Origin of the sequence: Pseudomonas sp. NBRC 111130 (assembly GCF_001320485.1) — a bacterium.
Taxonomy (GTDB): domain Bacteria; phylum Pseudomonadota; class Gammaproteobacteria; order Pseudomonadales; family Pseudomonadaceae; genus Aquipseudomonas; species Aquipseudomonas vlassakiae.
Window position 1 is genome coordinate 53,176 of record NZ_BCBG01000004.1, and the last position, 57,671, is coordinate 110,846.

Here is a 57,671-nt window from a genome sequence, read left to right on the forward strand (position 1 = left end):
AGCAGTAAAGTTTCAAATTGCGGGAATAGCTCAGTTGGTAGAGCACGACCTTGCCAAGGTCGGGGTCGCGAGTTCGAGTCTCGTTTCCCGCTCCAAACATCCTGTAAGGCGCAAATGCCTGCAGATTACAAAAAAAGACGCCTAGGCGTCTTTTTTTGTTTGCGCGTCAATCACGTCAAGGCAAGCGGTCCACCAGCGTGGCGCTGATCAGGGGGAAGGTCTGCCAGGTTTCCTTGTCATCGAAGCTGACCTGGGTTCTGACCACGAATTGATAGCTCCTTGCAAGGCGCTGCAACTGTGCCTTGCTGACTGCCCCCACCTCGAGCACCGGCATGTTGCCTGATATCGGCTTCTCGGTGGCCAAGGGCAGGGTAATGGTTTGCGTTGGGTCATCATTTCCCACCCCCTCGATCCACGCCGAGAGGTATTGGCCTGCGGCCATGAATTGCCAGGCAGCCAGGGTAAACGCGGCGCTGTCGCCCATGGTGTCCAGTTGCAGGATGCTGCCCTTGATGTCGTCGCAATGAATGATGGGCAGCCCGCTGAGGCCAGTTATTCGCAGGCGGTGGGTTTGAGAATCGAGAAGCTCGCCCTTGTAGTCCAGCAGTGTGTAGGTAAGCGGCAAGGTTTTCCGTAAGCCATGGGCAACGTACTCGGGAGGTATACGGTAGGCGTGCACCCCCGGTTCGATGGGTACGGCCGTCGTGTAGGACCCGGGTGCACCAGGTTCTCCCCAAAATACCGTGATTGTCTCGCCATCCTCGACCACCACTTCGTCGGGGATTGTGAGGGTCGCGTGGGCCACAGCGTTGCGCGGCACCAGGGTACTGGTGTGCGTTGCACCGTCGGCCTGCAGGATGCGCGGTGGCAGCAGTTTTCGTTCAGCCGGTGTGGCGACATTGCTGATGCCGACAGGCAGGGCATACTGGACTGCCGTGCCGGCGCGGTCCTGCACCTCGTAGCGGGCGTAGCACCAGCCGTTGGGAAACTGGCGTATGACGTCAGCGGGGAAAGGGAGGATCATCGGCTGGCCCAGGTCCGAATCCTGTAGCACCCGGCTGTCGACCAGTTCCCGGCCATTGGACTTGTCGCTCCAGTACCAGCTGAGGGTGTCGCCGGCTTCCTGTCCAAGATAGGGAGGCACTCCGGCCAGCACCTGATTATCGTTTTCATGCAGGTAGCGATCCGTGACGCCTTCCTCGAGCACTGCTCTGGGGAAGATCAGCGCGTTGTCTTCGGGTAGCTCCGGCGGCATGACGTCTATCACCAGCGGCAGCACTTCGGACGGCCCGGTGATCTTGTTGTACAGGGTTACCTCGTAGTGCAGCCGATGATGGCCGTGATTCAGATGTTCCACCGGTACCCAGAGTGTCAGCTCATGGTCCTGCACCTCTTCGGTGAATTCTCGTTCGATGATGCATACCCCGTTCCAGTAGATCCGGAGGTACTCCGGATCCTCGATCGTGGGGTCGCCCAGCCATTTCGCCACTTCGACCTGCAGAGGCCTGGTCGTGGCCTCGAACGGCAGCAGGTTGGTGGGTGACCCCGGGAACTCATCGAGTAGTTCCGGGACAACAGGTGCAAGGTAGGTAGCAGCCGGTTCGGCAGCGCAGGCGTGGCCGCCGAACAGCCGGAGTGATGATCTTTCGTCAGTGTTCGTGGTAGCCATCGCGTGTTCTCCATAGGACGATCGATGCCTGGCCCACGCAGCCGAGGGAAGGCCATGCAGGCCTTCCCTGTCGCAGGTCACCAGGTGTAGCGGACCCCCAGGTTCACACCCCAGGGTTGCTCGAGCTTGCTGCCATTGCTGTAGTCGAATTCGGCGTGGCCACTCCATTTGTCAGCCCAGGCTGCGGCGACCCCTATGCCGGCCTCGCCGCGCGTGCCCGAGAGGTTGTTGCTGAACGTGATGCCGTTGACCTTGACCTGGTTGCCGTCGGCAAATTCGTGCACTGCGGCCACCCGCAAGTAGGGTTGGATCATGCCGCCGTCGGCTGTGCCGAAGGTACGTCCGACCGTGGTGCCCGCCTTGGCTTGCAGTGAATGAGTGCGGCCACCTTCGGCGCGCATGCCGTTGTCCAGCGTGTAATCCTTGCCCTCCACGACCAGCCCGGCAACCTGGGCATACGGCTCGACGAAGTACCCGTTCGACCAGGCGATGTGCCGGCCGAACTCCAGCGAGGTGCCGACGCCGAGGTTCTGGTAGTCGCCCTTGGCCTTGCCACCATCGCTCAGGCGCACTTCTGCGTTGTTGTCGAAGCGGTTCAGCCGCACCACGCCATCGAAGTAATAGCCGGTAATCGGGTCGGCCCAGGTGGTGTAGGCGCCGATGTGGTAGCTGTCCACCGTGGCCGAACTGCCGCGCACCAGGTTCAGGTCGGACTTGCTGTAGCCTGCGGTGACCCCGACCAACCAGTTGCCGTCGCCGATCGGCAGGGCCGTGTCGGTGCCGAACGAAATCCCTTGTTGCTGCTGCTGGTAGGCGGCGCCCGCCGAGTTGCTCACGTTGTAGCGGTTGCCATAAGTACGCACCCAGCTGCCGGCCTGGGCGCCGTTGCGGCGCACTTCGCCGAGGCGGCCACGCAGGGTGGTCTGTTCGCCGTACCAGATGGTCGGGGTGGCATTGGCCAGGGCCATCACCGACTGGGTGCCTGGGCTGATCACGCGTTTGCTGAAGTCCAGGTACCAGTCGTTGCCAGGGCCCTTGCGAACCAGGTCGTAGGCGTATGCACCCACGTCCACCGGGCCGCCGTCGAGGCTGAAGTGGGCATCGCCGCTGCCGCTGTGCACCATGTGCACATCCTGGTCGCCGGCCAGTTCATGGCCGCTGCTGGTCACGCGCAGTGTGTGCTCGCCGCTGGCGTTGCCGACGATGTCGAGGAAATCGGCCTGGCCGTTGGCAAAGTCGACGGCCATGGCAAAGGTGCCATTGCCCTCGAGGCTGCCCAGGCTCAAGCTGACATATTCGCCCGGGCCACCAAACTGCACGGTGCCGCCGTTCATGGCCAGGTGGCCGACCTGGCCGTCCCCGACCATGGTCCATGCGGCGCCGCTGTTGATCGCCAGTTCTGCGACGTTCTCCAGGCGGCCGGTCAGCGTCGCCGCATTTTCCAATGTAACGGCGGCATTACCCCCTTCGGCGACCACGATGTCGCCGAGCAGATGGCTGTCATTCACACGCACGGCCGCGTTGGCATCGGCGGCCACCTCCACCAGCACCCCGTTGCTGCCGGTGAGGGTGGATCGGTTGAGGATGTCGATCTGCGCCGATGCAGGGTTGCCAGCACCCCGGCCGACGGCGATGGCGGCGCCGTCCAGGCCCTGCACATGGCTGTTCTCCAGCATGACAGTCGAGCTGCCATCCGCCACGCCGGAGCCGTCACGAATCTGTATGCCGTTGCGCCCGCCGCTGATCAGGCTGTCGCGGGCGACCAGCGTGGCGTCGAACAGCTTGGCCCCGTAGCCATTGGCGTTGGTCCCGTGCACCTCGCTGCCGATCAGGTCAAGGCGGCTCTGGTTGAGCAAAGCCCCTGTGCTACCTGCGCGAATGACGCTGTCTACGGCGGTTGCATGGGAGCCCTTGGAGCCGCCCAGCCCGGTGCTGCGGGCTTCGATCAGGGTGCGTTGCAACAGTGCGGTGCCTGCGTCGAGCAGCAACCCGTTCGAGCTGCTGCTGCCCGGGACGATACGACTGTCGTTGAGCACGACGTTGCCGCCCGCGGTAACATCGATGTAGAGGATGTCAGCGTTATTGGCCGTGAGCGTGGCCGGGCCAATCACCCGGTAGCTGTCCAAGGGGTGGCCGGCATTGAGTTCACGGTCCTTGTCGACAATCTGCTGGGCCGCTACGGCAGGGCTCCACAGCAACGGGCAAACCAGCGCCGCGTGCACCATTAGTGCTATCAACTTGGGTTTGAAAACAGTGTTGGTGGTCATGGAATCACCCCTGGTTAATGTAGGAATTAAGAGGGCGCTGCATCCTTTTTCAGGCTCTCGAATGTGTTGGGGCGAATTCTAAAGTTCATGAATCTGACTTTAATGTCGGAAAATTCCTACTTAATACAGCGCTTTTTCCGTAGGTGGCGCCTCGTTACAAGCCTGTCTGGACTTATAACGAGGCTTGCACATCAGGGCGTGAGCAGCTGGCAGGAGCTGGTGCCATCTAAAAGGCTGAGCTTCTCCACGGCCCAGTCCGAGGTGATGCTTTCATCGGATTTTGCATAGCGCACACGGGCTCGGCTTCGGCCTGAGGGCAGGTTTGAAGTGTATGTTGGCAGCAGATTAGTGTCGTAATCATCGATCTCCCAGATAAAGCCCAGAAGCGTGGTTTCGTCCAGAACTACGGAATCCTTCTTCTCGGCGCCCGGAACAGGGGATTCACCGTTGGACTCTGATGAGCCTATGTAGGGTTCCCAAAACAAGGTAATGATGTCTCCTACCTTCAGATAGGCGGACATGTCCGGTATGTCTACCCGAAGTTTCATGTCGTCGGTCAACTCGTCCGGGTTTTCGCGTAGCGAATTGCAGTTTATCCAGCCACCTGTCATATGCAGGAACGATGGCAACGGCAACTTCTGGACGATCGCCGTGACGTCGACAGTTTGTGCTGGCGAAGACTGCTCATTTTTGGCGGAATCGAATTCGCGAACGGTGTAATGCACAGGCACCATTTTGTTTCCGCCTGCTTCGATCTTCTCCCATGGAATTGGAACGGTAATGCCGACGTTGTCTCTTGGACGATCAACTACGCGCCCTTCGACGGCGAGTACACCATCCCAGTAGAAGTCGAGGACGTTCCCGTCGAAGGCGTCGTCAAACAGATCCAGCGAGAGATCTGCCGCCAACGTGAAGTCCGTCGGGTCGAGCACGTTATCCGTTTGGGAGTTCTTGCCTTTGACAGTGGGCGCGGTGAGTTTGGGGTTGATTGGGTTAGGCCAAGGGTCGGTAACAGGGTTGGTGGGGAACACGCTGAAATCGACCTGCACTTGAACTTGCCGGATTTCGGACGGCACCTCACCGCGCATGATGCGGTAGCTGACGGGGGTCGCGAGCTGGCCTGTGGCATCGCCATATTCGTGCTGCAAGGTGGTGCTGGGCACCCGGATGTCGATCGGGAATGACTTGCCGCCAACGGGCTCCTGCGGCAGCGGGGTCTGGCCCCAAGTGATGGCGATGTAGTCATCCTGGCGATAATTGTCGTAGGCACGAATTTGCACCTTGACGCCGTCGATGGCGTCCTGCAGGTACACCTCCCCAGGCAATTTGGAGAGCACCTCAGGGTCTTTCAGGTTGTCAGGCAAGGCGCCGAGGGCGACATTAACGGAAGTGTTCAGCGAGACGCGGCTCTTGTTGCCGGCCTTGTCGAACAGGTAGTACACCAGGTAGTACTTGCCATCGCTGGCCTTTCTCACGACATCGGCGGGGATCAATGCCTCCTGAGCACCCGTTATCACAGGCCCTTGATGCGCCGGGTCGCTGTAATCGTCATGCTCTTCGGGCGGGTGGTCAAAGTAGAAGACCTGGTAGGTATCGCCATCGGCATGGCCGGCATAATCCGGGATTGTTGCCTTGATGCCTTGAGGATTACTGTCGAGGTAATCGTCATCGATGTATGGGGCGGTGATCTCCAGGCCATCAAGTTTATCCATGTCACTGCGCAGGTTGTGAGGCGCTGTGCGGTCGCAGATCAGCGGCACGATTTCGGAATAGGCGACCTCCCCGATGATGGGGTATAGCCTGTATCGCAGCCAGAGACGGCCTTCGCTAAGGTCAGCGACAGGCACCTCCATCTCCAGGGGGAAAGTCGTGCTCTCTGTTACCAGCATCTCATCGCCCACGTCTCGGAAGAAACGATCCTCCGGGCCATTGTTGGAAAGCTGCAGATAGGCCGTTTGCTCATCATCGTCTTCGGGAAGGAAATCCCACTCACTTATTTGGACTTTCAAGTTGGTGTCCACGGCTGACCGCCACAGAGTGCCGTCGCCGCCGCTGGGATCGACGAGGCCGAACACCGTGGGGGCTCTCTCCAAGGCCACTGATTCCAAGCGGGACCTGAGGAAACGATGGTAGGCACGGCTGGCCTGGCTGGCAGCGAGGCGTTTCTGGGATACTGATTTTGCATGACTCATTGGTGTGTCCTCGTTTTGAATCAGTGTGTTGATAGGTGTTCAGGCCCTACCTGATCATCTCGGTTGGCTTCGCCGACCTGTCGTGCCAGTTGAATGCCTGGCCTCAATAGATGATCGCGTTCCTGAGGTTCTTGGGGGGGGACGGTTCCATATCGAGGTGAAGGGTCCCTGAGCCGATGGTTTGGGCTGAAGTGCAGCCGGGTCTCGCAAGGAACCCACTCTGTCATAACTCACTAGACGTACCGCCTCGTCGACGTTGACATCGGTTTTCGTTTTAGCTACGAGCGAGTAGAACCCCCGCCATTTGTTATTGGCCAAGCTGTGCCACATTTTGCTCGCCGCATTTACCAAGCTCGGCCCAACCACCAGGGCCATGCTGGCCAGGCTAAACCAGACCGCCATTTCCCCCGACGTCTCGTTCCCGGTGATCGCGTGGTCGATCTGGAAGCCCGTGGCCGTGATGGCGGCCCCCGCACCGACCGTATAGGCAACCGCAGTGAGGGCCTTCCCGGCTGCCAGCAGCCCTACCGCCTTCCATGCGACCACGGCGGCGACTGCGGCCTTGCCGGCGGTCACGACGGCGGCGATCGTCGCAACGATCGCGATTCCGACGAACAGCCATTTCAGCCAGGGGTGTTTTTCCTTGGGTTGTTCGAAGTCGGGCTGATAGACAAGGTCTTCATCGCTACGGCGCGGCCGCGAACTGACATGGCCGGTTGGGTCCTGGAAGGTGATCGGGTTGCCATGGCAGTAGCCGTAGTAGTTGAGCCCGCCGTCGCCAAACGGGCTCAGCGCATCCGGGCTGTGGAAGCGCATCAGCTCAGGGCTGTAGGCGCGGTAGCCTCTGCCCAGCAGGTAGCAGCCGCTGCTGGCATCGAACACTTCACCGTTGTAGCCCGCAGCGGCCTGCAAAGGTGCTTCGGCGTGGGGCCAGCCATAGGCGCTGTAGACTACATCGCGCTGCACGCCGGCCTGGCGCTCGGCAATCACGCTGTGGCTCGCGGTGGTCTGCAGCAGCAGCGCCTGGCCAGGGTTGTTCGCCTCCTGCTGGGCAAACGGCTGGTCGCCCAGATGCAGGTGATAGGTGCGGGTTGCACCGCTTACCGCCAGGCTCAGTCTGTTGCCCTGGTAGAACAGCAGGGTGTCCGGTTCACCTGCGGCGGAGTACCCCTGCAGCTGGTTATGACCATCGTAGTGATAGGCATTGCCGTCCACCGATCGCAAGCGGTTCTGGCTGTCATAGCTCAGCGCCCGGCCATTCTGATCCTCGATGAGGTTGCCGTTGCGGTCATACCGAAAATGCGGCTGGGTGGTACGTGCAGGGGTGTAAGTGACGCTGTGCAACTGGCAGGGATCGTCGCTACGGTAACGGTACTGGGCCCGCTCCCTGCCCGAGGCAAGGAACGTGGTGGTGCTTTCCTTGACGTTGTCGTAGGCATCGTAGATGAACGTCTGCAATCTGTAGGCGCGGCCCTGGCTGTCCTTCGGCGGGGTCAACCCGCTGCATTGGTGACGTAACAGTTGGCCACGCGGGTTGTAGTTGAACGTTTCCTTGAGCAGCTCGACCTGGCCTTGCTGCAGGTTGCGCTCATCCAGCAGGCCGTCCAGTCCCCAGGTCAGCACCTGGGTGCGCGCCGCCTGCCCGGGTGGACCCCAGGTACGCCGCCACTCACGGTCCTGGTCGTCATACTCGATGTGGCATTCCACTTTGTTGGCGGTACCGGTGTTACAGCTGACAAGCAGATCGGTGCGGCCAAGCGTGTCGTAGCTGATCTGGACCGACAGTGGGCCCTGGGCCAGGGTGCGGATGCGGCCATGCTCGTCGTAGTCACGCACGGTGGCCATGCCATCCTGGTCGGTGCTGGTCAACGGCAGCCCGAGCAACGAATAGCTGTGCTCGGTGCTCCAGAGGGTACCGTCCGGGCGCTCCAGTTGCTCGTGCTGCAAGCGGTCGTCGGTGTCGTACCGATAGCGAAGCGTGCCCTGGTCGTTCTCGCACTGGGTGACATGGGCGCTGACCGGGTGGTAGGCGAAGGTGGCCTGGTCATCAGGCGCCGTACTGCTGAGCGGGTAGCGGCTGTGGGCCAAGTCGTACTCATAGTCGATCGCCTGCCCGTCGGCCACCACTCTGCGCCGGGCACGGGTTTCGCCGGTGCGGTACTCGTACCGTTCCAGGCGCGGGCCACTGCCCGCTACCTTGAGCCGGTCGGTGCCATCGAATGCCTGGGCGCCGAGGTAGCTCTTGCGCTCGGTTTCGTTGCCGGGAAGCACCTGCACGCTGATCGGCAGGTCGCCATCGCTATGACCTGCGTAGCGGCGCTGTACCCGGGAATTGTCCGGCAACCGCATTTCCAGCACCCGGCCCCAGGCATCGTAGGTGAAGTGCTGTTCGTGGCCGCGTTCGTCTTTCTCCAGTATGCAGCGGCCCAGGCCGTCATAGCGCCACGTGCGTTCGGCCACTACCCTTTCCTGGTCATCCAGGCGCATCTGTTTCAGGGGTTTGTCGAAGGCATCGAGCCAGGTTTGTGTCCGCCCGACCACGGCACTGCCGGCCTGGCGATGACGATGGACGATGCGGCCGCTGTGTGAACGGTCGCCCAACGGGTCTGTGCGTTCATGCCATTGCACGCCATCCGGGGCAATGAGGCAGTAGCGCTCCCCCCAGTCGTCATACAGGTAAGTCTGGGTCAGGGTCAGGGGCCGCTCATTGTCCAGTTGGTCGTAACGGGTTTCTTCGGTGACCCTGCCGGCCCGGTCATAGCGTACGGCGAGGGTTTCGACGAATGCGGACGGGTTGTTCGGCAAGGCGTGGTCCCGCAGTTCGCTGACCACTCGGCCAAAGCTGTCGAGCAGGCTGCGTATGTGCACGCCGCGAGTGTTGGTCAGCTGTTGGCTGGCCTGCTCCCCATACGCGGCGCACAGCACGTACTCGTAGTGCTGGCTGGCTTCCTTGTCGGTCCCGGGGGCTTCGGTTTCGCACACCAGGCGGCGCAACGCATCATGTTCGTAGCGGGTCTGCACGCCATTGCGGTCCTGGCGGAAGACCAGCTCGCCGGTGAACAGCGAACGCTGTTCCAGGCTCGATTGCTCGGCGCCATCGAAGCCAATGACCGTCGTCTGCACTTGCAACAGCGACTGGCCGCCAGCGGCGTCGGCGGGCGAGCTGTAATAGAAATCGGTGACGGTCTGCAGGTGGTTGCTGAGCTGGATCTTGCGGGAGGGGCGCCCGTGCATGGAGGCGTCGTGCGCAGCCAGCGTGTAATGGTGCTCGATGCTGCGCAACAGCCGCTCGCCATCGTTCATGTCGACCACGGTTTCGCTGCGCCGTACCTTCCAGCCTGGCAGGCCACTGTCTTTCAGCGCAGGCAGGTGGAGGTATTCATAACGTTCGCAGATCACCGCAGCTGCGCTGTCGCTATCGGCTGCAGGTACGGTTGTCTGTTGCGCCAGGTGTCGGACAAAGCCTTCTTCGTCAGCGGGGTGCCAGACGTTGCTCAGGGTGACGCCGTTGGCCCCGGTGCGCGTGAGCAGGTTGCCGTAGGTGTCGTAAGTGCTGCGTTCGAGTTCGCTGCGTGAAGGGGGTAGGTGGCCAGGCAGCGTCCAGCGACGCTCTTGGCTGGTTTGCAACTGAAACCACGGCTGCTGCTCGATGAAATGTTTTTCGTAGTCGACGTCGTACGCGCTGAGCAGCGTGTTTTCATGCCCGTTCTCGATCGAGCTTTCACGCACTGGCAAATGAAAACGATCAAAACGTCTTTCGATACGGCGAACTTCGACGTCGTCGACCTTGAGGATTTCATTCGAACCGTACTCGTAGGGGCCGAGGTGTCTGTACAGATTGTCCAGCCCGGAATCGTCCCACCCGCCCTGCGTGCCACCACCGAGGAAATTATGGATGCCCGGGTATTCGTACGTCATAGCCAAGGCCGGCTGGCCGAACCGCGCGTCGATGCGGTGGCCGGTGACTCGCGGCAATGGCATGAGGCCGCTGCCCTGAGGGAATTGATGGCCGCCGTCATGATAGTTGAGGTACTCGCGGGCACCGGTCGGGGTGTCAACCTGAGTGACGCACAGTTTGCCCAACACCGTGGCATATTCGAATCGCCAACTGGCCAGTTCGTCCGTCGGCAACTCGATACGCGCCACCCGTCGGTCGCTGTTGGCCAGGATCATCGAGTAGCGCGCCAGGGGGGCACCGTCCGGCCCTTGGTGGGGATGCTCTTCGAGTTCCACGCGCTGGTCATGACGGGTCAGTCGCAGCAGCATCCTGCCTGTGCCGTCGGTGATGGTGTGCAGCACCGGGTGACGGCTGTCGAAGCGTTGGTACTGGAACGTGAGACTGTGCCCGAGCGGGGAGAGCAGCCTTGTGGTCAGGTACACCTGATGTTGCGAAGTGCCCTGTTCCTTGAGAATTTCGACCACACCTGAGTGATGCACGACGCGCAGGCCGTCGTCGTCTTCGGGATACACATGGAAGCTGGCCAGTTGCTGCTCCCGAAGCTTCATGGGCCGGCTGCTGCGGTCGGTGATCTTCAGCGATTCTCCCGTGCTCAGTGACAGCATCTGGTTGTGCGGCGTGTATTGCGAAATCTGCAGGTTCCAACCCCAGCCATATCCCGAATCGCCATCGTTGAGCGGGTTGAAAAACAGCTTTGGCTGGAACTCGGGGCCTTGCCGATCGTTGCCGCCCAGCTCGGGCAACTCGATCGCCACCGTGTACTGCCCGGTGCGTGGATCCACCCCGCCGGTGGTGTAGCTCGTGAAGTTCAGCGCATTGGAGTGCAGGTTGGTGTTGAGGGTCATGGCTCACCTTCGCACGAGTGTGTCGTTGCTCGATTGCGCCGACGATAGGAGCCACGCGAAGCACTGTCACCTAGCATTTCTGCCAGTTTCGCCGTCTCTGGCCGGTCGCTATAACTTGCCCACCGAACCACCCGCAACGCCCGTCAGGGCATGGGAGGCATGCAAGATGACCGATTCGCCACAACCGCACGTTCCGCTGCTTGAGGACGAAAACCTTGCCATTGGGACAATCGAAGGCACCGCTCTGAAAACCTGGGTGAACCCCGGCATGCAGTCAGGAGATCCTGTCTACATCAACTGGCGAGGGTGTGGGCCTAACGGCGAGGTGCAGGATGTGGTCGGTGTCGAAAGCCCCATTGAAGTCGACCCAGCGCTGGGGGGGCTCGTTGAAATTCCTGTCAGGGCAATTGAGGCGGTGGCCGGTGGTTATGTGTTCTATTCCTATGCCCCGGGTGACCGGATGGAGCCGGATGCCGAATCGGCACGGCTGTTTTTCTCCGTCGACAACCCGCGTCGAAGAGGAGGGGGGCTGGGTGTTGCGCAAATTGCCGAGTCACATGACCTTGAACTGCTGAATGTCGACCAGCTTGACGACGACCTTACGGTCATGATCCCTCCCTACCAGGCGATGGCAGCCCGTGATGAGCTGGTGATGACCTGGCAGGCATACATGTTCGACACCCCTGAGATGCCCTACACGTCACGCCACGAGGTCACCCTCGAAGAGGTGGGCAAGCCGTTGCGGATCAGATTGCCCCGTGAGCAGGTATGGGACCTGTATGACGGGGACTATGCCGATCTTCACTATGAAGTGACGGTTCAAGGCACTCCTTCGACCCGCTCCCCCGTCCAGCGTTTTGCCATTGTCTTGAACAGCTCTGGCCTGCCGCTGCTGGACGCACCGCGCATCCCGGGGCATGACGGCAGCGGTTACCTGAACCCTGTGGACTACCCGCAGGGTATCCCCCTGGTCGTGACCGTGGACGATGAAGTCCAGCCTGAGGACGAGATCATCCTCCATGCCTCGGGGCCAGACCTTTCGCTACGTAGCCTGCGCACGGACATCAGCAATGTCGACGGCCTGCGTGCTGAGGTCCTGCTGGAACCGCAATGGCTCAGTGACGGCCGTTACGGTCACTCGTTCGTGTTCCATTACCACATCGCCCGGCGTGGCATGGCCAGGCGCTCGGCGCCACTCGAATTGATGTTGCGCAAGCCGCTGTACCTCCCCTGGCCCCTGATCGACGATGCGCGCCAAGAGTCGGGAGAGGAACCTTACCGCGGCACGGTCCATCCGCGCGATGTGCGCTTCGGTGCGAAGGTCCGCATACCGGCTGATGCGGAAACGGCGGGTGCCCAGGTAACGGTGCACTGGGAAGGCGTGAGCAGCACTGGCTCAGCCATCGTCAAGGACCACGTCCCCGGTGATCCGTCCAGCTACCACATCCCGCTTGAAGCGGTGCCGGCGAACATGGGCCATGCCGAGCGCGTGAAGGTGTACTACAGCGCGACGCCGACAAATGAGGCCACCCAGTATTCCCCGCCGTTCGAGCTGTATGTGGAGGACTACCCGCAGAGCAGTTGGCCGCAGCTGCACTGTGAAGGCATCAGCAACGGCCAGATCGTCCTGAAAGATGTGCCGCCCGAAGGCAGCCCGTGCGCGCTCGATGCCTGGTCGTTCATGGCTGCGGGGCAACGGGTGCGTATCCGGGCAAGAGGCTTGAACCAGCCCGGTAAACCTGATTCGACCTGGTTGCGCGATGACGTTCCGGTCAGCGAGGACGAGTACTACGCAGAGAAAGTCAAGGCAGTGCTGCCGCGAACCTTCCTGGAGGGGCTACAGGTGAATCACGAGGTGCTGTTGAGCGTAGAGGTCAGCTTTGACGACGGCCTGAGCTACAAGACCTTCCGCACCGTTTCGGCGCGGCTCGTGCCATGAACCTGCCAATCGAGAACCAGACGATGAACAACAATTCGCTGACTGACTTGCTGGACTGGATGCGCGTCAAAAGCCGCTTGTTCGAGTGGGACATGATTGTTTCGCTGGAACGCACCCGCTACAACAGATTGCTGGCCCAGGAATACATTCGCAGGTTCAACACCAATGCCTACCTCGAACCGTTCAATGAAGAAATCCCGATCCTGGACAACAAGATTTTTCTTCACGATTTCCGTTTCGACCGCCCACGGCTTTCCTTTGAAAACGCCGACCTGAACGATTCCAAGGCCCGCCTGGCCATGTCGGTGGTTGGCGGTCAGCAGGTGAACCTGAAGAAGCAGGCCGGCCGGTGGCTGGTCCAGCGGCTGGATTACATCGGCCCATTGGCAGGGCCGGAACTGAAACTTGCCTTGCGCCTGGGCGAAGTCCCTGGCGAAGTCGCGGACAAAGGAGAGATCAAGTTCGACCTGAGTGACAGTGACGACTTCGAGCTCACCTTCGTCGAGGAGGGGCCGGGCCGGGCCATTGCGGGTGATTATTTCCGTAAGCTTTTTCTAGTGCTCGAGGAAAACCGCCGGGTGTGGATAGCCGGGCAGATCGCGCCTGGCCTTGAGCCCTTGCTCACCCCGCAGAGCTTTCGTCTGCGTACTCAGGCACATCCGGCTAAAGGTGCAGGCGAACAAGGCGATGGGGCGGTGCTGGGGTTCATCCGGATGCAGGGCAGTTACGAAGGCTCGGTGCCCACCAGCGGCTCGGATTTCAACTACCTGATACCCGACGGCGGGGATTACTCGGCCACCGTGTTGCTCAATAGCCAACGGATCGTTGCTGCGGAATTATTGCGCCAGTTTCGGGGGCTGTTGAGAGGGGCGGAGTTCGAACTTCACTACAGCGAAGGGAAGGTCCTCGAAGGCATCACGGCAGTGGCTGGGCATTGGGTCACGGAGTTCGGAACAGAGCATGTGACTGGACGCACAGGCTTGGTAGCGGGTGGACGAGAAGTAGTCCTTGAACTTACCTACCAGGTCCACATCCAGCCTTCCCCATTGAAGGACAATTTCAGGTGTGTCTTCAAAGGCAATCGTGTCGAGCTTGAGTGGCGAATCAAGTCGGTTGCCATGGTGGAGCTGAAAAAGCTCGAAGACACTCACGGGGTATTCAAACCTGGGGACGAAGATGATTACACCGATCTCGATAGACCCTTGGAATGGTTGGTGACTGCCGTTTATGAAATCGCCGTCGGAAATGATGCCGAGTTGCAGCTGCAATCGCTTGAGATTGTCGATCTGAGCCCCGAAGTGGAGCCACCAGAGAAAGAGCCTCTGCTCAACGCAGGGTCCGATGACCCCGGTCCGTGGGTAATGTTGTTTTTGGCATTATGGTACGTCTTCTTTGTTCATGTTTCGGTTCTCGGGATGGGGGATAAGCAACAGAAGGCAATCCGACAGCGTCTGGCCAAGGACATCCCCACCGACCTGCTGACTGAAGAGCTGGTGCACGAAACGGTGCGCCTTAGCTTCAACAATGCCATAACGGACGGCGAACTGTACGCGCCGCGGGACATCGGCATGTTTGGCAAGGTGGACCCCCGCCTTACTGCATTCGAGCTCGAGCCCCTCGAGTTGATCGTGACTGCGGGCTCAGCTGCCCGGCAGTTCACCAGTGGGCTGGACGATACAAAGCTGAATTGGAGTGTGGAAAGCGCCGAGCAACCGAACGCATTCCCTGGGGAAATCCTTTTCGGGCGTTATACGCCCCCTTCAGTGATAGACGGCGACTGGCTGCGGGTGCGCGTCTGCGCCACCGACGAGGTCACCCGCATTACCAGCTCGGCGCTGGTCACCGTGGTTGCGCAGCCTGTGAGCCTGAGCCCTCTGATCGAAGTGATCGGGCTGGGCGAAACCGCTGCCCTGCATGCAGGTGTTCTGGAAGCGCGCAGCTTGCAGTGGCGCATCATCGGCAATGCCCCACACGGCCGTCTGGCGTCCACCAGCGGCACCAGCAACACCTACCATGCCGGCCCAGCCATCCCAGGCAAGGCCTTCATCATCGAACAGGTCGAAGTGGCTGACACCACCATCACCCAGAGCATGTGGGTGATCACACGCATGGCCCACAGCGCAAACATCGTGGTCGATCAGGTCGACCTGCACCGCGGCGAATTGCGCATGCACCTTGAAATTCAGGGTAATCAGCCGCCGGATAACGTCACCTGGACGAAAGCCGTTGGGCCGGGGACGGTCGATAAACTGACCGGAGTGTACCGCGTCGACCCGGCTGGGGTGGGGCGTGTGGCAGTGATCGAAGGCATCTACGACTTGGGGTTCATGCAGTTTTCCGATTTCATCATCGTGCCGCTGCCGCTTCACAACTTCCAGGGCGAGATGCAGGTGGTGTGCGCGGATGTGCGTGCAATCGAAACGGGCCAGGGCTGACAGCTCGCGCATGCAACTGCACCCCTGACGACCAACGAGGAGAACGCCATGTCCGAAAATTCATTGCCATTGCTGCTGGCCTGGATGAAAGATCGTCCCGAACATGGGGATTGGGATTTCATCGCTGCAATGGCGCCAGCGCATCTCGACCGGCTGCTGCTGGCTGCCCACGTTCAGCAGGTCGCGGCAAACGGGGGCGTCGTCGGTATCGACGCGACCATTCCCGTACCCAACGGCCCCACCCATAACCTTTACGGTTATCGACTTGGCGCTCCTGAGCTGGCGCTGAGCCGCCCCTCTTATGAAATCGCCCAGCTTGAGCAGCGTACGCCGGTCAGCGGCGGTGTCGATATCCTGTCGGGCACCCCGCTCGAGGGCATCCTTGCGCTTAGCGCTCATGATCTGCTCGACCCGTTATGGCTGAGTCAGACGCTACCGGTAGCTGGCAGTGATGGGCAGCTCAGCATTGACCTGGCCGATGCCCATCACGTGCAGCTCAGCCTTGGGCGGTCTGCGCCGGAGCGTGAAGCCGGCGCCGAATTCTTCAAGGCGTTTCAGCAAGATCTGCCGCCGGAGCATCGCATCCAGAACCTCGTCGAGTTCGTCGATGACACTGGCAATGCCTACCTGCGCCCGCGCAGCCTTGGCTTGCGCACTCACCAAAGCAAGGCGGATGGCAGCTTGGCGGTGGTGTTTTTCGGTGCGTTGCAGCACGGGCCGCTGGAGGGAGGCTACCCGACCGCCGACTCGGCCTTTCCTTTTCTGCTGACGCCCGAGCAGGGGCTGGAAAACCCACTGACGCTGTTGTTGACGCGCCGTCTGCTGCACCGTGCCGCGTTCGCCGTAGCGGTGGAACAGATGCTCGATGGCGGGCAGTTCCGCTACGACGAGGCTGCGCAGTTGCGCACCGGCATGCGGGCGACCGCCGGCCACCTGGTCAGCCAGGGTGCGCGCCTTGATACCCGGGATTTCAGTTTCCAGTCCGACCAATTCAGTATGCCGGCCGCTTCGGGCAGCGGCGGTCTGCGTGTCGAGCTGCTGGCCGACCGGGCCGAACTGAGCTGGCTGGGAAGCTGCACCTTGGCGTTCCGCTACAAGGCTCATGGAGAGCAGTATTGGCAACCCCAGTTGGAGGTCACGTTCGACTTCCACCTGCAGCAACGCTTCGACCTGTTCAAGCCCGAACCGGATGAGGCAGACGACGCAGTGCTGCTCGGGCAGGTAGTGTGGCCGCTGGCCGAGTCACCGGAAGTGACATCCGTATCGGGGCTCCCACGCAACCTGCCGGAAGCGACCCTGGGTCAGATGCGCCAATTCTTTGCCCTGACACTCAAACAGGCAGTGCTCGAGCGCCTGGCGCAGCGTCTCACCGCGCGAATCCCCGAGCAGGTGCAGGCCGCCGTGCGCTGGTCGCGGCATAGCCAGTTTGCCGCCGGTGAGGCACAGATGCCGCATGGCGTGGCGCTGTTCGGTCAGCTTCAGGGGATAGCCGCCTTGCGTATCACTGAGCCTCATGTGCTGCTGGCGCCAGGGGATGAGCATCAATTCGAGGTCGACCCGGCATACACCCAGCCCGTCAGCTGGCGTGTTGCGCTCGCGCCGGGCAGCAAAGGCTCACCGGGCACCATCGACCCAGGCACCGGCCGATATCGGGCACCTCCGCGAAATGCCATGCCGGCTGATGGTGTACGCGTGCTGGTGATCGCCCAGGGTAGCGGCGGCGCGGTCCAGGCCACCGCGCTGGCCACGGTATTGCGGCAGCGGATTACGGTAAATCCGCTGATTCGCGTGTGCTATTTCGAAGACCAGGTGGATTTCACCGCAGGTTCACTTGGCGGCGCAGCACTGAACTGGTCCGTGGCCAACCCCGGGCCCGGCAGTGGCAGCTTGACCCCGGCGCCAGACGGTGCTGGCCAGCGCTACACCGCGGGCCAGAAGGTTGCAGGTGTGCCCTTCGTGATTGACGAAGTGCAGGTGCGCGATCCGTCTTCCGATGCCGACCCCAGCTCAGCGCACATCCTGGTCCTCCAGGAAGTGCCAATGCTCAGCGTGAGCTACGAGACGCTACCCAACGGCAACCTTCAATTCTCGGCACATTTGCAAAACGGGCCGGGCCTCCCCGATGTGCAGTGGGTGCTGCAGTTGGGGCCCGGTGAACTGCGCAACGCAGTGTATGTGCCCGACCCGGCCAGCGCTGCGCACTTTTTGCTGGTTACTGCGGCCTATGAATTGCCAGGCATCGCCACATTCCATGGGCACCTGATTCTGCCATTGATCGAAGGCTTGCCGCGCACAGCGTCAATGCCGGGCGCGGACAGTCCCGCGCAACCAGCCGAGCGAGGATAAGCCATGGCCAATTCCAAGGAACAACTGCTGCAAACTATGAGGCGGGGCACCATAACCCTTGGTTGGGGAGCAGTCGCTGCCTATAGCCGGGGGCGTCTGAACCACCTGCTTGAGCAACAGTACAACGAGCGGCTGGACACCCTGCGGTTCTTGCCACCCTTTTCCCAGACCGTGCACAGCGACGCGGGCATGCCCCGTCGCCTGGCAGTGTCCGGCCTCTCTTTCGGCACGCCCAGGCTGTCGTTCGTCAACGCCGACCTGGAGAATTCCAGGGCCCTGCTGACCCTCAATATCATCGCTGGCACATGTACACTGTTCGATGACGCCAGCCAGGCGTTGCTCTGCACATTCAGCGTTACCGAAGCGATGGGCTATCGCCTGGAAATGGACATCGAGCTCGAACAGGTGATAGGTGAAGTGGACCGGCGCGGCAGGGTCAGCCTCGACCTCACCCACGGTGCCAATATCAGCTGCAACCTGTTCGACGACCAGCTCTTGCTCAACCAGGCTTTGGCCGAGGCAATGCAACAGTGGTTTCACGGCTTGCCATCAACGGTCAGCGCATACGAACTGGGCGGCGTCGAGTTCGATGGCTACGACCCGCTTTCGCCCAGCCGTTTCATCCTGCGGACCCAGGCGGCCCCCGGTGCCCGCGTGCCGGGAGCGAAAACTACGGCGACGGTGCGGTGCTGGTATTCATCCGGGTACTGGATGACAACCAGGACGGCGCTGCGCCTGATGCAGGTTTCCCTTACCTGATTCCCGATGGTGACTATTCAGCCACGCTGGTGCTGGCTCAGCGCTTGCTCGATCAGGTCCGCGAAGGTCATCTCGAGGTGCTCAGCAGCTTGCTGTTCCCCGACACCCACAGCTTTATCGAGAACGAGCGGCACACCCCCCATGACCTCGCGGTATTTGGCAATATCGATCCGTTGCGTACAACCTATCGGGTCGAACCTGCCGGTGTGGTGCTGCAGGCCGGTGGCACCCAGCAGTTCGTCCTGCACGACGGCCAAGGCGGGGTGGTGAAGGCCAGCCGCTGGCGGCGAGTATGCCTTTCGACCCATAGCGCCCAGGGGCATGGGGAGTTTGTCGGCGATGGCTTGTACAAAGCGCCCGACCGCGAGGCCGTCGGGCGTGACGGAGTGGTCGTGGTGATTACCGCAGAGGTCGACAGCGGCACACCTGACCAGCCTTTTGTGGCGTCGACCCGGGCATTGGTGACGTTCGATGCGATGGCCCTGTGGCCGCAGGCCGCCACTTATGAGGCGGGGCCACAGCAGCAGATAACCCTGGGTGCATGGGACGATGGGGCTGACATCGAGTGGGAGCTCCTTGAGCCGGTGCATGGAGAGCTGGCGGAACTGGATGGTCACCGCGCCGTTTTCGTGCCCACCCCCCATGGGCCTGCCCGGCCTGTGGTTGCCCAGCAAGTCCGCGCCCTGGGCCAGGCGCAGGGGTTTTCGACGGTGTTGATGGTCAATGCCCAGCAGTTGCTGAGTGTGGAGCCAGCCTATGTGTCGAACCTGCAACCAGGGGGCACGACCCAGCTGAGTGATGACGCCAGGTTCTTGCCTGGCTTGCGCCGCCGCTGGCGCAGTTTGTCCGGTAACGGGCGGGTCGATGACTACGGCTTGTTCACCGCAGGCACACAGGCTGATACGCAGAGCAGTATTGCCCTGTGCGAAGTGCTGCACAACGCCGTGGTCTATGCCACTGGCCATAGCCTGATCAAGCAGAGCGAACGAAACGAAGAGGCCACCTGGAAGGATCTCAACACCTTCACCATCAAGGTGAGCGGTGGGGCGGACAATGAACGCAGGGGCGGTTTGTATAACAACGGCTACCAGCAACTGGCGCTCGAAGTGTTCATCGAAACGGCGATCAATGATGGCAAGGAATACCCGCTGAGCGTGCAGGAGCGCGCCAGCCTTACCCTGTACCTTGGCAGCACGCCTGAGCTGGTCGATTTTCTGGATGAAAACGAAGAGGGCATAGGCGCGCAGCAGACCCTGCCTTGGGCGGTGCGCTTGACCACAAACCGTTTCGACCTGGCAAATGCCAACCCGCGGCCCGCAACGCCGGTCCAGCCTTTGAACGATCGGCAGTGGACCACCAATCTGTACCTGCACAGCAAGCTGGAGGTGGGCCGTTCGGGAACCTTCTTCGCCCGCATCACGCGGGACGACAACGAAGCAAAGTCCTCCAATGACACGACTGACCCTAACAGTACGATCGTGGTAACGACGTTGCCACAACTGCCGCAGCGCACCGAGGACTACTCGCTCGAGCGTATCCGCGTGGCAGGTGGCAGCCGAGGGCCGCGCGACCCCGAAGACGACGATTTCGATTTCCATCTGCGGACCGTAGATTATTGGAAGTTGCGCTATCAGCATGCCGACTTCGTCAGTTGCCACATCGTGTCCATGAACGGGAACAAGATAGACCCGCTGACACTTGCAAACGTGTCGATGATCCGTTGGGAAAGCGAGTACATCGCCGAATTGATGTTCAGCTACACCGGCGTGATCTTCCATGACCGGATGCACGGGTACCCCGACTATGTGCAGTTCGACAAGAAGATGCAGGGTTTGTCCTCGTGGCAGAAATGGGGTGACGAGGATTTGGCGGTGGACAACAGGCACTACGAAACAGGCTCGCTGGTCGTGGTCAACGTCCGCGTGGACGACATGCCGTTCATTCCCGCCACCAACGAAACTCGAGCACTTGTTTCCAAGCCGCTTGTGTTCGAACTGCGGGACGTCAAAGGAAATGTGCATTATCGAAGGTTCAGCTACCTGAACGAGGCGTTCCCCCACCACCGTGACAAGTTGGAGCACATCAGCGTTAAACCCGATGCGGCCAGGCCGGCCGGTCGCCTGACGCTTTTATTGGATCGCCCGCACTGAGGGTACAGACATGAACACACGCTTTTCATTAACGCGCACATTGATGGCGACCGCCCTCGGTCTGGCTCTCTGGCCTGCGCTGGGACATGGGCAAGGTGCTATCCAGTTTGCTGAGAGTCTCAATGGAGACACCCCAGGCGGAAGTAGCTGTTCGATTTCACTGCCAGATAAATATAGCGCGGCGGAAAATATTCAGGGTACGGGGAGGTGTGACGAGCCTAATTATCATTATTTTCGATTCGACAATGTGAACTCAGCGGCAGTGGTAGAGTTCTGGGATCGGTTTGGTTGTGGTATGAGCCCTTTATTACCATACTCCAATGACATTACGTTAATCGTAAAAACGACCAGTAATAATCTAACGACGAAGTGGATCGCATTCTCGGAGCTTGAACTGGCTACCGTGGGAGAGCCGGGGTCTCCTGTGGCGGGAGTCATGTTACTGGCTAAAGACAGAGTGGGAAAAGACACGGGCATCAGTTGTGTGCGTTTCATGCGCCCATGAGGGATGTCTCAGCATCAATTGCAATGAGGAAACCTACATGGGCTCCCGATTTTTATTAACACGCACGCTATTGGCCGGGGCTTTCAGTCTGGCCCTCTGGCCGTCACTGGGATATGGACAAGGGTCTATTGAGTTTGCCGAGCATATCACGAATGGCCAACCCACTGGTGATCGTTGCTCGCTTGAACTACCAGAGAAATACAGTGACCGGCGAAATATCAACGAGCTGAGCGGCTGCTCATCAGCCCCTTATTATGCGTTCAAGTTGAATAACCTGAGCGCAGGTGCCGTGCTGCAGTTCTGGTATCTGGCTGGTTGTGGCATGGGTCATAATATTGACGTAAACCGCGTATTGCTCATCGTACAGACGGTCCAGCACGATGTCACGACGGAGTGGATGGAATTCAAAACGCTTCAGGATGCGGATCCGCTGAATAAACCGATCAACGTGGACGGGTTGAGGTTGTTGGCCTCGGAAAAGATAGCGGGCGATAATTGGGGTATAGGTTGCGTCCGTTATATGCGCTATTGAAGTGCTGTCAGTAGTCCATTCTTCTGTTTTGGCTTGAGAATCGCAAACTTGTGGGAGTATCGTTTATGACGACCCAGCATGCCGTGCACTCGAACGCTTTCAACTTTATGAGTTTCATCGACGGTGGTGTCGACCCGCGCACCGGCCAGTACAATGTCACCCTCAAGTTACCGGCCATCAGCGGCAATGCCTTGCAGGGGCCAGAGTTCGAACCCAGCCTGTTCTACAGCCCGCTCAACCGTGAAGACTCCGGTTACGGCCTGGGCTGGAACCTGCAGCTGTCGCAGTACACGCCACACAACCAGGTGTTGTCGCTGGCAAGTGGCGAAACCTACAAGATTACCGACCGCGGCAGCAGCCCCATGGGCTTGCTCGAACAGAAACTGGCGGGTTTCTACGTCTACGCCGAAGGCGATGGCCTGCGCGTGGAGCATCGTTCGGGGCTGGTCGAGATACTCAGCGAGCAGGGTAGCGCCGAACATCAGGTGCTGATGACCAGCGAGCTCAGAAGCCCCCTGGGCCGCCGCCTGTACTTCACCTACAGCCGCTTCGACAGCCGCTATCCAGTGCTGGAAAACGTCACTGATGACAGAAACGAGGTGTTGTTCAGCGTACTTCGGGAGGGCAGCCGACTATTCCTGCGCGAGCACCCTTACAAAGGCCCGGGCGACCAGCCCCTGGCCACCTATCAGCTCAACCTCGGTGGCGATGGCCGTGTCGATCGTATCGTGTTGCCAGGGACCGATGGTGGCAGCTGGCGCTTCACCTATGGCTTCAAGCTCGGTTTCTTGTGCATTACCGAAATTGGTAAACCCACCGGTGCGCTCGAAGAACTGAAATATGACGATGCCGGGCATCAGTTCCCGCCGGCCAGCCTCCGAACGCCCTTGCCGCGCGTTACCCGCCACCTTATCCATCCCGGCTTCGGGCAGGCGACACTGGAGCACGAGTACGATTACAACTACAACAATGACAACCATAATTTCATCGGTGGCGGTACTACGATTCCGTGGGACGACAGTTCCGCCCTGGATAACCTCTACAACTACCTGCAGCCCTACGAGTACGGGTCAAATGATCATCTGCTGGTGGACAAAGAGCGGGTCCGCACCATCGAGCGTCGCTTCAACCGCTTGCACCTGATGACCCGTGAAACGACGATCCAGAACCAGCACAGCCAGGAATCGACAAGCTTCTACGATATTGCCGACGGTAAACCTTTCGCTGAGCAGTCTCCGACTTTCCAGTTGGCCTATCAGCAGAATCGCAGCTGGTCGCAGCCGGGTCGTGTCACGCGCACTGAAACCACTCTCAGCGCCTACGACAACCACGGCAACCTGATCAGTCGCACCCTGCCCACAAGGGTACAGGAGGTCAGCGAATGGTATGGCGCAGGGGAAGAGGATGGGCACCCGGCCGACCCTGCGGGCTTCGTCCGTCATCTGAAACAGACGACCACCTATCCAGCTGCGGGTGGCGACGGCCAGGCCCCGCAATTGTGCAAGCGCTACCGATATCGCACGCTTGAAGCGCTGCCTGGTAGCGAGGCTGCTCCGGCGCACGTTGTTGAGTATGAAACGCTGTATGACCTTGCGGGTTCCACCCCCGAGCAAGCGCTTGAAACTGTGTTTACGCAATACTATGGCGACAGTGCCGAAACGTTCACTTACGGCCGGGTCAGCCAGCGCCAGGTGAGCTATGACAGCGAAGATACGCAGGCCACCTACACCACCACCACCGATTACCAGTATGGCGATGCGCTCGCGACCTATGCTGCCGAACCGGTGCTGGTGACCACGCAAAAGATCATTGGCTACGATGGCCAGGCTCGAACGGTCCGGCTTGAACATTCGCTGCTGACCGGTGAGCCTCTGCTGACCACTGACAACAGCGACGTGACGGGCGCCGACGATATCCAGATACGCTATGAATATGACGCCTTGCGCAGGGTGACGGTCGAGACGGTTGCCCCCGGCTTGGCTCACGAGGCCTCGCGGCGGTACGAGTACCGCCTGAGTGCCGAGAATGGGGATCAGGCCGGGCAATGGCAGTACGATGTCAAGCAGGTCATGACCACTACTTGGCTCGATGGCCTGAACCGAGTGATCAGCGAGGAGCGCCAGGACATCGATACCGAAGGCTCCAAAGGCGAATCCCGGCCTATCTACAGTGCCAGATTCGATGCGCTGGGCCAGCTGGTATCAGAAACCGAACTGGACTGGCTGGGCGCCGCAGATCTTGCGCTCACCCGTGAGTTCACCTATGACGACTGGGGCGAACAGTGCGCGGTGAAGGGCCCGGACAACGTTACCCAGCATGAAGAAACCGACCCGATCGGCACTGCTGAATCGGCAGGCCCCATCACCATCAGTTGGCGCGAGGCTACCGACGGCACGACCACCGGCCGAACCGTAACGTGGCTCAACCTGTTCGAGAAAGCTACCCGTATCGAACGCTTCGCTCCGGGTGAAGACACACCGATGAGCCGGCAGGTCAACGCTTATGATGGCCTGGGCCGCTTGACCCGGGAGACCGTCGGGCTCGGCGTGGATCCACAGGTCGACCGGTATCGCTACGATGTGTTCGACCGGCTGCTGGCGCATACCCTGGCAGATGGCAACGTGGTGCATCGGCAATACGCCCCTCACAGTCGTGAAGATCTGCCGATCACCATCGCCGTGGGCGATACCGTGCTCGGCAGGCAGACCTTCGATGGCCTCGATCGCCGAACCAGCGCCGACACGGGCGGGCGGGTTCAGCGTTTTGACTATCGCCCAGGCCAGCAACGACCTTGGCGGATGATCGCTGCCGACGGCCAGGTCATTGAATACGAGTATCAGCCATCATTGACCGAGGAACCCTACAAGCGCGTACTGGCAGGGGTCCCGGCGAACTATGTGCATGATCCCAAGAATGCGCGCCTGGTCAGCTGTGACGTACCGGGCATGCGCGTGACGCGTGATTACTTCAGCAACGGCCAGCTCAAGGAGGAGCATCGTTTCGTCGGCGAGGGGGATGGCGAGGTGGACTATCGCATGACCTATGCCTTCAGTTACCGCGAACGTATGCTGGGTTACGAAGATGTGCAGGGGCAACTTCAGAGGTATAGATACGACACTGCCGGTCGCCTTTGCCAGACCCAGCTCTGTCGTTTACCCACAGGCCAGCTCCCGGCCTACCGGGCGTTGTCGGAAGAGCCGGAGCTGGAAGTGCTAGTGCAGGCTGATTTCGAATATGACGTGTTTGGCCGCAACTGCAAGACCACCACCTCTGATCTGCACAGCGGCCAGGTATTGAGCACCCTTCTTGAGTATGACGCGTTCGAGCGCGAGAGGCTGCGCACGTTCGAGTTCACCGACGCCAGCCAAGCCCTCGAACAATTTTACGACGACCAGGACCGGCTGACCCGGCGGGTACTCAGCGAAGGTGAGGCGGTGCTGCGGGATGAGGCGTACGACTACGATCGCCGTGGTCACCTTATTCTCTACACTTGCACCCCCGATAGCCCACTGGCGCCGGTCGATCCCCATGGCAAGCAAATTACCCGGCAGACCTTCAGGTTCGATGAACTGGACAACATCACGCGGGTGATCACCCAGTTCCCCGGTGGCAGAAACGTGGCCGAGTACTTTTTCGACAACCCCGATCCAGCGCAGCTCAGTTCAATCACCAATACCCATGAGGACTACCCGGCTGGGCCGATCGAGTTGCTGTACGACGCCAATGGCAACATGATCCGTGACGAGTCGGGGCGCACGCTGGAGTACGACGCACTCAACCGCCTGCAGCGGGTCGAGACTGTGGAGGGCGAGGCGAGCTACAGCTACGACCCGCAAGACATACTTGCGGGCACCACCAGCACGCAATGACTGCCGTGGGTCAGCGGTAGCGAATGGTGAAGTTCAAAGCGCCCCTGGCCAGGCCGGCCCGCACTTGATGCTGCGGGGCGGTCTGGTAAAACTGCGCGCTGAAGTTCAGCGTCGTGGTGCCGTCATTGATCGGTACCAGGTCCACTTCGCGGCCCAGTTCCACCGGCTTGCCCTCGTGCATCAGGCGGATGCCCACGCCTTCGGCCTCGGAGTCGGCGCTCAGGCTGAACACCCCGGGCCTGTCCGGGCCGACCGGTTGCGAGCCATTCGCACCGTGCAGTTCGATGGTGGCAAACGTGCTGTTTTGCGGGTCGGTCTGGCAGGCACTGAGCTTGATCTGAAACGCCTCGGGCGATGTGGTGGTGTGCTCGGCGGTGAAATGCGAAGTCCCCCATTCTTTCAGCCGCACCGGGTTGGCGCTGACCGCGTTGTTGGCAAGGCTGCATTGGGTATTGAACACATGGCCTTTCAGAAAGTAGATGCCCGCATGACCGATGTCGGGATGGTTCAGGTGGATGTTGAACAGTGGCGTATCAAGACGGTGCACGCCCGGTGCGATGTCGCCGATCTTGATCAGGGTTACTCTGTGGTACATGCCTCGCCACCTGAAATTGAGGAGCCCCATGCGCCTGGTATGGTGGGCCGTGAACGGCACCAGAGGGGGGCCATCGGGCACGAAGTTTTGCTCTCCCGGGCCTATGAATGGCGCCCCGATTTCGATCTGTGCACCGATCCCTGGAATATTGGTGTGCAGCACAGGGCCTTCGATGTTGGGTAAATAGACTACCGGCTGCAGAGTCGAGAAGGTAGCCGTGTAGTGGGCGGTGCCATTGTTCTGGCACTCGACCGTGCTGGTGTGGCCAGGAGTGACCAGCTGAGGACGGCCGCTGTCACTGTGCAGATGCCGGCCGGGGAGGGCGTCGCGTGGAACATAGATGGTGTTCATGTTCCTTTCATAGTTGAACATGCCTGCTGGCCCGTCCCAGAGGCAAAAATTGGGGAAGTCATCCGAAGCCCGTGCCTGCGGACCATGGACGGCGGCCAATAGCAATAAAGTGGCCAGTGCTGGTTTGATGGCATTCATGTCAAGGCTTCCAGGTGGGCGCATTCAGGCGCAGGTCAAGGTCTGCAGGCGGTAACCATCGGTGGGCTCGATGTTCTGTGGGTCGAGGTCCAGGCCGCATCGCTGCTCTTCTCGTTCGCCCCAGCGCACGGTCACGACCTGTGGCTCGGCCAGGTCAAGCATGACTTGGCCAGCCTGGCCGACCAGCCCCAACCTGCCTCCCTGAGCATCCACGACCTGTGCGCCGAAGGGTATGGGCTGGCCGTCAAGGTGCTTCAAGGTCAGGACCAGGCGGTTGATCTGGCGAGCGGCAAAACGTTGCTTGACCACCGCGCCGCGCCTTGGCACCACCTGGGCGGTACCGTTTTCCAACTCGACGTCGGGGCCCAGATGGTCGGTATCCAGCGTGAGCTGGTTGACCCGGTACGGTTGCAGCCCCGCAACCATGGCGTAGCCTTTGGCGTTGGTGCGCGCACCATGGCCGTTATGCACGCCGACTCCCGCCACGCCCGGGACCTCCACGAGCGCTGCGGTATCGCCCAGATACGGCCCGGCCAGCAATCCATCATCGTGTAGCAGCAATGCGCCGCTGGCGTTGACAGACAGGTTGCGGTACTCGCTGGCTTCGGTCACCCCCAAGCCAACGGAGGCATGCGTGCCCGAGTGGTTGAGCGAGACCGCGGCTGCGTTGCGGCGCTGCTCGTCCTGGGCAATGCTGGCGGTGTAGCTGTTGCGATAATCATCGCTGCTGCCGCTCAGCGAGGCGCGATGGTTGTAGCCGTTGCGGTTGTTGAACAGGCTGTAGGAGGCGTGGGTGGATGCGCCCAGATCCAGCGGCATCGACATTGTCAGGCTCGCTTGCCGGCTGCTGTGGCCGCGGTCGGACAGGGAGCGGGAAGCGGCGAGGGTCCAGCTGATGCCGGCCTGGTAGGTACTCAGGCCCAGTTGATACTGGCGCTGTTTGCCGCTGCGCTGCCAGTAATCTTGCTGCGACCAGGTCAGGTTCAAAGAATGATGCTGGCCGAACTGCTGGAACGCCGAACCTTCCAGGCGGCTACGTCGGCTGCCGGTGAATGCACGGCTGTGGCTGCGCTGGTTCACAACCTCGTCGAAATCGCGGTAACCGATGGTCGAGTAGCGGTAACCGGCAAAGCGCAGCGAGGTGCCGGTGAAGAACGCCTTGCCGTATTTAAGGGCATAGCTTTGCCCTTGTACCTCCCCACCTGCAGTTGGCCCCACATTGCTGCGGGCGTGGGTGACGTCGAAGGCAAGTGCACCCCACTCGGCGAAGTCCCGGCCCACGCCCAGGCTGCTCGCCTGGTAATAATCCCCGGCCATGATGCCGCCATACACGGTGCTGTTCCAGGCCATGCCGATTGCCAGGGTGCCCTGTGCCAGCCACGGTTTGTCGACATCGCTCGATGGGTTGTAACGGCCCAGCGTGGCGCTGTAGCGCCATACCCCTTCACGTAGCAAGTCGCTGATGCTCGAGTAGGGCTGGGTGAATCGCTTGACCTGGCCATCATCCTCGGTCACGACGATTTCCAGTTCGCCGCTGCCGGACGTGCTGAGGTCATCGATGACGTACGGCCCGGGGCTGACATAGGTGGAATAAACGGGGTAGCCGTTTTGCCATATCTCCACCTTGGCACGGGTTTGCGCAACGCCGCGGATCACCGGCGCATAGCTGCGCAGCACATCGGGGAGCATGCTCATGTCCGAGGCCACGCGCACGCCGCTGACCGGTATGCCACGAAACACGTCGCTGTCAAGGAATGTCTCGCCCAGGGTCAGGTTCGCCCGTGTGCCGGGCAGGTCCCGCTGGGCGTAGGTCTGCCCGCGGGTCCACTGGTTCTGGTCGTGGCCGTCATTGCGCCAGGTGTTGCTGCTGCGCAGGCGCCATTCGCCAAGATTGATACCGCCGTTCAGATACACGTCGCTGCTGGTGGTGCGTCGACCCTCGCGTGCCCGGTTGTGTTGGGCAGAGGCTTGGTAGTTGACGAAAGCTGCGTTGATGCCGCTGTCCCAGCGGGCTGGGTCGACACTGCCTGCGACCTCCCGCCGCATGGCGATCTGGGGTACGGAAATGGACAGCCGCAACTCGTGGCTTTCGAAGCTGATGAGCGCGCCGGGAATGACCGCAGGCAGGTCTACACAGGTGGCATTGGGCAACTCGGGGTCGGCCAGCGCGTCAAGCTTTACCCCAAGGTCATTCAACAATGGCCCTGGCAGGCAGGGATGCAGTTGCCCATCAGCGCCTGCGACAAAGTCCAGTTCATGCTGGCCAAGGTGGTCGAGGTTCATCAGCAGGCTGACTCGGTAGCGTCCGGGCACGAGAGTCTGATCGCTTGCCAGGCTCTCCAGCAGCACGGTGCTGTCCCCTGTACGCTGATCACCGACCTGGCGCAGAAAGCCAGGGTTGAAACGCAGGTCCGGTGGTGTCTGGCCTACCACGGTCGTGGCGTACAGGCAAAGCCCTGTGAGCAGGCACGCAGAGGCATGAGGCGAGCGGCCGGGCGCTCGTCGGTCGGGCGAAATCAGGAGCATGAGAAGAGTCCTCGCCTGTGGGCGGTCGACTAGGGTTCGAGCGTGACGGGGCGGGTAGTCGGTGTGGTGTAGCCGCCGAAGTCGTTGATGATGCCGAAGGTCACCTTCATGGGTGGGCGGGGGCGGATGTCCAGTGGGTAGGCCATTGTGCTCAATGGCGCCACCATTGCCGGGTTCTTCAGCATGCTGGTCTGCTCGCTGTCGCTGACCTTGAGGTGGCTGAAGGTGATGTGGAATGGCGTCGGGTTGTTCACCAGCAGCTGCACCCCACCATTTGCCGTGCCCAGGGTGAATTGCAACTTGTCGATCTGCCTGGCTGGCGTGCCTTTGATCGAATGGGGCCGGTAGAACACTTTCAGCCGGGTTCGCAGGGCAATGCTCAGGGCATTGGCCTGATCGGGTTCGGCCTGGGGGATCTCTTGCACATTGAGGTAGAACAGGCTCTCGCGGTCGTCAGGCAGGTCATTGGGCAGTGCATTGAGTTGAAGCAGTTGTTCGTTGCCCGGGGCCAGGCTGAACAACTGGGGTGAGGGCAGTAGCGGAACCGGGCTGGTGTTGTCGTCCGCTTCGGTATTGACCCAGGCTTGCACAGCGAATGCCTGGGCGCTGGGGTTGCGGACCACGATCGAGGTGCTGCGTTTGTCACTCTCGTGAACGATGCGGGTGTTACTCAGGGTCAGGGCTGCCTGGCTGGTATTGGCGCTGATAGCCAGCCACAACCCGGTCAGGCAGGCGGCCACGGCCGCTCGGGCGCGGGGCGCCACGGAAATCAAATCATGCATGGAGAGGGGACCTGTGGAACCAGGCGCAGCTACACGCCTGGCGAATAACGTTTGTACAACTGATGCACAGCGTCCGTGGCTGTGCCGGTCGCTGCCGTTACAGGATGTTTACGGTAAAGCTGACGTCAGCAGAGGCCACGCCCGCTTCGACACTGTTCGCGGTGGAGCGGTAATAGGCCATGAACGGGATGATGGTCTCGCCGCTTGCTGCCAGTGGCGTGTCGGCCGTAGGTACACCCGGCTTGACCAGGCCATTTGAAACGTCGCGCACGGCGATCACTACGTTTTTCGCACTGTCATTACCTGGGTTCAGGTCGAAATAGTCGCCGGTGCTGCTGGCACCGCTGAACATCACGTTGGCTTCGTTAGTTGCTCCCTTGCAATCGGCGATATCGGGGATGACCAGAGAGAAACCTTTGCCTGCGTATTCCTGGCCGGTGGCCGTGAACTTTACTGCTGGCACAGTGCCCATTTTCACCACGCTGCTCGAGGAGCCGTCGTTGGGGTTGCGCACATCGATGGGGCAGGTGTCCTGGGTGATACGGCCTTCAAAGTTGATGGTGCCATTGGCGAATGCCGAACTCATGCCGGTAGCCGAAAGCAGGCCGAGCGAAAGTGCCAGAAGAGACTTCTTCATACTAATGAACTCTTTTGAATAGTTAATGGAGGTGAGGGGCTCACGCTAAGTATATGGAGAACTTGGCGTGTGCCTGAACTCGAGAAAAATGTTAGCGGTTGTGAAGTTTTAAATGCAACGATAGAGTTTCAAATTGATATTTAATATTTTTTTAATGCAGCGTTAGTATGAGTTGGTGCGGTATGAAATCTGAATTGGTTGTAGGTGCTTTCAAGCAGTCTTGTGGGATGTTTTAAGTGTCAATCGGTGAAAGTTATGTTTTTTGTCAGAAAGATAATAAAACGCAAATGCTGGTTTGCGTAAGAAAGATCAACATCGATTGTAAGGTGGAGGGTGCACGGCGGGAGGGGCGCCTCATCAGAGCACGAGGCGCGAGGGGATGAACTCAGTGCCGGGTAGGTTGTTCGCCGGCAAGTGCGAGTTGATGCTTCTCCGTCAGCCAGTCAAATGGCTCGCCGTTCTGTTCGGCTTCAAAGCGACGCTCTTCCAGCTGCTGATACAGCGCCAGTTCCTCTTCCGGCATGAAGTGCAGGCAATCGCCGGCAAAGAACCACAACAGATCACGTGGCACCAGGTGGGCGATTTGCGGATAGCGCTGTATCACCTGGCAGATCAGGTCCTGGCCCAGGTACTGGCTTTGCAGCGGGTCCTGTGGCAACAGCGTCAGCAGTTCGTCGAAGCGTTCGAGGAACAGGGCGTGGCTTTCTTCCGGCACCTGCTCTGCCTCGCCCAGCGCCACCAGGATGGTGCGCAGGTGCTGGAGCAGTTGCAGGTGATATTCCAGGTGGGGGTTGGCCATGGAATGGGTCCTCGGTATGGCTGAAACGGGGTGCGGAGTATACGCCGCCCCCCCGATGCTCGCGAAGGGTCAGCGCACCGTGCCGGGTTCAGCGAGCAGTTGTGCCTTGTCGAAGGCATCGACATCGATCACCTTGCGCCGCGCCTGTTCGGCATCGAGCAGGCGCTGACCTTCGCCAGGTTGCAGTACGCCTGCCTCGACGGCGGCGGCGATGCTGGATTGGCCGGGGGTTGGCTGGACTTTGCCTTCCTTGATGGCCTGGTGAAGTGCCTTGCGCAGCGGCGCCGTGTCGTCGAGCTGGTCGCTGGCCCTTTGCAGCGCGGCGACCGGGTCGTTTTCTGCTTGCGGGCGGTAACAGCCGGCGAGCAGCGCTTCCAGCGCCGGGTCGCCCTTGCGCCGACCGATCAGCTCGGCCACTTCGGCATCCAGTTCATCACTGGGCCCTGTATGGCGACGGCCGAAGGGGAATACCAGCACCCGCAGTGCGCAGCCGACAAAACGGTTGGGGAAGTTGTCGAGCAGGCGGTCCAGCGCATGCTCCGCCTGGCCCAGGCTTTCTTCCATGGCCCAGCGCAACAGCGGCTGCAGGTATTCGGGCGAGCCCTGATCGTGATAACGCTTGAGGGCGGCGCTGGCGAGGTACAGGTAGCTGAGAACATCGCCGAGGCGGGCACTGAGGCGCTCGCGGCGCTTCAGTGCCCCGCCCAGCAGCATCATCGACAGGTCGGCCATCATCGCGAACGCCGCCGCCTGGCGGTTGAGGGCGCGGAAGTAGCCTTGGCTCAGGGCATCGCCTGGCACCTGCTCCAGGCGACCCAGGCCCAGGCCGTAGATCAAGGTGCTGGCCGCATTGCCGGCGGCGAACATGATGTGCTTCATCAGCAGGTCATCGAACTCGACCAGCGCCTGGTCGCGGTCTTCGCGGGCGGCCAGGGCCATTTCCCTGAGCACGAAGGGGTGGCAGCGGATAGCGCCCTGGCCGAAGATCATCAAGTTGCGCGAGAGGATGTTGGCCCCTTCGACGGTGATGAAGATCGGCGCGCCCTGCCAGTTGCGCCCCAGGTAGTTGTTCGGGCCCATGATGATGCCCTTGCCCCCATGCACGTCCATGGCGTGCTGGATGCATTCGCGACCGCGCTCGGTGAGGTGGTACTTGAGGATCGCCGACAGCACCGAGGGTTTTTCGCCCAGGTCCACGGCCTTGGCGGTGAGCAGGCGGGCGCTGTCCATCAGCCAGGCGTTGCCGCCGATGCGTGCCAGCGACTCCTGGATGCCCTCGAAGGCAGCCAGCGGCACGTTGAACTGCTCGCGGATATTGGCGTATTGGCCGGTGACCAGGCTGGTGTACTTGGCCGCGCCGGTGCCCACGGCGGGCAGCGAGATCGAACGGCCCACCGACAGGCAATTCATGAGCATCATCCAGCCCTTGCCGAGCATGGCCTGGCCGCCGATAAGGAAGCTCAGCGGCACGAACACGTCCTTGCCGCTGTTGGGGCCATTCATGAACGCGGCGCCCAGCGGCAGATGGCGCTTGCCGATGTCCACGCCGGGGGTGTCGGTGGGGATCAGCGCCAGGCTGATACCCAGTTCTTCTTCCTCGCCCAGCAGATGGTCCGGGTCGTAGGCCTTGAACGCCAGGCCCAGCAAAGTGGCGACCGGGCCCAGGGTGATGTAGCGCTTTTCCCAGTTCAGGCGCAGGCCGATGACTTCCTCGCCCTGCCATTGGCCTTTGCAGATCACGCCGGTGTCAGGCATGGCTCCGGCGTCAGAGCCGGCCAGAGGGCCGGTGAGGGCGAAACAGGGTATTTCGTCGCCGCGGGCCAAGCGTGGCAGATAGTGATTGCGCTGCTCGTCGGTACCGTAATGCAACAGCAACTCTGCCGGGCCGAGGGAGTTTGGCACCATCACCGTGGACGCAAGGTCGCCGCTGCGGGTGGCCAGTTTCATGGCAACCTGCGAGTGGGCGTAGGCGCTGAAGCCTTTGCCGCCATACTCCTTGGGGATGATCAGGGCAAAAAAACCATTCGCTTTGATGTGCGCCCAGGCCTCGGGCGGCAGATCCAGGTCCTGGCCGATCTGCCAATCGCTGACCATGGCGCAGAGCGCTTCGGTGGGCCCGTCGATGAAGGCCTGTTCTTCGTCGCTGAGGGTGGGCGCCGGATAAGCGAGCAGGGTACGCCAGTCGGGGCGGCCGCTGAACAGTTCACCGTCCCACCACACGGTCCCGGCGTCGATGGCTTCACGCTCGGTCTGCGACATCGGCGGCAAGGTGCGCTGGAACCACTTGAATACCGGGCCGCTGAACACCTTGCGCCGCCATTGCGGCAGCGCCACGAGGGCAGCCTTCAGCGCCAGCACGATCCAGAACAGAGCCAGCAGCCAGCCAGGGGCACTGCTGAAAATGCCCATCAGCAGCACGTACGCGGCGATGCTGCCAAGAATCTGCAAGGGCGCCAGGCGCCGGTGCGTGAGGTATGCCGCGCCGATCACCAGCACCACCAACCACAACAGCAACATAATCGGTCCTCCTTGGAACCAAGGGCTTGAGCCGTCCCAGTCAGCTTAGACGTAACGCTGTGAACGGCAGGGTCAGAACAGTGACAGGGTGTGGCGGTCAGAGTTTCAGCGTTTTGTTTGTCTGTACCGGCCTCTTCGCGGGCAAGCCCGCGAAGAGGCCGGTACAGGCGATAAAACTCTGGAGTAGACTGTCCCACCTCCGCATTCATAAGGACGTTGCCATGCTGAAGATCTGGGGCCGCAAGAATTCGAGCAATGTGCGCAAGGCGCTGTGGATCGCCCACGAACTGGGGCTGGATTTCCAATCGATCGACGCTGGCGGCGCCTTCGGCGTGGTCAACGAGCCGCACTACCGTGCCCGCAACCCAAACGGCCTGGTACCGATGCTGGAGGACGGCGACCTGACCCTGTGGGAGTCCAATACCATCGTCCGCTATCTGTGCGCCGAATACGGTGCAGAGCAGGGCTGGTACCTGGAAGATCCACGCCAGCGCGCCCAGGCCGACAAGTGGATGGACTGGACCACCTCGTCCTTCGCCGGGTCGTTCCGACCGCTGTTCTGGGGCCTGCTGCGCACCCCCGAAGACCAGCGCGACTGGGTGGCGATCAATGCCGCGCACAAGCAATGCGCTAAGTTGCTGGCCATCGCCGATGAAACGCTGGCCAAGCAGGCGTATCTATCCGGTGACCAGATCGGCATGGGCGACATCCCACTGGGTAGCTTCGTCTATGCCTGGTTCGAGATGCCCATCGAGCGCCCGGCCATGCGTCACCTTGAAGCCTGGTACGCGCGGCTCAAGGCCCGCCCGGCCTACCAGGCTGCAGTGATGACTGCGCTGACCTGACCTTGCTTCGATAGTCATTATCAATACATGTGACTGTACTTGTGCGGCCTGGCCTTGCACCATGGCCGCACTCACTGCGCCAGTGATCTGCCCTGGCGTGTCCTGCACCTTTTTCTTCGGTAAGTGACCCGCTATGAGTTCCGCCCTGTCCATCCGACAGCTGACCAAGACCTACGGCAACGGCTTCCAGGCCCTCAAGGGCATCGATCTGGATGTTGCCGAAGGCGACTTCTTCGCCTTGCTCGGCCCCAACGGTGCCGGCAAGTCCACCACCATCGGCATCCTCTCGACCCTGGTCAACAAGACCAGTGGCACGGTGAACGTGTTTGGCCACGATCTGGACCGTGAGCCCTCGGCGCTCAAGCGTTGCCTGGGCGTGGTGCCGCAGGAGTTCAACTTCAACCAGTTCGAGAAATGCTTCGACATCGTCGTGACCCAGGCGGGCTATTACGGTATCCCGGCCAAGATCGCCAAGGAGCGCGCCGAACAGTATCTGACCCAGCTGGGCCTGTGGGACAAGCGCGATGTGCCGTCGCGCTCGCTGTCTGGCGGTATGAAGCGCCGCCTGATGATCGCCCGCGCGCTGATCCATGAACCGCGCCTGCTGATCCTCGACGAGCCTACCGCTGGCGTGGATATCGAGCTGCGCCGTTCGATGTGGAGCTTCCTGACCGAGCTCAACCAGAAGGGCATCACCATCATCCTCACCACCCATTACCTGGAAGAGGCCGAGCAGCTGTGCCGTAACATAGGCATCATCGACCACGGCACCATCGTCGAGAACACCAGCATGCGCCAACTGCTGGGCAAGCTGCATGTCGAGACCTTCGTCCTCGACCTCAAGCAGGACCTGGCCACGGCGCCCGTGCTGCAGGGCTACCCGTGCCGGCTGCTGAGCCCGCACACCCTGGAAGTGCAGGTGGAAAAAGACAGCGGTATCACCGCGCTGTTCGGCCAGCTGGCGCTGCAGAACATCGAAGTGCAGAGCCTGCGCAACAAGACCAACCGACTCGAGGAGCTGTTCGTGTCCCTGGTGGAAAAAAACCTGTCGAAGGTGGCCGTATGAGTGTCGAACTGCGCACCAACTGGGTTGCCCTGCAGACCATCGTCTACCGCGAAGTGCGGCGCTTCCTGCGTATCTGGCCGCAGACCCTGCTGCCGCCGGCGATCACCATGGTCCTGTACTTCGTCATTTTCGGTAACCTGATCGGCCGGCAGATCGGTGACATGGGTGGCTTTACCTACATGCAGTACATCGTGCCGGGGCTGATCATGATGTCGGTGATCACCAACTCGTATGGCAACGTGGTGTCGAGCTTCTTCGGCAGCAAGTTCCAGCGCTCGATCGAAGAGCTGATGGTGTCGCCGGTGTCGCCGCATACCATCCTGGTCGGCTATGTGCTGGGCGGCGTGCTGCGGGGGCTGGCGGTCGGGGTGATCGTGACCATCCTGTCGCTGTTCTTCACCGACCTGCAGGTGCACCACCTGGGCGTGACGGTTGTCGTGGTGCTGCTGACCGCGACCATCTTTTCGTTGCTGGGCTTCGTCAACGCGGTATTCGCGCGCAACTTCGACGATATCTCGATCATCCCGACCTTCGTGCTGACCCCGCTGACCTACCTGGGCGGGGTGTTCTACTCGATCAACCTGCTGCCGCCGTTCTGGCAGACCGTGTCGCTGGCCAACCCGGTGCTGCACATGGTCAACTCGTTCCGCTACGGCATCCTAGGGGTGTCGGATATCAGTATTGGTACGGCGATCAGCTTCATGCTGGTGGCCACCGCAGTGCTCTATGTGCTTTGCGTGCGGCTGCTGGTCAGCGGCCGTGGCATGCGCGCCTGACAGCCGTTGCTTGCGCCGGCGCCACTGCCGGCCAATCCACCAGCGCCAGTACAGCAGGGTGGCGAAGTAGGCGAGTACGCCGAGCACCACCCCGCACACCACCGAACCCAGCAGGAATGGTTGCCACAGCGTGGCCAGCTGGTCGGTGATCCATTCGAAGGTCAGTTCGTCCGGCAGGCTGCGTGGCGGAATCTGCATCAGCCAGGCGCCGGTCATGTAGGTGACGAAGAACACCGGTGGCATGGTCAGCGGGTTGGTCAGCCAGACCAGGCTGACGGCGATCGGCAGGTTGCCGCGCACCGGGATCGCCAGTGCCGCGGCCAGCAGCATCTGCATGGGAATGGGGATCAACGCGGCGAACAGGCCCACACCCATGGCTCGCGCCACCGAGTGGCGGTTGAGATGCCAGAGGTTCGGGTCATGCAGCAGCTTGCCGAAAAAGCGTAAGGACTTGTGTTCCCGAATACTGGTCGGGTCCGGCATGTAGCGTTTGAAAAGTCGGCGCGGCATGTAGGCTCCCGGAGCGTTGATTGGGGCAGTATGCCTCGATTCCCGGTCGGCCTCGTTTAGAGTTTGTGACAATTGTTGAGCGGACAAAGCCGGCTTTTCGTCTATGCCTCTGTAAGCGATGTTGCTTCTGGAGCTCTACTTCATGCGCACAGGGATGTTTGCGCTCGCGCTCGGGCTGCTGTGCCTGGGCCTGCTTCCCGTTTTGCCATCTGTCGGATGGCTTTTGCTGCTTTTGTTCGGCGCAATCTTTTGCCTGTGCACGCGGTTATGGCCACTGGGCTGTTTCGTGCTGGGGCTGTGCTGGGCCTGCTGGTCGGCCCAGCAGGCCCTGGATGATCGCCTGACCGCGGGCCTGGATGGCCGCACGCTTTGGCTGGAGGGCCGGGTCGTCGGCTTGCCGACGCGAACTGCGCAGGGCGTGCGCTTCGAGTTGGATCAGCCTAGCTCGCGCCGCGCCGAACTGCCCCGGCGCCTGCAATTGAGCTGGTTCGATGGGCCGGCCATACGGGCTGGCGAGCATTGGCGCTTGGCGGTCACCTTGCAGCGCCCGGTCGGCTTGCTGAACCCTCATGGCCCGGATCGTGAGGCCCAGCTGCTGGCGCGACGTATCGGCGCCACCGGCACGGTAAAGGCGGGGCAGGTGCTACACCCGGTGGCTCCAGGGTGGCGGGATGCTTTGCGCGAGCGTTTGCTCAAGGTTGATGCCCAAGGGCAGGAAGCGGCATTGGTGGCCTTGGTACTCGGCGACGGGGCGGGCTTGGCCCGCGAGCAGTGGCAGACGTTGCAGGCTACGGGCACGGTGCACTTGCTGGTGATATCCGGGCAACACATCGGGCTGGTCGCGGGTTTGTTGTATGCCTTGGTTGCGGGCTTGGCGCGCTGGGGTCTCTGGCCGCGGGGATGGCCATGGTTGCCGTGGGCGTGCGGGCTGGCGCTGGCGGCGGCGCTGGCCTACGGCTGGCTGGCCGGCGCCGGCGTGCCGGTGCAGCGAGCCTGCCTGATGCTGGCAGTGGTGTTGTTGTGGCGCCTGCGTTTCCGCCAGCTTGGGGCGACGTTCCCGCTGCTGCTGGCGTTGATTCTGGTATTGCTGGTCGAACCCCTGGCGGCGTTGTTACCCGGCTTCTGGCTGTCGTTCGCAGCGGTGGCGATCCTCATCTACAGCTTTGCCGCACGGATTGGCGGTTGGCGACCCTGGCAGGCCTGGGCGCGGGCTCAGTGGGTGATCGCTGTCGGTCTTTTGCCGGTGCTGTTGGCTACAGGCTTGCCGGTTAGCCTGAGTGCGCCTGTGGCCAACCTGCTGGCGGTGCCCTGGGTCAGCCTGGCGGTGTTGCCGCTGGCATTGCTCGGTACGCTGTTATTGCCACTGGCAGGTGTCGGCGAGGGCTTGCTGTGGGTCGCGGGCGGCTCGCTGGATCTCCTGTTTCGCCTGCTTGCCTTGATGGCGCAGTGGCGGCCGGTATGGATGCCGCCGGCACTGCCGGTATTGGCCTGGTTAATGGTGTGTGCCGGGGCTCTGCTGCTGTTGCTGCCTCGTGGTGTGCCGCTTCGCGGCCTTGGCGGGGTCATGCTGCTGGCCCTTTGGCTGCCGCGGGATTCGGTACCGCATGGGCAGGTCGAGGTCTGGCAGCTGGACGTTGGTCAAGGCTTGGCGGTACTGCTGCGCACGCGTCATCACAGCCTGCTCTACGACGCAGGCCCTGCGCGGGGTGACAGTGACCTGGGCGAGCATGTGGTGTTGCCGACCTTGCATAAACTGGGTGTGCGGCAGTTGGATGTGATGTTGATCAGTCATGCTCATGCCGACCATGCCGGTGGCGCTGCGGCCATCCACCGAGGCTTGCCGGTCACGCGGGCCATTGGTGGCGAAGCGCTGGCCGACATTCAGTTGCAACCTTGCACCCGTGGCGAGCGATGGACATGGGACGGCGTGGACTTTTCTCTCTGGCGCTGGTCGGACGGGCAGAGCAGCAACGACCGCTCCTGTGTGCTGATGGTCGAGGCACAAGGCGAGCGGATGCTGTTGGCGGGGGATATGGAGGCCGGCGCCGAGCGGGCTTGGCTGGCGGATACCGAAACGCCTGCTGTCGATTGGCTGCAGGCGCCGCACCATGGCAGCCGTACATCCTCCAGCGAGGCCTTCATCCGCGCCACGGCACCCCGTGGGGTGCTGATTTCGCGGGGGCGCAACAACAGCTTCGGGCATCCGCATGCGCAGGTGGTCGAGCGGTATCGGCGGCATGGGGTAGTGGTGCATGACACTGCGGTGGACGGGGCTTTGCGGGTGGTGTTGGGTGGGCAGGGGGAGGTGGCGGGAGTGCGTTGGCAGAGAAGGTTCTGGCGGGGGCGGTGAGGTTGGGGCTGATAGGTGCCTGCCATGAGATCTTCAGCGCCTGTGACATCGAACTGTGATGGCGAACACTCGCGAGCCCCAGCAGCATTTCCCTGACCTCCGGCAGATGAGCCCCTTGCGCTCCTGTGTTAGAGTGGCGGCCTTTTTCCAGAGGGGCGTTTACTGTGTGGGAATTGGTCAAGTCCGGTGGTTGGATGATGCTGCCGATCATTCTGAGTTCCATCGCCGCCATGGCTATCGTCGTCGAGCGCCTGTGGACCCTGCGCGCCAGCCGCGTTACCCCGCCGCACCTGCTGGGCCAGGTATGGATATGGATCAAGGACAAGCAACTCACCAGTGACAAGCTCAAGGCCCTGCGTGCTGATTCGCCGCTGGGCGAGATCCTCGCGGCGGGCCTGGCCAATTCGCGCCATGGCCGCGAAATCATGAAAGAGTGCATCGAGGAAGCCGCCTCGCGCGTCATCCACGAACTGGAGCGCTACATCAGTACCCTCGGCACCATCGCTGCCATGGCGCCGCTGCTCGGCCTACTGGGCACCGTGCTGGGCATGATCGACATTTTCAGCGCTTTCATGGGCTCGCAGATGACCGCCAATGCCGCGGTGCTGGCCGGTGGTATCTCCAAGGCCCTGGTCACCACCGCAGCCGGCCTGATGGTCGGTATCCCGGCGGTGTTCTTCCATCGCTTCCTGCTGCGCCGCATCGACGAGCTGGTGGTGGGCATGGAGCAGGAGGCGATCAAACTGGTGGAGGTGATCCAGGGCGACCGCGAAGTGGAAGTGGCCGGAGGCAAGGTGTGAAGTTCCGGCGCAATCGCCAGCGGGAGAACGTCGACATCAACCTCGCATCGCTGATCGATGTGGTGTTCGTCCTGCTGCTGTTCTTCGTGGTCACCACCACCTTCACCCGCGAGACCCAGTTGCGTGTCGAGCTGCCCGAGGCGGCGAGCGCCGAGCAGCCGCCAGCGGACCAGGGCAAACTGGTTGAAGTGACCATCAGCGCCGATGGCGTGTATTCGGTGAACAATCACCTGCTACCCAAGAGCGACCTGGCGACCCTGACCGAGGCCATCGAGCGCGAGTCGGGGGGTGACAACAAGTTGCCGCTGGCCATCAGCGCCGATGGCAAGACCCCGCACCAGGCCGTGGTCACCGCAATGGATGCCGCCGGCAAGCTCGGTTTCAGCCACCTGCGCATGACCACCGTCGAGGCTGCCCAGGGGACACCTTGATGGCGCTCGCCGACCGCTTGCTCGCCGCCTGGTACGCCGGGCATCCGGCCCTGGCGCTGCTGCGCCCGCTCGAAGCGCTGTACCGGCGCGTGGTGATGCGCAAGCGCGCGCGTTTTCTCAGTGGTGAGAGTGCCAGCTACCGGGCACCGGTGCCGGTCATCGTGGTAGGCAACATCACCGTGGGGGGCACCGGCAAGACGCCGATGATTCTCTGGCTGATCGAGCATTGCCGTCGCCAGGGCCTCAAGGTTGGCGTGGTCAGCCGTGGTTACGGTGCCAAGCCGCCACACTACCCATGGCGTGTGGAGGCCAGCCAGCCAGCCGCACAGGCCGGCGACGAACCCTTGCTGATCGTCCAGCGCACGGATGTGCCGCTGATGATCGACCCTGACCGATCTGCTGCGGTAAAGGCGCTGCTGGCCAGCGAGCCACTGGACCTGATCCTGTGTGACGATGGCATGCAGCACTACCGCCTGGCCCGTGACCTTGAACTGGTGCTGATCGATGCTGCCCGTGGCCTTGGCAATCGCCGTTGCCTGCCGGCCGGGCCGCTGCGCGAGCCTGCCGAGCGGCTGCAGGATGCCGACGCCGTGCTGTTCAACGGCGCCAGTGAAGACCGCGCCGAGGGTTTCGCTTTGCGCCTGCAGCCGTCCGCCCTGGTGAACCTGCGCAGCGGCGAGCGCCGTGGGCTGGATCATTTCCCGGCAGGCCAGCGCCTGCACGCGGTTGCTGGTATCGGCAACCCGCAACGTTTCTTCAATACCCTGCTGGGGCTAAACTGGCAACCGGTGCCGCATCCCTTTGCCGACCACGCGCAGTTCAGCGCCGAAAGCCTGGCGTTCAGCCCGGCGCTGCCGCTGGTCATGACCGAGAAGGATGCGGTGAAATGCCGGGCCTTCGCTGCCGATGACTGGTGGTACCTGGCTGTCGAGGCACAGCCTGCGCCAGCTTTCGGCGCGTGGTTCGACAGCCAGCTGCAGCGCTTGCTGCGCAAGCCCTGAGCCCTACTTCAATTTCTGGCCATCCGGCCTCAAGGACGCTTCCATGGACACCAAACTGCTCGATATCCTGGCCTGCCCGATCACCAAGGGCCCGCTCAAGCTCAGCGCCGACAAGACCGAGCTGATCAGCAAGGGCGCAGGCCTGGCCTACCCGATCCGCGACGGTATTCCGGTGATGCTGGAAAGCGAAGCTCGTACCCTGACCGACGACGAGCGTCTGGACAAATGAGCGTGGATTTCACCGTGGTAATTCCTGCCCGGCTGCGCTCCACGCGTCTGCCGGGCAAGCCATTGCTGGCGATCGCCGGCAAGCCGATGGTCCAGCACGTCTGGGAGCAGGCGCGCAAGAGCGGCGCCAGCCGTGTGGTCATCGCCACCGATGACGCGAGCATCTTAGAAGCCTGCCAGGCCTTCGGCGCCGAAGTGCTGATGACCCGCGCCGACCATGAATCGGGCACCGACCGCCTGGCCGAAGTGGCCGAGCACCTGGGCCTTTCGGCTGAGGCCATCGTGGTCAACGTGCAGGGTGACGAGCCGCTGATCCCGCCAGTGATCATCGACCAGGTGGCCGCCAACCTGGCTGCCCACCCGGAAGCGGGTATCGCCACCCTGGCCGAGCCGATCCATGAGCCAGAAACGGTATTCAACCCCAATGCCGTCAAGGTGGTCAGCGACAAGAACGGCCTGGCCCTGACATTCAGCCGCGCGCCGCTGCCTTGGGCCCGTGATGCCTTTGCCAAGGATCGTAACGTGCTGCCGGAAGGCGTGCCGTATCGCCGCCATATCGGCATGTACGCCTACCGCGTCGGCTTCCTCCAGGATTTCGTCAGTTGGGGCCCGTGCTGGCTCGAGCAGACCGAGGCCCTGGAGCAGTTGCGTGCACTGTGGCACGGCGTGCGCATTCACGTCGAGGATGCTATCGAAGCGCCAGCCGTGGGCGTCGATACCCCTGAAGACCTGGAGCGCGTACGGCGCTTGCTGGAGGCCTGATGCGCATCCTGTTCGTCTGCCTCGGCAACATCTGCCGATCGCCCACCGCCGAAGGCGTGCTGCGTTATCAGTTGCAGGCCGCCGGCCTGGCTGAGCAGGTGCATGTGGCGTCTGCCGGTACCGGCGACTGGCATGTCGGCAAGGCACCTGACAGCCGCACCTGCAAGGCTGCGTTGGCGCGTGGTTATGATTTGTCGCAGCAACGTGCCCAGCAGGTCAAGCCGGCGCATTTCGCCGAGTACGACCTGATCCTGGCCATGGATGAAAGCAACCTTGGCCACTTGCGCGCCCTGCGCCCACACGACGCCGCTGGCGAACTCGACCTGTTCCTGCGCCGCTATGGCGCGGCCCTGGACGCGGTGCCCGACCCTTACTATGGCGGTGCTGAGGGCTTCGAGCAGGTGCTCGACCTGATCGAGGCTGCGTGCCGCGAGCTGGTCGTGGAAATCAAGGGGCGGTTATGACAGCGGTTTGGCAGGAACAGGTTTCGCTCAAGCCCTACAACACCTTTGGCATCGATGTGAAAGCCCGTTATTTCACCCAGGCGCACAGCGATGAAGACGTGCGCGAGGTGCTGGCTCAGGCGCGCCAGCGCAAGCTGGCGGTGCACGTGATCGGGGGTGGGAGCAACCTGCTGCTGACTCGCGATATCGACGCAGTGGTGTTGCACATGGCCAGCCGTGGTCGGCGGGTCATGAGCGACGATGGCGAACGTGTGGTGGTCGAAGCGCAAGCGGGTGAACCCTGGCACCCGTTCGTGCAATGGTCGCTGGCCCAAGGCTACTGCGGCCTGGAAAACCTCAGCCTGATCCCCGGCACCGTAGGGGCTGCGCCGATGCAGAATGTCGGCGCCTATGGGGTCGAGATCAAGGATGTGTTCGCCGGCCTGACTGCGCTGGACCGTGAAACCGGAGAACTGCGCGATTTCAACCTGGAGGCCTGTGCTTTCGGTTACCGCGACAGCGTATTCAAGCGCAACCCGGGGCGTTGGTTGATTCTGCGTGTACGCTTTGCCCTGCGCCATGAGCTGCAGGCACATCTGGACTATGGCCCGGTGCGCCAGCGGCTGGCGGAGCAGGGCGTCGAACAACCGACCGCGCAGGCGATCAGTGACGCGATTTGCAGCATTCGTCGCGAGAAATTGCCGGATCCCGCCGAGCTGGGTAATGCCGGGAGCTTCTTCAAAAACCCGGTCGTGTCGGCTGAGCAGGTGGCGCGCATCCGTGCCCAGTATCCGGGTGTGGTCGCTTATCCCCAGGCTGATGGCCAGGTGAAGCTGGCAGCGGGCTGGCTGATCGAACAAGCGGGCTGGAAAGGTTATCGCGAGGGAGATGCCGGGGTGCATCGGTTGCAGTCGCTGGTGCTGGTCAATCATGGCCAGGCGAGTGGTGCGCAGGTGCATGCGCTGGCGCAGCGGATCCAGGCGGATATCCTGGAGCGGTTCGGGGTGGCGCTGGAGATGGAGCCCAACCTGTACTGATCGATCTGCCGCTGTTGCCCGCTTCGTGGGTAAACAGATAGCCAAGAAAAAGCCCCGCCAGTTCGCACTGGCGGGGCTTTTTCATTCAGCCTTGGCTATCAACCGTGATGAGGCTTGTGCTCATCGGCGGTTTCCAGCACGCCCTTGGCAGCTTCCTCGGCGGCTTTGGCAGCAGCCTCGGCCTCACGCTTGCGGCGACGCACTTCACGTGGGTCGTTCGGGGCGCGGCCGTTTGGCAGCATTACGGTAGCGGCCGGAGCTTGTTCCGCAGGGGCCTGCTCGACAACTACCGGTGCGGCTTCGACGACTGCAGGCGCAGGTTCTGCGGCCACTTCAGGCTGGGCATCGGCGACAGGCGCTGGCTGCTCGGCGACAGGGGCTTGCTCGACCGCGACCTGGGCTTTCTCGGCTTCACCGGCCTCGACGACCGCCGCTTCGGCAACCGGCGCTTCAACGGCGGGTGCATTTTCAGCGGCAGGCACTGCGACCGGTGCTTCGGTAACGAGCACTGGCTCTGCTGTGGCAGGAGCTTTTTCGGCTACCGGCTGTGGTGCGACCTCGACCACTGGCTCGACGCTGGCTTCGACCACGGCGACGGGGCCGCTGACTGGCTGCTCGACCACTGGGGCGATGGCTGCTTGCTCGGCCTGGGCAACCTCTTCAACCTGCTCGGTCGGCTGGGCGACTTCGCTGTTTTCAGTGGTCACAGCTTCGGCGCTGGCGCGTTCGGCCTGCTGGTTGGCTTCAGCCTCTGCATTGGCGCTGATGTGGCTGCTGGCGACAGCGGCGGTGACGGCCAGGCCGGCAGCCAGCTCGGCGCCAAGCGCAGTGGCCTGGTGCTGTTGCGGCTGTTCTTCGCTGCCTTCTTCCTCGTTGCCTTCGATCAGCTCGCCATTGGCATTGCGCTGACGCTCACGACGGTTGCTGCGGCGACGCTGGCCACGGGAGCGACGACGCGGACGCTCATCATCGGTGCCTTCCTGCTCATCCTGCAGCAGCTCTTCGTTCGGCAGTTGCTCCTCGGCGAGCTCGGCAGCCTGCTCGGCGGCTTGTTCGGCCGGGCGTGGCTGGCGCTCTTCGCGCGGTGGGCGAGGCTGGCGCTCTTCACGAGGTGCGCGCTCTTCACGCGGAGCACGCTCTTCGCGAGGGGCGCGTTCTTCACGTGGGGCACGCTCTTCGCGAGGGGCGCGCTCTTCACGTGGGGCACGTTCCTCGCGAGGTGCGCGTTCTTCACGTGGGGCACGCTCTTCACGAGGTGCACGCTCCTCGCGGGCTACCCGTTCTTCACGCGGCTGACGCTCTTCGCGTTCGGCCGGTGCGGCGTCCAGCGGCTCACGCAGTTCGCGTACGCGTTCTTCGCCGCGGTTGCCACGGCGGTCTTCGCGTGGCGGGCGCGGGGCGCGTTCTTCACGCGGAGCGCGCTCTTCACGAGGTGTGCGTTCTTCACGTGGGGCGCGCTCTTCGCGAGGTGCGCGTTCTTCACGCGGTTGGCGCTCTTCACGCGGGGCGCGCTCGGCGCGCTCTTCACGCGGCTTGCGCTCTTCATCGCGACGGCCGTTGCGGTTGCGGCTCTGCTGGCGACCGTTGCGGCGCTCTTCGTTGCGTTGGCTGCGCTCGGCGGCCGGCTTTTCAGCGGCAGCGACGACCGGTGCGGCGGCAGGCTCTTGCTTGCCGGCGAACAGGCTGACCAGCGACTTCACCAGGCCCTTGAACAGGCTTGGCTCAGGCGCGCTCGGCGCACGTGCTGCCGGTGCGGCCGCTTGAGGTTGCTCTTCGGCGGCGCTCGGTACCGGGGCGTTGGCGCGGACCGGGGCGGTCTTGACCGCAGCTTCCTGGCGAACCAGGGTGCGGGTGGCGGTCGGCTGCGGCGCTTCTTCGGCTTCGGAGGCGGCGATTTCGTAGCTGGACTGGTTGTTCAGCACTTCCGGGTTGTCGTCGCGCAGGCGCTGGACTTCGAAGTGCGGGGTTTCCAGGTGGTCGTTCGGCAGGATGATGATGCGGGCGCGGGTGCGCAGTTCGATCTTGGTGATCGAGTTGCGCTTCTCGTTGAGCAGGAAGGCTGCGACCGGGATCGGCACCTGGGCGCGTACTTCGGCGGTGCGGTCTTTCAGGGCTTCTTCTTCGATCAGGCGCAGGATGGCCAGCGACAGCGATTCGACGTCACGGATGATGCCGGTGCCGGAGCAGCGTGGGCAGACGATGCCGCTGCTTTCGCCGAGCGATGGGCGCAGGCGCTGACGGGACATTTCCAGCAGGCCGAAGCGCGAGATGCGGCCAACCTGCACGCGGGCACGGTCGGCTTCCAGGCATTCACGCACACGCTCTTCCACGGCGCGCTGGTTCTTCGCCGGAGTCATGTCGATGAAGTCGATGACGATCAGGCCGCCGATGTCACGCAGGCGCAGCTGACGTGCGATTTCCTCGGCCGCTTCCAGGTTGGTCTGCAGGGCGGTTTCTTCGATGTCGCTGCCCTTGGTGGCGCGCGCCGAGTTGATGTCGATGGACACCAGGGCTTCGGTCGGGTCGATCACGATCGAGCCGCCGGACGGCAGGTCGACGACGCGCTGGAAGGCGGTCTCGATCTGGCTTTCGATCTGGAAACGGTTGAACAGCGGCACGCTGTCTTCGTAAAGCTTGACCTTGCTGGCGTACTGCGGCATCACCTGGCGGATGAACGTCAGGGCTTCTTCCTGGGCATCGATGCTGTCGATCAGCACTTCGCCGATGTCCTGGCGCAGGTAGTCGCGGATGGCGCGGATGATGACGTTGCTTTCCTGGTAGATCAGGAAGGGCGCGGCACGGTCCTGGGACGCTTCCTTGATGGCGGTCCACAGTTGCAGCAGGTAATCGAGGTCCCACTGCATTTCTTCGCTGCTACGGCCAAGGCCGGCAGTGCGTACGATCAGGCCCATGTCGCCCGGTACGGTCAGGCCGTTCAGGGCTTCACGCAGTTCGTTGCGCTCTTCGCCTTCGATACGGCGCGAGATGCCACCGGCACGCGGGTTGTTGGGCATCAGCACCAGGTAGCGGCCAGCCAGGCTGATGAAGGTGGTCAGGGCGGCGCCTTTGTTGCCGCGCTCTTCCTTCTCGACCTGGACGATGACTTCCTGGCCTTCGCTCAGGACTTCCTTGATGTTGACCCGGCCTTCAGGGGACTTCTTGAAGTACTCGCGGGAGATTTCCTTCAGCGGCAGGAAGCCGTGACGTTCGGAGCCGAAGTCGACGAAGGCGGCTTCGAGGCTGGGCTCGATCCGGGTGATCTTGCCTTTGTAGATGTTGGCCTTTTTCTGCTCGCGCGCGCCGGACTCGATGTCCAGGTCGTAGAGACGTTGGCCGTCCACCAGGGCTACACGCAACTCTTCAGGTTGAGTTGCGTTAATCAGCATTCTTTTCATGTTGTACCGTCGGTTTCCGGGCTGCCGGAAACGGCGTGCGGCACACACGACTTCTCATGGTCGGTGCCAAGGTGCGCAAAGGGTGGCCGGGCCACCCCCGTGTCGAGCAACGTTCGGCACCAGCCGGTTGCCCAGCCTGCCGTTGTCGCGACGACGCGTCCTGTTTGCTGCGGTGCCTACCAGGCCCCGGTGGCTTCGAATGGGTATCCGAATCAACCAAGCGGGCCTCGTGCACTCAGTCAGGAGGAGGAATCAACCGTCAGCCGTGGACGCCCGGAGGCATCTGTTCAGGACCTTATCCGCTCGCCGGCCGTTCAGTGGGCCGGTGGCCGGACGCGGTGCTACACGGTCCGAGGGCTGTGCATCTCCACCCTGCACGTATCCCTGATAATTCGGGTGCTGCCGCGCGCTGAATCCGCAACGGGTTGCATTTTTCGCCAGCTTCGAACGGGAAGCTGACGCCATTACATGTCCAAGGCAGGTATTTCCGAAGCATTCGCCTTGCGTTGCGTGGAAGCGACGGGGGCGGGCAGAGGTGCAGCGAAAAGAATCGGGAAGCAGGTGAATAACCACACTTGTCGTTTTTTTTCGGTCTTCTCTACACAGCGCTGGTGGCGATTCCAGGCAATTCGGTAAACTGGCGAAAACCCCGTAGGACGGCCTCGCGTCCTGGAGAACTGCGTAGGTCAGTAACCGGCCCAGGGCCTGGTTTCACTGGCCTGCCGCTTTTGGCGGCGTTCGCGACTATAGCATTGATGATTAAGTGCTTCAATTCCATAAATAATTGTTATGATCCCCTCCATGACGACCAATACCCCCCCGACTTCCGGCGTCCAGCTGATCGAAGTCGCGCCGGAACTTGCCGGCCAACGCATCGACAATTTCCTTATCACGGCGCTCAAGGGCGTGCCCAAGACCTTGGTCTACCGCATCCTGCGCAAGGGTGAGGTGCGCGTCAACAAGGGGCGGGTCAAACCCGAGTACAAGATCCAGGCCGGCGATATCGTGCGCGTGCCGCCCGTCCGCTTGCCCGAGCGTGACGAGCCGGCGCCGGTGGCCCAGGGGCTGCTGCAACGCCTGGAAGCCGCCATCGTCTTCGAAGACAAGGCGCTGATCGTGATGAACAAGCCAGCCGGCATCGCCGTGCACGGTGGCAGCGGCCTGAGCTTCGGCGTGATCGAGGCGCTGCGTCAGCTGCGCCCGGACGCCAAGGAACTGGAGCTGGTGCACCGCCTGGACCGCGACACCTCTGGCCTGCTGATGATCGCCAAGAAGCGCAGCATGCTGCGCCACTTGCATGCTGCCTTGCGCGGTGACGGCGTGGACAAGCGCTACATGGCGCTGGTGCGCGGTCACTGGCCAACCTCGAAGAAGCAGGTCAACGCCCCGCTGCTCAAGAGCAACCTGCGCTCCGGCGAACGCATGGTCGAAGTCAACGATGAGGGCAAGGAGGCGTTGACCCTGTTCCGCGTGCTGCGTCGGTTCGGCGAGTTCGCCACCATTGTCGAGGCGCGCCCGATCACCGGTCGCACCCACCAGATTCGCGTGCATACCCTGCATGCCGGGCACATGATCGCCGGTGACAGCAAGTATGGCGACGAGGATTTCAGCCGCGAGATCCGCGAACTGGGTGGCAAGCGCCTGTTCCTGCATGCCTACGCACTGACCGTGCCGCTGCCAGATGGCGGCGAGCTGAAACTCGAAGCGCCTGTGGACGAAGTCTGGGCCAAGACCGTGGAGCGTTTGAGTGCGCCGTGACTATGAGCTGCTGATTTTCGACTGGGACGGCACCCTGGCCGATTCCATCGGCCGCATCGTCGAGGCGATGAATGCCGCTGCCGAGCGTGCCGGCGAGGCGCCAAGCCCTGAGGGTGCGGTCAAGGGCATCATTGGCCTGGCGCTTGGGGAGGCCATCTCGACACTGTATCCACACCTTGATCCGCAGCAGGTCGAAACCTTCCGTCAGCACTATGCCGACATCTATATGGCCCTTGATCAACAACCTTCGCCGCTGTTCGACGGTGTGGTCGAATCGCTGGATGCCTTCCGTGCCGAGGGCTATCGCCTGGCAGTAGCGACCGGCAAGGCGCGCCGCGGCCTGGATCGGGTGCTCAAGGCCAATGGTTGGGAGCGGTTCTTCGACGTTACCCGTGCCGCCGACGAAACCCGCGGCAAGCCTCACCCGCTCATGCTTGAGGAAATCCTCGGGCATTGCGGTGTCGAACCTGGTCGGGCGCTGATGGTCGGAGATTCGGCATTCGACCTGCAAATGGCCAGCAATGCCGGCATGCATTCGGTGGCGGTGGGCTACGGTGCGATGTCGCTTCAGGCACTGGCCGAGTTTGGTCCGCAAGTATGCATCGATCATTTTTCCCAGCTGCGCGAGTGGCTGGCTGGTTCCAGGCAAGTCCAATTCCAAGGTAGGTGAGCATGGCTGACGAGTGGAAAGCGCCGGTTAACGAGACCGAAGAGGAGCGTCTCGCTCGCGAAGCGCGTGAAGCGCAGAACGAAGAGGCTCGTGTCGAGCACAAGAGCTGGAAGTTGCTTGAAAAGACCTTGCTGGCCGGGGTTCAGGAGCAGCGTCGGGCCCGGCGATGGGGGATCTTCTTCAAGCTGCTGACTTTCATCTACCTGTTTGGCATTCTCGCCCTGTTCCTGCCGTTCATGGATGTGGACAAGGCCGCGTCGCGCAGTGGCAATCACACAGCCCTGGTTGAAGTGCGCGGGGTGATTGCCGATCAGGAAGCAGCCAGCGCCGACAATATCGTCAAGAGCCTGCGCGATGCGTTCAAGGACCCCAAGACCAAGGCGGTGGTCCTGCGCATCAACAGTCCGGGCGGCAGCCCTGTGCAGGCAGGCTATGTATATGACGAGATCCGTCGCCTGCGCGCTGAGCACCCGGATATCAAACTGTATGCAGTGATAGCCGACCTGGGCGCTTCCGGGGCTTATTACATCGCCAGTGCGGCGGATGAGATCTATGCCGACAAGGCCAGCCTGGTCGGCTCCATTGGTGTGACGGCGGCCGGCTACGGTTTCGTGGGCTCCATGGAGAAGCTGGGCGTGGAGCGTCGTACCTACACCGCTGGCGAGCACAAGGCGTTTCTTGATCCGTTCTCGCCTGAAAAACCTGAAGAGCGTGCGTTCTGGCAGGGTGTGCTCAATACCACGCACCAGCAGTTCATTGCCATGGTCAAGCAGGGGCGGGGTGACCGCCTGAAGGACAAGGAGCATCCGGAGCTGTTCAGTGGCCTGGTCTGGTCGGGTGAGCAGGCCAAGGCACTGGGGCTGGTGGACGGGCTGGGCAGTGCCAGCTACGTGGCGCGTGAGATCGTGGGTGAGAAGGACTTGGTCGATTACACCGTGCAGGAGTCGCCGTTCGATCGCTTCTCCAAGCGCATTGGTGCCAGCGTGGCCGAGCACCTGGCCATGTGGATGGGGTTCCAGGGGCCTCAGCTGCGCTGATTTGAAATTGCCGGGGCCGCGCAGCGGCCCCAAAAATCTCAAGGTATGACCACGCCTTCCCGGGTCAGCATATCCACCAGCCGAATCAGCGGCAGCCCGATCAGGCTGGTGGCATCGCACCCATGGGTGCTCTGAAACAAACTCACCCCCAATCCTTCCGCCTTGAAGCTCCCCGCGCAATCCAGCGGCTGCTCCGCCTGCACATAGCGCTCCACCTGCTCCCGATTCAGCTCGCGCATGATGACCGTGAACGGCACGCAGTCGACCTGGCAGTGCCCGGTTGCGGTATTGAGCAGTGCCAGCCCGGTCAGGAAGGTCACCTGCTGGCCGCTGGCTTCGAGCAGCTGCTCGCAGGCGCGATCGAAGGTGTGCGGCTTGCCGAGGATCTGTTCGCCCAATACCGCGACCTGGTCAGAGCCGATGATCAGGTGCCCCGGATGGCTGGCGGCAAGCGCTTCGGCCTTTTGCCTGGCCAGGCGTTTCACCAGTTCCACAGCGGGTTCGTCAGCCAGGCGTCGCTCGTCTAGGTCGGGGCTTGCCCAGGTGAAGGGCAGGCGCAGGCGCGCGAGCAGTTCGCGTCGGTAGGCAGAGCTGGAAGCCAGCAACAGAGGCAGCATGATAGACTCCTGGTCAGTTGAACCCGATTCTAACATGCGAGATGCCGCCTAATTTCCTTTGACAGGGGCGGGGGGCATCCCTAGAATGCTGCGCCTATGTTGAATGACCCGATTCCACCTCACGTTGACCCGCGCAAATTAGCCGACCGAGGCGTATCCATCACTGGTACGCTGCAACTCGCTGATTTGGAAAGACTCTGCGACCCGCTTTCCGACGATGTCGGTACGGTGCAGGCGAAGTTCGATTTTGAACGAGATGAACAGCACGTGGTGGTTATCCACAGCGAGCTGGACGTCGAAGTCAAAATGGTTTGCCAGCGTTGTCTTGAGCTGGTCACCCTGCCGATCCACAGCGAATGTACTTACGCCGTGGTGAAGGAGGGTGCGAATACCCAGTCGTTGCCGAAAGGCTATGACGTGCTGGAACTGGGCGAAGATCCTTTGGATCTGCAGGCCTTGGTCGAGGAGGAGCTGCTGCTCGCCTTGCCTATCGTGCCTGCTCACCATCCGGAAGAATGCCAGCAGCCGGCGGGCGCAGACGAGCCCGAATCGAGCAAGGACGAGGTATCGCGGTCCAACCCGTTCAGTGTTTTGGCGCAGTTAAAGCGTGACCCAAACGTTTAGGAGTTAATCAATTATGGCTGTTCAGCAGAACAAAAAATCCCGCTCTGCCCGTGACATGCGCCGTTCCCACGACGCCCTGTCGGAAAACGCGCTGTCGGTAGAAAAGACCACCGGTGAAGTGCACCTGCGTCACCACGTTTCGCCAGAAGGCGTATACCGTGGCCGCAAAGTGGTCGATAAGGGCGCTGACGAGTAATCCTTGTCCGCTCAGATCATCGCGATCGACGCAATGGGCGGGGACTTCGGTCCCCGCAGCATTGTCCAGGCTAGCATTGCCTGCCTTTCGGCTACCCCCTCGCTGCACCTGACCCTCGTCGGTCAACCCTCCCTCCTTGAAGATCTTGTCAGCGGCCTTGCGGCTGCGGATCGCGCGCGCCTGCAGATTGTCGCCGCCAGTGAGGTAGTCGGTATGGACGAGCGGCCATCACAGGCGTTGCGCGGCAAGCCGGACTCGTCGATGCGCATCGCCCTCGAACTGGTGCGTGACGGCAAGGCCCAGGCCTGCGTAAGTGCCGGCAATACCGGGGCGCTGATGGCATTGTCGCGTTTCGTGCTCAAGACCTTGCCGGGTATCGATCGGCCGGCCATGGTCGCGGCGATCCCGACCCAGGCGGGTTACTGCCAGCTGCTCGACCTTGGCGCCAATGTCGACTGCAGTGCCGAAAACCTCTACCAGTTCGCCGTCATGGGATCCGTGGCTGCCCAGGCCTTGGGTATTCACCGGCCACGCGTGGCGCTGCTGAACATCGGTACCGAGGACATCAAGGGCAACCAGCAGGTCAAGCTGGCCGCCACCCTGCTGCAGAACGCCCGTGGCCTCAACTATGTCGGCTTCGTCGAAGGTGATGGCTTGTACCGCGGTGAGGCGGATGTGGTGGTGTGCGACGGTTTTGTCGGCAACATCCTGCTCAAGTCCAGCGAAGGTCTGGCTACCATGATCGGCGCGCGTATCGAAAAGCTGTTCAAGGGCGGGGTGTTGTCGCGGGTGGCAGGGGCAATGGCGATGCCGTTGCTCAAGCGCCTGCAGGCCGACCTGGCGCCAGCGCGGCACAATGGCGCGAGCTTCCTCGGCCTGCAGGGTATCGTCATCAAGAGCCATGGTTCGGCGGGCGTGCAGGGCTTCCAGAGCGCGATCCAGCGGGCGCTGATCGAGATCCAGGAAAACCTCCCGCAGCGGCTGCATGGTCGCCTCGAAGATTTGTTGCCTTAGGCATTTCGCCGATGAAGTGCTTAAATGTGACCGCTTGGTCTGTGTTTCCATCCAAGTTTTCAGATTCCGCGCCCGGCCCAAGGCCCGGCGCACCCTATCCGATGACAAGATCATAAGGGCTTGTTCAATGTCTGCATCCCTCGCATTCGTCTTCCCCGGTCAAGGTTCCCAGTCGCTGGGCATGCTCGCCGAACTCGGCGCTGAAAAGCCGGTGGTCATCGAGACCTTCAAGGAGGCTTCCGAGGCTCTGGGCTACGACCTGTGGAAGCTGGTCCAGGAAGGCCCGGAAGAACAACTCAACCAAACCGACAAGACCCAGCCAGCGATCCTCACCGCTTCCATCGCCCTTTGGCGCCTGTGGCTGGAAGAGGGCGGCGCACAACCGGCGTTCGTTTCCGGCCATAGCCTGGGCGAATACAGCGCCCTGGTCGCTGCGGGCGCCCTGTCGCTGAAAGACGCCGTGCGCCTGGTCGAGCGTCGTGGTCAGCTGATGCAGGAAGCCGTGCCTGCCGGTCACGGTGCCATGGCTGCGATCCTGGGCCTGGATGACGCCGTCGTGGTGGAAATCTGCGCCGAAGCGGCCGAAGACCAAGTGGTCAGCGCCGTGAACTTCAACTCGCCAGGCCAGGTGGTCATCGCCGGTAACAAGGCTGCGGTCGACCGCGCCGTGGAACTGTGCAAGGCCAAGGGTGCCAAGCGCGCCCTGCCGCTGGCGGTCAGCGTGCCGTCGCACTGCGCCCTGATGAAGCCGGCTGCCGAGCGCTTTGCCGACTCCGTCAACGCCATCGAATGGAAGGCCCCGCAGATCCCGGTGGTGCAGAACGTCACCGCCGCTGTCGCCGCCGACCTCGATGCCCTGAAGCGAGACCTGCTGGCACAGCTGTACCAGCCGGTACGCTGGGTTGAATGCGTGCAGACCCTGGCCGCCAACGGTGCGGTCAACCTGGTCGAATGCGGCCCGGGCAAGGTCCTGGCTGGCCTGAACAAGCGTTGCGCCGACGGCGTGACCACCTACAACCTCAATACCCCTGACGCTGTCGCCGCCACCCGTGCGGCGCTGGCCTGATTTGGAGAAGCTTGCATGAGCCTGCAAGGTAAAGTTGCACTGGTCACCGGCGCCAGCCGTGGTATTGGCCAGGCCATCGCCCTCGAGCTGGGCCGCCAGGGCGCGACCGTGATTGGTACCGCCACCTCGGCTTCCGGTGCCGAGCGCATCGCCGCCACCCTGAAAGAACATGGCATCGCCGGCACCGGCATGGAGCTGAACGTCACCAGCGCCGAGTCCGTGGAAGCCGTGCTGGCCGCCATTGGTGAGCAGTTCGGCGCACCGGCCATTCTGGTCAACAACGCCGGTATCACCCGTGACAACCTCATGCTGCGCATGAAGGACGACGAGTGGTTCGACGTGATCGACACCAACCTGAACAGCCTCTACCGTCTGTCCAAGGGCGTGCTGCGTGGCATGACCAAGGCGCGCTGGGGTCGTATCATCAGCATCGGTTCGGTCGTCGGTGCCATGGGCAACGCCGGCCAGGCCAACTACGCGGCGGCCAAGGCCGGCCTCGAAGGCTTCAGCCGCGCCCTGGCGCGTGAAGTGGGCTCGCGTGGCATCACCGTCAACTCGGTGACCCCGGGCTTCATCGACACCGACATGACCCGCGAGCTGCCAGAAGCGCAGCGCGAAGCCCTGCAAACCCAGATTCCGCTGGGCCGCCTGGGCCAGGCTGACGAAATTGCCAAGGTGGTTTCGTTCCTGGCGTCGGATGGCGCTGGCTACGTTACCGGCGCTACCGTGCCGGTCAACGGCGGGATGTACATGTAAAACTGCAACGCAATGTGACGGATTGCTTCAAAAAAGAGTCATACTGCGAGCCTAAAATCCGTTATAAAGCTGCAACCAGATTCCAGGCAGCGGGTGCGGTGGCTCAAGGGAAGGTGCGTTCCGCTTGAAAAGCGAACGTCTTTCTATAAACTTGGTCACCGGCCAGCTGCCTGACATATGTCCATTAGGAGTGAAAACTAGGTATGAGCACCATCGAAGAACGCGTCAAGAAAATCGTCGCCGAGCAACTGGGCGTCAAGGAAGAGGAAGTGACTGCTGAGAAGTCCTTCGTCGATGACCTGGGTGCCGATTCGCTTGACACCGTTGAGCTGGTGATGGCTCTGGAAGAGGAATTCGAGACCGAAATCCCTGACGAAGAAGCCGAGAAGATCACTACCGTTCAAGCTGCAATCGACTACGTCAAAAACCACCAGGCTTAAGACGTTGTAGTCGACGCTTCTTGTCGAGAAGAACCGCACTGCCTTTGCCGGCGTGCGGTTTTTTCTTTGCGAGCCAGCGCCGTCGTTTCGCTCGCTACGAGAGCTTGTTGCCATTTCATTCCATTGCTTGAATGCAATGGCAAGAAACTCTGTGATTAGAAAAGGAGAGTACTGTGTCGCGTAGACGCGTCGTGGTCACCGGTATGGGCATGCTGTCGCCACTGGGTACCGATGTACCGAGCACCTGGCAGGGCATTCTGGCTGGCCGCAGTGGCATTGGTCCGATCGAGCATACGGACCTGTCTGCCTACTCCACCCGTTTTGGCGGCTCGGTGAAAGGCTTCGAGGTTGAGCAGTACCTGTCGGCCAAAGAGGCCCGCAAGCTCGACCTGTTCATTCAGTACGGCCTGGCGGCCGGTTTCCAGGCAGTGCGTAATGCCGGCCTGGAAGTCACCGACGCCAACCGTGAGCGCATTGGCGTGGCCATGGGCTCGGGTATCGGCGGCCTGACCAACATCGAAGAAACCAGCCGTACCTTGCACGAGCAAGGCCCGCGCCGTATTTCGCCGTTCTTCGTGCCGGGTTCGATCATCAACATGATCTCCGGCTTCCTGTCGATCCATCTGGGGCTGCAGGGGCCGAACTACGCCATCGCCACCGCTTGCACCACCGGCACCCACTGCATCGGCATGGCCGCGCGCAACATCGCCTACGGTGAAGCCGACGTGATGATTGCCGGTGGCGCCGAAATGGCTGCGTGTGGCCTGGGCATGGGGGGCTTCGGTGCGTCTCGGGCGCTGTCCACCCGCAACGATGAGCCAACCCGTGCCAGCCGTCCGTGGGACAAGGGCCGTGATGGCTTCGTGCTGTCCGACGGTGCCGGTGCGCTGGTGCTCGAAGAGCTCGAACACGCCAAGGCCCGTGGTGCGACCATCTATGCCGAGCTGGTCGGTTTCGGCATGAGCGGTGACGCCTACCACATGACCTCGCCACCCGACAGCGGTGAAGGTGCTGCCCGTTGCATGGCCAATGCCCTGCGCGATGCTGGCATCCAGCCTGAAGCGGTCAGCTACATCAACGCCCACGGTACCTCGACCCCGGCCGGCGATATCGCCGAAGTCGCGGCGATCAAGCGCGTGTTCGGCGAGCATGCCTACAAGCTGGCGGTCAGCTCGACCAAGTCGATGACCGGTCACCTGCTCGGCGCTGCCGGTGCAGTTGAGGCGATCTTCAGCGTGCTGGCGATCAACAGCCAGATGGCGCCGCCGACCATCAACCTCGATGAGCCGGACGAAGGCTGCGACCTCGACTTCGTACCGCACCAGGCGCGCAGCATGCCGATCGACGTGGTGTTGTCCAACTCGTTCGGCTTTGGTGGCACCAACGGTTCGCTGGTGTTCCGCCGGTTCGTCGATTGATGCACAGCTGGATCGACGGCCAGCCCGCGACTGCGATCAATTTGCAGAACCGCGGCCTGGCCTACGGCGATGGCCTGTTCGAGACCATCGCCGTGCGCGCTGGCCGGCCCAGTCTGCTGGACGGCCATTTGGCCCGCCTGGCGCTGGGTTGCCAGCGGCTGATGATCGACGCCGATCTGGCGCTGGTGCGTGATGAAATCCTGCTCTTCGCCCGTCAGCTCGGTGACGGAGTCGCCAAGCTGGTCCTCACCCGTGGCGACAGTCAGCGGGGCTACGCGCCGGTTGCCGGCGTTGCACCGCGGCGGATTCTCCAGGGCAGCCCGCTGCCCAGCTATCCTGTCGAACATGCCCAGCACGGCGTGCGGCTGTTCCCTTGCCAGACCCGGCTTGCGGAGCAACCGTTGCTGGCCGGCCTGAAACACCTCAATCGCCTGGAACAAGTGCTGGCCCGTGCCGAATGGCAGGACAGCGAACATGCCGAAGGCCTGATGCGTGACGGGCAGGGCAGGGTGATCGAAGGCGTATACAGCAATCTGTTCCTGGTGCGCGATGGCGTGCTGCTCACGGCTGAACTCAGCCGTTGTGGCGTGGCCGGCGTGATGCGCGGTGCCCTGCTGGAG

At 62.0% G+C, this 57,671-nt stretch carries 43 protein-coding genes and 1 tRNA gene (1 of these 44 running past the window's edge); 31 read left to right on the forward strand and 13 right to left on the reverse strand.

The window, feature by feature from the left end:
* The first annotated feature begins 19 nt into the window (after positions 1-19).
* A tRNA-Gly gene (locus tag APH33_RS02985) sits at positions 20-95 on the forward strand.
* A gap of 80 nt (positions 96-175) precedes the next feature.
* Here APH33_RS02985 and APH33_RS02990 read toward each other — a convergent pair.
* The 4 genes from APH33_RS02990 to APH33_RS03005 all read right to left on the reverse strand — a co-directional run bounded on the left by APH33_RS02990 (position 176) and on the right by APH33_RS03005 (position 10,931).
* Entirely contained in the window at positions 176-1,669 is a 1,494-nt protein-coding gene (locus APH33_RS02990; protein ID WP_054883719.1) for a hypothetical protein, read from the reverse strand.
* Positions 1,670-1,746: 77 nt separating this feature from the next.
* Positions 1,747-3,936: an autotransporter outer membrane beta-barrel domain-containing protein gene (locus APH33_RS02995; RefSeq protein WP_082433405.1), complete on the reverse strand. Its 2,190-nt coding sequence runs from the start codon at positions 3,934-3,936 to the stop codon at positions 1,747-1,749.
* 191 nt (positions 3,937-4,127) lie between these two features.
* Positions 4,128-6,128, reverse strand: a complete 2,001-nt coding sequence (locus APH33_RS03000) for a hypothetical protein (RefSeq protein WP_054883721.1) — start codon at positions 6,126-6,128, stop codon at positions 4,128-4,130.
* Between the two features lie 54 nt (positions 6,129-6,182).
* Complete coding sequence (locus APH33_RS03005) at positions 6,183-10,931, reverse strand: RHS repeat-associated core domain-containing protein (protein WP_054883722.1); 4,749 nt, start codon at positions 10,929-10,931, stop codon at positions 6,183-6,185.
* Positions 10,932-11,097: 166 nt separating this feature from the next.
* On the opposite strand from APH33_RS03005, the gene APH33_RS03010 reads away from it, so the two are divergent.
* From APH33_RS03010 to APH33_RS03040, 8 genes are all read left to right on the forward strand, one after another.
* Positions 11,098-12,870 carry a hypothetical protein gene (locus APH33_RS03010; RefSeq protein ID WP_054883723.1) on the forward strand — a complete coding sequence of 591 codons (1,773 nt, stop codon included), beginning with the start codon at positions 11,098-11,100 and terminating at the stop codon, positions 12,868-12,870.
* On the forward strand, positions 12,867-15,305 hold the full coding sequence (locus APH33_RS03015; RefSeq protein WP_054883724.1) for a hypothetical protein: 2,439 nt from the start codon (positions 12,867-12,869) through the stop codon (positions 15,303-15,305). The genes APH33_RS03010 and APH33_RS03015 overlap by 4 nt, the downstream gene beginning before the upstream one ends.
* Positions 15,306-15,353: 48 nt before the next feature.
* Complete coding sequence (locus APH33_RS03020) at positions 15,354-17,651, forward strand: hypothetical protein (RefSeq protein ID WP_054883725.1); 2,298 nt, start codon at positions 15,354-15,356, stop codon at positions 17,649-17,651.
* 3 nt (positions 17,652-17,654) lie between these two features.
* Positions 17,655-18,410 carry a hypothetical protein gene (locus tag APH33_RS03025; protein ID WP_054883726.1) on the forward strand — a complete coding sequence of 252 codons (756 nt, stop codon included), beginning with the start codon at positions 17,655-17,657 and terminating at the stop codon, positions 18,408-18,410.
* Positions 18,338-20,560 (forward strand): hypothetical protein, encoded by a 2,223-nt coding sequence (locus APH33_RS03030; RefSeq protein ID WP_156351865.1) that lies wholly within the window; start codon positions 18,338-18,340, stop codon positions 20,558-20,560. Before APH33_RS03025 ends, APH33_RS03030 begins: the two co-directional genes overlap by 73 nt.
* 10 nt (positions 20,561-20,570) lie before the next feature.
* The gene (locus APH33_RS27120) at positions 20,571-21,065 is read left to right on the forward strand and encodes a hypothetical protein (protein ID WP_156351868.1); all 495 of its coding nucleotides are present in this window, start codon (positions 20,571-20,573) and stop codon (positions 21,063-21,065) included.
* 37 nt (positions 21,066-21,102) lie between these two features.
* Positions 21,103-21,597 (forward strand): hypothetical protein, encoded by a 495-nt coding sequence (locus tag APH33_RS03035; RefSeq protein WP_054883728.1) that lies wholly within the window; start codon positions 21,103-21,105, stop codon positions 21,595-21,597.
* A 65-nt stretch (positions 21,598-21,662) separates the two neighbouring features.
* Complete coding sequence (locus tag APH33_RS03040; RefSeq protein WP_054883729.1) at positions 21,663-25,466, forward strand: RHS repeat domain-containing protein; 3,804 nt, start codon at positions 21,663-21,665, stop codon at positions 25,464-25,466.
* Between the two features lie 10 nt (positions 25,467-25,476).
* Here APH33_RS03040 and APH33_RS03045 read toward each other — a convergent pair whose 3' ends face one another.
* The 6 genes from APH33_RS03045 to APH33_RS03070 form a co-directional block, all read right to left on the reverse strand.
* Positions 25,477-26,550, reverse strand: a complete 1,074-nt coding sequence (locus tag APH33_RS03045; RefSeq protein WP_054883730.1) for a fimbrial protein — start codon at positions 26,548-26,550, stop codon at positions 25,477-25,479.
* A 24-nt stretch (positions 26,551-26,574) separates the two neighbouring features.
* The gene (locus tag APH33_RS03050) at positions 26,575-29,076 is read right to left on the reverse strand and encodes a fimbria/pilus outer membrane usher protein (protein ID WP_082433409.1); all 2,502 of its coding nucleotides are present in this window, start codon (positions 29,074-29,076) and stop codon (positions 26,575-26,577) included.
* Positions 29,077-29,105: 29 nt separating this feature from the next.
* Positions 29,106-29,858 (reverse strand): molecular chaperone, encoded by a 753-nt coding sequence (locus APH33_RS03055; protein ID WP_054883731.1) that lies wholly within the window; start codon positions 29,856-29,858, stop codon positions 29,106-29,108.
* A gap of 97 nt (positions 29,859-29,955) precedes the next feature.
* Entirely contained in the window at positions 29,956-30,495 is a 540-nt protein-coding gene (locus APH33_RS03060) for a fimbrial protein (RefSeq protein WP_054883732.1), read from the reverse strand.
* Between the two features lie 385 nt (positions 30,496-30,880).
* Positions 30,881-31,294 (reverse strand): PA2817 family protein, encoded by a 414-nt coding sequence (locus APH33_RS03065; RefSeq protein WP_054883733.1) that lies wholly within the window; start codon positions 31,292-31,294, stop codon positions 30,881-30,883.
* A 69-nt stretch (positions 31,295-31,363) separates the two neighbouring features.
* Positions 31,364-33,811 carry an acyl-CoA dehydrogenase gene (locus APH33_RS03070; RefSeq protein ID WP_054883734.1) on the reverse strand — a complete coding sequence of 816 codons (2,448 nt, stop codon included), beginning with the start codon at positions 33,809-33,811 and terminating at the stop codon, positions 31,364-31,366.
* 221 nt (positions 33,812-34,032) lie between these two features.
* Between APH33_RS03070 and APH33_RS03075 the strand changes: the two genes are divergently transcribed.
* The 3 genes from APH33_RS03075 to APH33_RS03085 all read left to right on the forward strand — a co-directional run bounded on the left by APH33_RS03075 (position 34,033) and on the right by APH33_RS03085 (position 36,498).
* Positions 34,033-34,656 carry a glutathione S-transferase gene (locus APH33_RS03075; RefSeq protein ID WP_054883735.1) on the forward strand — a complete coding sequence of 208 codons (624 nt, stop codon included), beginning with the start codon at positions 34,033-34,035 and terminating at the stop codon, positions 34,654-34,656.
* Positions 34,657-34,789: 133 nt separating this feature from the next.
* On the forward strand, positions 34,790-35,722 hold the full coding sequence (locus APH33_RS03080; RefSeq protein ID WP_054883736.1) for an ABC transporter ATP-binding protein: 933 nt from the start codon (positions 34,790-34,792) through the stop codon (positions 35,720-35,722).
* Positions 35,719-36,498 carry an ABC transporter permease gene (locus APH33_RS03085; protein ID WP_054883737.1) on the forward strand — a complete coding sequence of 260 codons (780 nt, stop codon included), beginning with the start codon at positions 35,719-35,721 and terminating at the stop codon, positions 36,496-36,498. Before APH33_RS03080 ends, APH33_RS03085 begins: the two co-directional genes overlap by 4 nt.
* On the opposite strand, the gene APH33_RS03090 is transcribed toward APH33_RS03085, so the two are convergent.
* Positions 36,382-37,008: a DUF2062 domain-containing protein gene (locus APH33_RS03090; protein ID WP_156351871.1), complete on the reverse strand. Its 627-nt coding sequence runs from the start codon at positions 37,006-37,008 to the stop codon at positions 36,382-36,384. The genes APH33_RS03085 and APH33_RS03090 overlap by 117 nt on opposite strands.
* 142 nt (positions 37,009-37,150) lie before the next feature.
* Here APH33_RS03090 and APH33_RS03095 point away from each other — a divergent pair, with 142 nt between their 5' ends.
* From APH33_RS03095 to murB, 8 genes are all read left to right on the forward strand, one after another.
* Positions 37,151-39,358 carry a DNA internalization-related competence protein ComEC/Rec2 gene (locus tag APH33_RS03095; RefSeq protein ID WP_054883738.1) on the forward strand — a complete coding sequence of 736 codons (2,208 nt, stop codon included), beginning with the start codon at positions 37,151-37,153 and terminating at the stop codon, positions 39,356-39,358.
* A gap of 164 nt (positions 39,359-39,522) precedes the next feature.
* Positions 39,523-40,158 (forward strand): MotA/TolQ/ExbB proton channel family protein, encoded by a 636-nt coding sequence (locus APH33_RS03100; protein WP_054883739.1) that lies wholly within the window; start codon positions 39,523-39,525, stop codon positions 40,156-40,158.
* Complete coding sequence (locus APH33_RS03105; RefSeq protein ID WP_054883740.1) at positions 40,155-40,589, forward strand: biopolymer transporter ExbD; 435 nt, start codon at positions 40,155-40,157, stop codon at positions 40,587-40,589. Before APH33_RS03100 ends, APH33_RS03105 begins: the two co-directional genes overlap by 4 nt.
* Positions 40,589-41,590 (forward strand): tetraacyldisaccharide 4'-kinase, encoded by a 1,002-nt coding sequence (gene lpxK, locus APH33_RS03110; protein WP_054883741.1) that lies wholly within the window; start codon positions 40,589-40,591, stop codon positions 41,588-41,590. The genes APH33_RS03105 and lpxK overlap by 1 nt, the downstream gene beginning before the upstream one ends.
* Before the next feature lie 43 nt (positions 41,591-41,633).
* A complete protein-coding gene (locus APH33_RS03115) occupies positions 41,634-41,819 on the forward strand; it encodes a Trm112 family protein (protein WP_003247142.1) in 186 nt (61 codons plus the stop codon).
* Entirely contained in the window at positions 41,816-42,580 is a 765-nt protein-coding gene (kdsB, locus tag APH33_RS03120) for a 3-deoxy-manno-octulosonate cytidylyltransferase (RefSeq protein ID WP_054883742.1), read from the forward strand. Before APH33_RS03115 ends, kdsB begins: the two co-directional genes overlap by 4 nt.
* Positions 42,580-43,044, forward strand: coding sequence for a low molecular weight protein-tyrosine-phosphatase (locus APH33_RS03125; RefSeq protein ID WP_054883743.1), 465 nt, complete (start codon positions 42,580-42,582; stop codon positions 43,042-43,044). Before kdsB ends, APH33_RS03125 begins: the two co-directional genes overlap by 1 nt.
* Complete coding sequence (gene murB / locus APH33_RS03130; RefSeq protein ID WP_054883744.1) at positions 43,041-44,060, forward strand: UDP-N-acetylmuramate dehydrogenase; 1,020 nt, start codon at positions 43,041-43,043, stop codon at positions 44,058-44,060. Before APH33_RS03125 ends, murB begins: the two co-directional genes overlap by 4 nt.
* Positions 44,061-44,158: 98 nt before the next feature.
* Here murB and rne read toward each other — a convergent pair whose 3' ends face one another.
* Entirely contained in the window at positions 44,159-47,455 is a 3,297-nt protein-coding gene (rne, locus tag APH33_RS03135) for a ribonuclease E (protein WP_054883745.1), read from the reverse strand.
* A gap of 801 nt (positions 47,456-48,256) precedes the next feature.
* On the opposite strand from rne, the gene rluC reads away from it, so the two are divergent.
* The 3 genes from rluC to APH33_RS03150 are packed head-to-tail and all read left to right on the forward strand — an operon-like array spanning position 48,257 to position 50,920.
* Positions 48,257-49,213, forward strand: a complete 957-nt coding sequence (gene rluC, locus APH33_RS03140; RefSeq protein ID WP_054883746.1) for a 23S rRNA pseudouridine(955/2504/2580) synthase RluC — start codon at positions 48,257-48,259, stop codon at positions 49,211-49,213.
* Positions 49,203-49,883 carry an HAD family hydrolase gene (locus APH33_RS03145; protein WP_054883747.1) on the forward strand — a complete coding sequence of 227 codons (681 nt, stop codon included), beginning with the start codon at positions 49,203-49,205 and terminating at the stop codon, positions 49,881-49,883. Before rluC ends, APH33_RS03145 begins: the two co-directional genes overlap by 11 nt.
* 2 nt (positions 49,884-49,885) lie before the next feature.
* Entirely contained in the window at positions 49,886-50,920 is a 1,035-nt protein-coding gene (locus APH33_RS03150) for a S49 family peptidase (protein WP_054883748.1), read from the forward strand.
* Positions 50,921-50,958: 38 nt separating this feature from the next.
* Here the strand turns inward: APH33_RS03150 and APH33_RS03155 are convergent, their stop codons facing one another.
* Positions 50,959-51,537 (reverse strand): nucleoside triphosphate pyrophosphatase, encoded by a 579-nt coding sequence (locus tag APH33_RS03155; RefSeq protein WP_054883749.1) that lies wholly within the window; start codon positions 51,535-51,537, stop codon positions 50,959-50,961.
* 96 nt (positions 51,538-51,633) lie between these two features.
* Between APH33_RS03155 and APH33_RS03160 the strand changes: the two genes are divergently transcribed.
* The 8 genes from APH33_RS03160 to pabC form a co-directional block, all read left to right on the forward strand.
* The gene (locus APH33_RS03160) at positions 51,634-52,161 is read left to right on the forward strand and encodes a YceD family protein (RefSeq protein WP_027919446.1); all 528 of its coding nucleotides are present in this window, start codon (positions 51,634-51,636) and stop codon (positions 52,159-52,161) included.
* Positions 52,162-52,174: 13 nt separating this feature from the next.
* Entirely contained in the window at positions 52,175-52,357 is a 183-nt protein-coding gene (gene rpmF, locus APH33_RS03165; RefSeq protein ID WP_003247154.1) for a 50S ribosomal protein L32, read from the forward strand.
* A 3-nt stretch (positions 52,358-52,360) separates the two neighbouring features.
* Entirely contained in the window at positions 52,361-53,371 is a 1,011-nt protein-coding gene (plsX, locus tag APH33_RS03170; RefSeq protein WP_082433411.1) for a phosphate acyltransferase PlsX, read from the forward strand.
* A gap of 127 nt (positions 53,372-53,498) precedes the next feature.
* Entirely contained in the window at positions 53,499-54,437 is a 939-nt protein-coding gene (gene fabD, locus APH33_RS03175) for an ACP S-malonyltransferase (protein ID WP_082433413.1), read from the forward strand.
* A gap of 15 nt (positions 54,438-54,452) precedes the next feature.
* A complete protein-coding gene (fabG, locus tag APH33_RS03180; protein WP_054883751.1) occupies positions 54,453-55,193 on the forward strand; it encodes a 3-oxoacyl-ACP reductase FabG in 741 nt (246 codons plus the stop codon).
* Between the two features lie 203 nt (positions 55,194-55,396).
* Complete coding sequence (acpP, locus tag APH33_RS03185; RefSeq protein WP_009685065.1) at positions 55,397-55,633, forward strand: acyl carrier protein; 237 nt, start codon at positions 55,397-55,399, stop codon at positions 55,631-55,633.
* Between the two features lie 173 nt (positions 55,634-55,806).
* A complete protein-coding gene (gene fabF / locus APH33_RS03190; RefSeq protein ID WP_054883752.1) occupies positions 55,807-57,051 on the forward strand; it encodes a beta-ketoacyl-ACP synthase II in 1,245 nt (414 codons plus the stop codon).
* Positions 57,051-57,671, forward strand: the 5' portion of a protein-coding gene (pabC, locus tag APH33_RS03195; protein WP_054883753.1) for an aminodeoxychorismate lyase. The gene runs 195 nt beyond the window's last position; the window shows 621 of its 816 coding nt (coding positions 1-621); the start codon lies at positions 57,051-57,053; its stop codon lies beyond the right edge, outside the window. Before fabF ends, pabC begins: the two co-directional genes overlap by 1 nt.

Excerpts from the sequence above, each read along its gene's own strand:
- APH33_RS02990 (WP_054883719.1), bottom strand. The coding sequence starts at position 1,669 with ATGGCTACCACGAACACTGACGAAAGATCATCACTCCGGCTGTTCGGC.
- APH33_RS02995 (WP_082433405.1), bottom strand. The coding sequence starts at position 3,936 with ATGACCACCAACACTGTTTTCAAACCCAAGTTGATAGCACTAATGGTG.
- APH33_RS03000 (WP_054883721.1), bottom strand. The coding sequence starts at position 6,128 with ATGAGTCATGCAAAATCAGTATCCCAGAAACGCCTCGCTGCCAGCCAG.
- APH33_RS03005 (WP_054883722.1), bottom strand. The coding sequence starts at position 10,931 with ATGACCCTCAACACCAACCTGCACTCCAATGCGCTGAACTTCACGAGC.
- APH33_RS03010 (WP_054883723.1), top strand. The coding sequence starts at position 11,098 with ATGACCGATTCGCCACAACCGCACGTTCCGCTGCTTGAGGACGAAAAC.
- APH33_RS03015 (WP_054883724.1), top strand. The coding sequence starts at position 12,867 with ATGAACCTGCCAATCGAGAACCAGACGATGAACAACAATTCGCTGACT.
- APH33_RS03020 (WP_054883725.1), top strand. The coding sequence starts at position 15,354 with ATGTCCGAAAATTCATTGCCATTGCTGCTGGCCTGGATGAAAGATCGT.
- APH33_RS03025 (WP_054883726.1), top strand. The coding sequence starts at position 17,655 with ATGGCCAATTCCAAGGAACAACTGCTGCAAACTATGAGGCGGGGCACC.
- APH33_RS27120 (WP_156351868.1), top strand. The coding sequence starts at position 20,571 with ATGAACACACGCTTTTCATTAACGCGCACATTGATGGCGACCGCCCTC.
- APH33_RS03035 (WP_054883728.1), top strand. The coding sequence starts at position 21,103 with ATGGGCTCCCGATTTTTATTAACACGCACGCTATTGGCCGGGGCTTTC.
- APH33_RS03040 (WP_054883729.1), top strand. The coding sequence starts at position 21,663 with ATGACGACCCAGCATGCCGTGCACTCGAACGCTTTCAACTTTATGAGT.
- APH33_RS03045 (WP_054883730.1), bottom strand. The coding sequence starts at position 26,550 with ATGAATGCCATCAAACCAGCACTGGCCACTTTATTGCTATTGGCCGCC.
- APH33_RS03050 (WP_082433409.1), bottom strand. The coding sequence starts at position 29,076 with ATGCTCCTGATTTCGCCCGACCGACGAGCGCCCGGCCGCTCGCCTCAT.
- APH33_RS03055 (WP_054883731.1), bottom strand. The coding sequence starts at position 29,858 with ATGCATGATTTGATTTCCGTGGCGCCCCGCGCCCGAGCGGCCGTGGCC.
- APH33_RS03060 (WP_054883732.1), bottom strand. The coding sequence starts at position 30,495 with ATGAAGAAGTCTCTTCTGGCACTTTCGCTCGGCCTGCTTTCGGCTACC.
- APH33_RS03065 (WP_054883733.1), bottom strand. The coding sequence starts at position 31,294 with ATGGCCAACCCCCACCTGGAATATCACCTGCAACTGCTCCAGCACCTG.
- APH33_RS03070 (WP_054883734.1), bottom strand. The coding sequence starts at position 33,811 with ATGTTGCTGTTGTGGTTGGTGGTGCTGGTGATCGGCGCGGCATACCTC.
- APH33_RS03075 (WP_054883735.1), top strand. The coding sequence starts at position 34,033 with ATGCTGAAGATCTGGGGCCGCAAGAATTCGAGCAATGTGCGCAAGGCG.
- APH33_RS03080 (WP_054883736.1), top strand. The coding sequence starts at position 34,790 with ATGAGTTCCGCCCTGTCCATCCGACAGCTGACCAAGACCTACGGCAAC.
- APH33_RS03085 (WP_054883737.1), top strand. The coding sequence starts at position 35,719 with ATGAGTGTCGAACTGCGCACCAACTGGGTTGCCCTGCAGACCATCGTC.
- APH33_RS03090 (WP_156351871.1), bottom strand. The coding sequence starts at position 37,008 with ATGCCGCGCCGACTTTTCAAACGCTACATGCCGGACCCGACCAGTATT.
- APH33_RS03095 (WP_054883738.1), top strand. The coding sequence starts at position 37,151 with ATGCGCACAGGGATGTTTGCGCTCGCGCTCGGGCTGCTGTGCCTGGGC.
- lpxK (WP_054883741.1), top strand. The coding sequence starts at position 40,589 with ATGGCGCTCGCCGACCGCTTGCTCGCCGCCTGGTACGCCGGGCATCCG.
- APH33_RS03115 (WP_003247142.1), top strand. The coding sequence starts at position 41,634 with ATGGACACCAAACTGCTCGATATCCTGGCCTGCCCGATCACCAAGGGC.
- kdsB (WP_054883742.1), top strand. The coding sequence starts at position 41,816 with ATGAGCGTGGATTTCACCGTGGTAATTCCTGCCCGGCTGCGCTCCACG.
- APH33_RS03125 (WP_054883743.1), top strand. The coding sequence starts at position 42,580 with ATGCGCATCCTGTTCGTCTGCCTCGGCAACATCTGCCGATCGCCCACC.
- murB (WP_054883744.1), top strand. The coding sequence starts at position 43,041 with ATGACAGCGGTTTGGCAGGAACAGGTTTCGCTCAAGCCCTACAACACC.
- rne (WP_054883745.1), bottom strand. The coding sequence starts at position 47,455 with ATGAAAAGAATGCTGATTAACGCAACTCAACCTGAAGAGTTGCGTGTA.
- rluC (WP_054883746.1), top strand. The coding sequence starts at position 48,257 with ATGACGACCAATACCCCCCCGACTTCCGGCGTCCAGCTGATCGAAGTC.
- APH33_RS03150 (WP_054883748.1), top strand. The coding sequence starts at position 49,886 with ATGGCTGACGAGTGGAAAGCGCCGGTTAACGAGACCGAAGAGGAGCGT.
- APH33_RS03155 (WP_054883749.1), bottom strand. The coding sequence starts at position 51,537 with ATGCTGCCTCTGTTGCTGGCTTCCAGCTCTGCCTACCGACGCGAACTG.
- APH33_RS03160 (WP_027919446.1), top strand. The coding sequence starts at position 51,634 with ATGTTGAATGACCCGATTCCACCTCACGTTGACCCGCGCAAATTAGCC.
- rpmF (WP_003247154.1), top strand. The coding sequence starts at position 52,175 with ATGGCTGTTCAGCAGAACAAAAAATCCCGCTCTGCCCGTGACATGCGC.
- fabD (WP_082433413.1), top strand. The coding sequence starts at position 53,499 with ATGTCTGCATCCCTCGCATTCGTCTTCCCCGGTCAAGGTTCCCAGTCG.
- fabG (WP_054883751.1), top strand. The coding sequence starts at position 54,453 with ATGAGCCTGCAAGGTAAAGTTGCACTGGTCACCGGCGCCAGCCGTGGT.
- acpP (WP_009685065.1), top strand. The coding sequence starts at position 55,397 with ATGAGCACCATCGAAGAACGCGTCAAGAAAATCGTCGCCGAGCAACTG.